At 74.4% G+C, this 55,927-nt stretch carries 51 protein-coding genes (2 of these 51 running past the window's edge); 29 read left to right on the top strand and 22 right to left on the bottom strand.

The window, feature by feature from the left end; genetic code table 11:
* Positions 1-561, bottom strand: partial view of a DNA repair helicase XPB gene (locus ACIRQF_RS22130; protein WP_376632914.1) — the 5' end (the start) only. The gene continues 1,080 nt to the left of window position 1, outside the view; only the first 561 of its 1,641 coding nucleotides appear in the window; its start codon is at positions 559-561; its stop codon lies beyond the left edge, outside the window.
* A 124-nt stretch (positions 562-685) separates the two neighbouring features.
* Here ACIRQF_RS22130 and ACIRQF_RS22125 point away from each other — a divergent pair, with 124 nt between their 5' ends.
* The gene (locus ACIRQF_RS22125) at positions 686-1,267 is read left to right on the top strand and encodes a Uma2 family endonuclease (RefSeq protein WP_404094286.1); all 582 of its coding nucleotides are present in this window, start codon (positions 686-688) and stop codon (positions 1,265-1,267) included.
* Between the two features lie 40 nt (positions 1,268-1,307).
* Here the strand turns inward: ACIRQF_RS22125 and ACIRQF_RS22120 are convergent, their stop codons facing one another.
* A complete protein-coding gene (locus ACIRQF_RS22120; protein WP_376632918.1) occupies positions 1,308-2,048 on the bottom strand; it encodes a GntR family transcriptional regulator in 741 nt (246 codons plus the stop codon).
* A 198-nt stretch (positions 2,049-2,246) separates the two neighbouring features.
* Here ACIRQF_RS22120 and ACIRQF_RS22115 point away from each other — a divergent pair, with 198 nt between their 5' ends.
* From ACIRQF_RS22115 to ACIRQF_RS22095, 5 genes are all read left to right on the top strand, one after another.
* A complete protein-coding gene (locus ACIRQF_RS22115; protein ID WP_382479260.1) occupies positions 2,247-3,410 on the top strand; it encodes an ABC transporter substrate-binding protein in 1,164 nt (387 codons plus the stop codon).
* The gene (locus ACIRQF_RS22110) at positions 3,407-4,378 is read left to right on the top strand and encodes an ABC transporter permease (RefSeq protein ID WP_404094282.1); all 972 of its coding nucleotides are present in this window, start codon (positions 3,407-3,409) and stop codon (positions 4,376-4,378) included. Before ACIRQF_RS22115 ends, ACIRQF_RS22110 begins: the two co-directional genes overlap by 4 nt.
* Complete coding sequence (locus ACIRQF_RS22105; protein ID WP_376632923.1) at positions 4,366-5,211, top strand: ABC transporter permease; 846 nt, start codon at positions 4,366-4,368, stop codon at positions 5,209-5,211. The genes ACIRQF_RS22110 and ACIRQF_RS22105 overlap by 13 nt, the downstream gene beginning before the upstream one ends.
* A complete protein-coding gene (locus tag ACIRQF_RS22100) occupies positions 5,208-6,299 on the top strand; it encodes an ABC transporter ATP-binding protein (protein ID WP_404094278.1) in 1,092 nt (363 codons plus the stop codon). Before ACIRQF_RS22105 ends, ACIRQF_RS22100 begins: the two co-directional genes overlap by 4 nt.
* Before the next feature lie 125 nt (positions 6,300-6,424).
* Positions 6,425-8,092, top strand: coding sequence for an HAD-IA family hydrolase (locus ACIRQF_RS22095; protein WP_404094275.1), 1,668 nt, complete (start codon positions 6,425-6,427; stop codon positions 8,090-8,092).
* Positions 8,093-8,107: 15 nt separating this feature from the next.
* On the opposite strand, the gene ACIRQF_RS22090 is transcribed toward ACIRQF_RS22095, so the two are convergent.
* Positions 8,108-10,780, bottom strand: a complete 2,673-nt coding sequence (locus ACIRQF_RS22090) for a helicase-associated domain-containing protein (protein WP_404094272.1) — start codon at positions 10,778-10,780, stop codon at positions 8,108-8,110.
* A gap of 41 nt (positions 10,781-10,821) precedes the next feature.
* Here ACIRQF_RS22090 and ACIRQF_RS22085 point away from each other — a divergent pair, with 41 nt between their 5' ends.
* On the top strand, positions 10,822-11,691 hold the full coding sequence (locus ACIRQF_RS22085) for a hypothetical protein (protein WP_404094270.1): 870 nt from the start codon (positions 10,822-10,824) through the stop codon (positions 11,689-11,691).
* A gap of 60 nt (positions 11,692-11,751) precedes the next feature.
* The gene (locus tag ACIRQF_RS22080) at positions 11,752-12,240 is read left to right on the top strand and encodes a hypothetical protein (RefSeq protein ID WP_404094267.1); all 489 of its coding nucleotides are present in this window, start codon (positions 11,752-11,754) and stop codon (positions 12,238-12,240) included.
* Here the strand turns inward: ACIRQF_RS22080 and ACIRQF_RS22075 are convergent.
* Genes ACIRQF_RS22075 through ACIRQF_RS22065 form a run of 3 tightly spaced genes read right to left on the bottom strand, consistent with a single transcriptional unit; the run spans position 12,218 to position 15,104 of the window.
* The gene (locus ACIRQF_RS22075) at positions 12,218-13,048 is read right to left on the bottom strand and encodes an ABC transporter ATP-binding protein (protein ID WP_389751205.1); all 831 of its coding nucleotides are present in this window, start codon (positions 13,046-13,048) and stop codon (positions 12,218-12,220) included. The two genes, ACIRQF_RS22080 and ACIRQF_RS22075, sit on opposite strands and share 23 nt — an antisense overlap.
* On the bottom strand, positions 13,045-14,094 hold the full coding sequence (locus tag ACIRQF_RS22070; protein WP_404094264.1) for a FecCD family ABC transporter permease: 1,050 nt from the start codon (positions 14,092-14,094) through the stop codon (positions 13,045-13,047). Before ACIRQF_RS22070 ends, ACIRQF_RS22075 begins: the two co-directional genes overlap by 4 nt.
* Positions 14,091-15,104 carry a FecCD family ABC transporter permease gene (locus tag ACIRQF_RS22065; RefSeq protein WP_404094261.1) on the bottom strand — a complete coding sequence of 338 codons (1,014 nt, stop codon included), beginning with the start codon at positions 15,102-15,104 and terminating at the stop codon, positions 14,091-14,093. The genes ACIRQF_RS22070 and ACIRQF_RS22065 overlap by 4 nt, the downstream gene beginning before the upstream one ends.
* Before the next feature lie 103 nt (positions 15,105-15,207).
* Here ACIRQF_RS22065 and ACIRQF_RS22060 point away from each other — a divergent pair, with 103 nt between their 5' ends.
* The gene (locus ACIRQF_RS22060) at positions 15,208-15,837 is read left to right on the top strand and encodes an HAD family hydrolase (protein WP_382479245.1); all 630 of its coding nucleotides are present in this window, start codon (positions 15,208-15,210) and stop codon (positions 15,835-15,837) included.
* Here ACIRQF_RS22060 and ACIRQF_RS22055 read toward each other — a convergent pair.
* Entirely contained in the window at positions 15,825-16,103 is a 279-nt protein-coding gene (locus ACIRQF_RS22055; RefSeq protein WP_376632940.1) for a hypothetical protein, read from the bottom strand. The two genes, ACIRQF_RS22060 and ACIRQF_RS22055, sit on opposite strands and share 13 nt — an antisense overlap.
* Before the next feature lie 210 nt (positions 16,104-16,313).
* Here ACIRQF_RS22055 and ACIRQF_RS22050 point away from each other — a divergent pair, with 210 nt between their 5' ends.
* The gene (locus ACIRQF_RS22050; RefSeq protein ID WP_046507938.1) at positions 16,314-16,697 is read left to right on the top strand and encodes a cold-shock protein; all 384 of its coding nucleotides are present in this window, start codon (positions 16,314-16,316) and stop codon (positions 16,695-16,697) included.
* Positions 16,698-16,724: 27 nt separating this feature from the next.
* Here ACIRQF_RS22050 and ACIRQF_RS22045 read toward each other — a convergent pair whose 3' ends face one another.
* The 4 genes from ACIRQF_RS22045 to ACIRQF_RS22030 form a co-directional block, all read right to left on the bottom strand.
* Positions 16,725-17,573, bottom strand: a complete 849-nt coding sequence (locus ACIRQF_RS22045) for a 1,4-dihydroxy-6-naphthoate synthase (RefSeq protein ID WP_376632942.1) — start codon at positions 17,571-17,573, stop codon at positions 16,725-16,727.
* Positions 17,570-18,331, bottom strand: coding sequence for a futalosine hydrolase (locus ACIRQF_RS22040; RefSeq protein ID WP_376632944.1), 762 nt, complete (start codon positions 18,329-18,331; stop codon positions 17,570-17,572). Before ACIRQF_RS22040 ends, ACIRQF_RS22045 begins: the two co-directional genes overlap by 4 nt.
* A gap of 23 nt (positions 18,332-18,354) precedes the next feature.
* Positions 18,355-18,834 carry a DUF2771 domain-containing protein gene (locus ACIRQF_RS22035; RefSeq protein WP_376632946.1) on the bottom strand — a complete coding sequence of 160 codons (480 nt, stop codon included), beginning with the start codon at positions 18,832-18,834 and terminating at the stop codon, positions 18,355-18,357.
* A 122-nt stretch (positions 18,835-18,956) separates the two neighbouring features.
* Positions 18,957-20,336, bottom strand: a complete 1,380-nt coding sequence (locus tag ACIRQF_RS22030; protein ID WP_376632948.1) for an MFS transporter — start codon at positions 20,334-20,336, stop codon at positions 18,957-18,959.
* Positions 20,337-20,691: 355 nt separating this feature from the next.
* Between ACIRQF_RS22030 and ACIRQF_RS22025 the strand changes: the two genes are divergently transcribed.
* On the top strand, positions 20,692-21,612 hold the full coding sequence (locus tag ACIRQF_RS22025) for a DUF3027 domain-containing protein (protein WP_376632949.1): 921 nt from the start codon (positions 20,692-20,694) through the stop codon (positions 21,610-21,612).
* A gap of 201 nt (positions 21,613-21,813) precedes the next feature.
* Positions 21,814-25,029, top strand: coding sequence for a sacsin N-terminal ATP-binding-like domain-containing protein (locus ACIRQF_RS22020; protein ID WP_404094254.1), 3,216 nt, complete (start codon positions 21,814-21,816; stop codon positions 25,027-25,029).
* 58 nt (positions 25,030-25,087) lie between these two features.
* Here the strand turns inward: ACIRQF_RS22020 and ACIRQF_RS22015 are convergent, their stop codons facing one another.
* Positions 25,088-27,511 carry a cation-translocating P-type ATPase gene (locus ACIRQF_RS22015; protein WP_404094252.1) on the bottom strand — a complete coding sequence of 808 codons (2,424 nt, stop codon included), beginning with the start codon at positions 27,509-27,511 and terminating at the stop codon, positions 25,088-25,090.
* A 126-nt stretch (positions 27,512-27,637) separates the two neighbouring features.
* Positions 27,638-27,919, bottom strand: coding sequence for a DUF2530 domain-containing protein (locus ACIRQF_RS22010; protein ID WP_404094249.1), 282 nt, complete (start codon positions 27,917-27,919; stop codon positions 27,638-27,640).
* A gap of 152 nt (positions 27,920-28,071) precedes the next feature.
* On the opposite strand from ACIRQF_RS22010, the gene ACIRQF_RS22005 reads away from it, so the two are divergent.
* Complete coding sequence (locus tag ACIRQF_RS22005; RefSeq protein ID WP_376632957.1) at positions 28,072-29,523, top strand: NCS2 family permease; 1,452 nt, start codon at positions 28,072-28,074, stop codon at positions 29,521-29,523.
* Here the strand turns inward: ACIRQF_RS22005 and ACIRQF_RS22000 are convergent.
* Positions 29,493-29,717 carry a ribbon-helix-helix protein, CopG family gene (locus ACIRQF_RS22000; RefSeq protein WP_382479229.1) on the bottom strand — a complete coding sequence of 75 codons (225 nt, stop codon included), beginning with the start codon at positions 29,715-29,717 and terminating at the stop codon, positions 29,493-29,495. The genes ACIRQF_RS22005 and ACIRQF_RS22000 overlap by 31 nt on opposite strands.
* Positions 29,718-29,884: 167 nt before the next feature.
* Here ACIRQF_RS22000 and ACIRQF_RS21995 point away from each other — a divergent pair, with 167 nt between their 5' ends.
* From ACIRQF_RS21995 to ACIRQF_RS21985, 3 genes are all read left to right on the top strand, one after another.
* On the top strand, positions 29,885-30,328 hold the full coding sequence (locus ACIRQF_RS21995; protein WP_365337128.1) for a MarR family transcriptional regulator: 444 nt from the start codon (positions 29,885-29,887) through the stop codon (positions 30,326-30,328).
* A 26-nt stretch (positions 30,329-30,354) separates the two neighbouring features.
* Positions 30,355-31,719 carry an MFS transporter gene (locus tag ACIRQF_RS21990; protein WP_376632961.1) on the top strand — a complete coding sequence of 455 codons (1,365 nt, stop codon included), beginning with the start codon at positions 30,355-30,357 and terminating at the stop codon, positions 31,717-31,719.
* 143 nt (positions 31,720-31,862) lie between these two features.
* Positions 31,863-32,357, top strand: a complete 495-nt coding sequence (locus ACIRQF_RS21985) for a lamin tail domain-containing protein (RefSeq protein WP_404094243.1) — start codon at positions 31,863-31,865, stop codon at positions 32,355-32,357.
* Positions 32,358-32,393: 36 nt separating this feature from the next.
* Here the strand turns inward: ACIRQF_RS21985 and ACIRQF_RS21980 are convergent, their stop codons facing one another.
* Complete coding sequence (locus ACIRQF_RS21980) at positions 32,394-32,906, bottom strand: GNAT family N-acetyltransferase (RefSeq protein WP_389751220.1); 513 nt, start codon at positions 32,904-32,906, stop codon at positions 32,394-32,396.
* 32 nt (positions 32,907-32,938) lie between these two features.
* Here ACIRQF_RS21980 and thpR point away from each other — a divergent pair, with 32 nt between their 5' ends.
* The gene (thpR, locus tag ACIRQF_RS21975; RefSeq protein WP_404094240.1) at positions 32,939-33,511 is read left to right on the top strand and encodes an RNA 2',3'-cyclic phosphodiesterase; all 573 of its coding nucleotides are present in this window, start codon (positions 32,939-32,941) and stop codon (positions 33,509-33,511) included.
* Positions 33,512-33,695: 184 nt separating this feature from the next.
* On the top strand, positions 33,696-34,685 hold the full coding sequence (locus ACIRQF_RS21970; protein WP_404094238.1) for an aldo/keto reductase: 990 nt from the start codon (positions 33,696-33,698) through the stop codon (positions 34,683-34,685).
* A gap of 288 nt (positions 34,686-34,973) precedes the next feature.
* Here the strand turns inward: ACIRQF_RS21970 and ACIRQF_RS21965 are convergent, their stop codons facing one another.
* Positions 34,974-35,603 (bottom strand): MarR family winged helix-turn-helix transcriptional regulator, encoded by a 630-nt coding sequence (locus ACIRQF_RS21965; protein ID WP_404094235.1) that lies wholly within the window; start codon positions 35,601-35,603, stop codon positions 34,974-34,976.
* A 27-nt stretch (positions 35,604-35,630) separates the two neighbouring features.
* Between ACIRQF_RS21965 and ACIRQF_RS21960 the strand changes: the two genes are divergently transcribed.
* A complete protein-coding gene (locus ACIRQF_RS21960; protein WP_376632970.1) occupies positions 35,631-36,050 on the top strand; it encodes a carboxymuconolactone decarboxylase family protein in 420 nt (139 codons plus the stop codon).
* Between the two features lie 32 nt (positions 36,051-36,082).
* Positions 36,083-36,490 (top strand): RidA family protein, encoded by a 408-nt coding sequence (locus tag ACIRQF_RS21955; RefSeq protein ID WP_376632972.1) that lies wholly within the window; start codon positions 36,083-36,085, stop codon positions 36,488-36,490.
* Positions 36,491-36,495: 5 nt separating this feature from the next.
* Here ACIRQF_RS21955 and ACIRQF_RS21950 read toward each other — a convergent pair whose 3' ends face one another.
* Positions 36,496-37,182, bottom strand: coding sequence for a GDSL-type esterase/lipase family protein (locus ACIRQF_RS21950; RefSeq protein WP_389751229.1), 687 nt, complete (start codon positions 37,180-37,182; stop codon positions 36,496-36,498).
* Positions 37,183-37,270: 88 nt separating this feature from the next.
* Between ACIRQF_RS21950 and ACIRQF_RS21945 the strand changes: the two genes are divergently transcribed.
* Positions 37,271-38,254 carry a WD40 repeat domain-containing protein gene (locus ACIRQF_RS21945; protein ID WP_404094231.1) on the top strand — a complete coding sequence of 328 codons (984 nt, stop codon included), beginning with the start codon at positions 37,271-37,273 and terminating at the stop codon, positions 38,252-38,254.
* Between the two features lie 215 nt (positions 38,255-38,469).
* Here ACIRQF_RS21945 and serC read toward each other — a convergent pair whose 3' ends face one another.
* On the bottom strand, positions 38,470-39,588 hold the full coding sequence (gene serC / locus ACIRQF_RS21940) for a phosphoserine transaminase (RefSeq protein ID WP_376632978.1): 1,119 nt from the start codon (positions 39,586-39,588) through the stop codon (positions 38,470-38,472).
* Between the two features lie 51 nt (positions 39,589-39,639).
* Between serC and ACIRQF_RS21935 the strand changes: the two genes are divergently transcribed.
* A complete protein-coding gene (locus ACIRQF_RS21935; protein WP_404094228.1) occupies positions 39,640-42,417 on the top strand; it encodes an FAD-binding and (Fe-S)-binding domain-containing protein in 2,778 nt (925 codons plus the stop codon).
* A gap of 201 nt (positions 42,418-42,618) precedes the next feature.
* Here ACIRQF_RS21935 and ACIRQF_RS21930 read toward each other — a convergent pair whose 3' ends face one another.
* A complete protein-coding gene (locus tag ACIRQF_RS21930; protein WP_404094225.1) occupies positions 42,619-43,620 on the bottom strand; it encodes a LysR family transcriptional regulator in 1,002 nt (333 codons plus the stop codon).
* Between the two features lie 222 nt (positions 43,621-43,842).
* On the opposite strand from ACIRQF_RS21930, the gene ACIRQF_RS21925 reads away from it, so the two are divergent.
* Positions 43,843-44,787, top strand: coding sequence for an EamA family transporter (locus ACIRQF_RS21925; RefSeq protein WP_404094223.1), 945 nt, complete (start codon positions 43,843-43,845; stop codon positions 44,785-44,787).
* An 86-nt stretch (positions 44,788-44,873) separates the two neighbouring features.
* Positions 44,874-45,053 (top strand): DUF1272 domain-containing protein, encoded by a 180-nt coding sequence (locus ACIRQF_RS21920; RefSeq protein ID WP_376632985.1) that lies wholly within the window; start codon positions 44,874-44,876, stop codon positions 45,051-45,053.
* Positions 45,054-45,199: 146 nt separating this feature from the next.
* Here ACIRQF_RS21920 and ACIRQF_RS21915 read toward each other — a convergent pair whose 3' ends face one another.
* Positions 45,200-46,192, bottom strand: coding sequence for a CARDB domain-containing protein (locus ACIRQF_RS21915; protein ID WP_404094220.1), 993 nt, complete (start codon positions 46,190-46,192; stop codon positions 45,200-45,202).
* A 514-nt stretch (positions 46,193-46,706) separates the two neighbouring features.
* Between ACIRQF_RS21915 and ACIRQF_RS21910 the strand changes: the two genes are divergently transcribed.
* Genes ACIRQF_RS21910 through ACIRQF_RS21890 form a run of 5 tightly spaced genes read left to right on the top strand, consistent with a single transcriptional unit; the run spans position 46,707 to position 53,887 of the window.
* Positions 46,707-47,513: a TIGR03084 family metal-binding protein gene (locus ACIRQF_RS21910; protein WP_404094217.1), complete on the top strand. Its 807-nt coding sequence runs from the start codon at positions 46,707-46,709 to the stop codon at positions 47,511-47,513.
* Positions 47,510-49,225: an acyclic terpene utilization AtuA family protein gene (locus ACIRQF_RS21905; RefSeq protein ID WP_404094214.1), complete on the top strand. Its 1,716-nt coding sequence runs from the start codon at positions 47,510-47,512 to the stop codon at positions 49,223-49,225. Before ACIRQF_RS21910 ends, ACIRQF_RS21905 begins: the two co-directional genes overlap by 4 nt.
* A complete protein-coding gene (locus tag ACIRQF_RS21900) occupies positions 49,222-50,826 on the top strand; it encodes an acyl-CoA carboxylase subunit beta (RefSeq protein WP_404094212.1) in 1,605 nt (534 codons plus the stop codon). Before ACIRQF_RS21905 ends, ACIRQF_RS21900 begins: the two co-directional genes overlap by 4 nt.
* A gap of 11 nt (positions 50,827-50,837) precedes the next feature.
* Positions 50,838-52,757 carry a biotin carboxylase N-terminal domain-containing protein gene (locus ACIRQF_RS21895; protein ID WP_404094210.1) on the top strand — a complete coding sequence of 640 codons (1,920 nt, stop codon included), beginning with the start codon at positions 50,838-50,840 and terminating at the stop codon, positions 52,755-52,757.
* Positions 52,754-53,887 carry an acyl-CoA dehydrogenase family protein gene (locus tag ACIRQF_RS21890; protein ID WP_404094207.1) on the top strand — a complete coding sequence of 378 codons (1,134 nt, stop codon included), beginning with the start codon at positions 52,754-52,756 and terminating at the stop codon, positions 53,885-53,887. The genes ACIRQF_RS21895 and ACIRQF_RS21890 overlap by 4 nt, the downstream gene beginning before the upstream one ends.
* Before the next feature lie 12 nt (positions 53,888-53,899).
* On the opposite strand, the gene ACIRQF_RS21885 is transcribed toward ACIRQF_RS21890, so the two are convergent.
* A complete protein-coding gene (locus ACIRQF_RS21885; protein WP_382479189.1) occupies positions 53,900-55,126 on the bottom strand; it encodes a DUF2201 family putative metallopeptidase in 1,227 nt (408 codons plus the stop codon).
* Positions 55,123-55,927, bottom strand: partial view of an AAA family ATPase gene (locus ACIRQF_RS21880; RefSeq protein WP_404094205.1) — the 3' portion only. 485 nt of this gene lie beyond the right edge of the window; the window shows 805 of its 1,290 coding nt (coding positions 486-1,290); its start codon lies off the right edge, out of view; the stop codon is at positions 55,123-55,125. Before ACIRQF_RS21880 ends, ACIRQF_RS21885 begins: the two co-directional genes overlap by 4 nt.

The following is a 55,927-nucleotide window of genomic DNA, read 5'->3' as shown; positions in this document are numbered from 1 at the left end:
CTGCTGCTGGTACGGCCGCAGGGACCAGCCGTCCTCGGCGAGGTCGATCCGGTGCGCCTCGCCGTCCACGTAACCGGCGAGGTCCTCGGCGGGCCAGCCCAGCTTGAGCAGGGTCTGCTTGATCTGGCCGCGCTCCGAGGGGTGCACGGCGACGGTGTCCGCGTCGATCCGATCGCCGACCAGCGGCTGCACCTTCTTCGAGCGCAGCACCTCCTCGAGCACCGGCCGGTCGGTCGTGGTGAGCACGAGCCCGTGCGTGGGGTGCTTGGACAGGGTCAGGCGCCCGTAGCGCGCCATGGTCTCGGCGACGTCCACGAGCAGCGCGTGCGGGACGGGGTAGCGCGAGAACTCCACCAGCGCGTCCACGACCTGCTCGGCGTCGTGCCCGGCCGCCCGCGCGTTCCACAGCCCGAGCGGGGTCACCCGGTAGGTGTGGATGTGCTCGGGCGCCCGCTCCAGCTCGGCGAAGGGCGCGATGGCCCGCCGGCAGGCCTCGGCCTGCTCGTGGTCGACCTCCAGCAGGAGCGTCTTGTCGCTTTGGACGATGAGTGGACCATTCACGTGTTGCGCATCCCCTTCCACGCGGGCCGTATGTGGCCAAACATCCAGTCTGCCTGATGCCCGGCCGATGTCGGTGGGGGCTGCCACACTGAACGGGACGGACTGCCGAGAGGGAGGTGGCGAGATGAGCGTCGCGCACGATCCACACTACGGGCCCTGGACGATAGAGGAGGTCCTGGCGCTGGGGGAGGACCGTGGGGTACGTCGTGAATTGATGGGGGAAGCACTCTTGATGTCTCCGGCTCCGGGAACGAAGCACCAGCGTGCGTCGCTCCGTCTCGCGTCCCTGCTGGACGCGGCCATTCAGGCGGCGGGTGCCCCGGTCGAGGTGCTCGAAGCGGTGAACGTCGTCCTGCCCGACGGTCTGTTCATCCCGGACATCGTCGTGGTGGAGGCGTCCGCGGCCGAGGAGGATCCGATCACCTATGACGCCGAGGCCGTGCTCCTGGTCGTCGAGATCGTCTCCCCGTCGTCCTCGGGCCGGCGTACCGACCGCCTGCTGAAGCCGCCGTATTACGCGGAGGCGGGAATCGAGCACCTGTGGCGGCTGGAGCTGGAGCCCGCCCCCGCCCTGATCGTGTCCGAGCTGGTGAGCGGCCGCTACGTCGAGCGGACCGGGGTCGAGGGAGGCCGGCGCACGCTGATCGAGAAGCCGTTCCCGGTCGAGGTCGACCCCGGGGCGCTGGTGAGCCCGAAGCGTCGGTGACAAGGGGCGTCGCTGGTCCGCCCGGCCCGGCCGGCGCCCGTCACCCCGCCGTCGTCCGCATCAGGGGGTTGTGGCCGATCGCGTTGTGGACCGTGAAGCTCACCGCGTCCGGGCGGTAGCGGTCGTCGGACCACTCGACGGGGCGGCCGTCGTGGGTGGTGGTGACGCGGCGGACGCGCAGCAGCGGGCTGGTGCGCCGGACGGCGAGGAGGCCGGCGTCCTGCGCGCCGGCGGCGACCGCGTCGATGACGTGCTCGCCGTGGGCGAAGACCAGGCCCGTCGCGTCGTAGAGGCGCTGGGTGACCGAGGCGCAGTCGGGGTCGATGGCCTCGACGGCGGGGGAGATCCAGTCGGCGTAGACGGTCCGCTCGACCAGGACCGGCTCGCCGTCGAGGCCGCGGACGCGCAGCACGTGGAGCAGCGGGACGCCCTCGGCGAGGTGCAGCCGGGCGGCGTCCTCCGGGCCGGCCGGGCGGTATTCCTGCGTGACGACGTGGCCGGTGGCGGCGCGTCCCATCGCCTGCGCCCACTGGGCGAAGCTGCGCAGCTCGGCGAAGCTCTGGCTGCGGCGGCCGGCCAGGACCACGCGCCGGGCGCCCTGCCGGGAGCCGATGAGCCCCTCGGCGGTCAGGGCGGCGACGGCCTGGCGGACGGTGCCGCGGGAGACGCCGTACTGGGCGGCGAGCTCGGTCTCGGCGGGCAGCCGGGCGCCGACCGGGTACTCCTCGCGCCGGATCGCCCGTCGCAGCTCGGCGGCGATCTGCTCGTGGCGCGCGGTCATCGCTGGTCCCTCCTCGTGTGCCGTGTGCACAGGTGCACCAGCGTAGTTGAGCGTGTCAGTGGCCGAAAAGCGCCGCCAATGTGCAGGGAATGGCGGGGATCCGTTCCGTCCTCGTTCATCTCCATGTCATCGGGGCCGGGCGTACTGGGGCCAACTTGTTCAGACAAGTTGAGCCCCCAAACCCTCCCTGGAGAAGCCGTGCCCGTCCCCGCGCACCTCCCGAGAAACGCCGTCCTCGGCGGTTCCCTCGCCCTCGTCGCCGCCCTCGCCCTCACCGCCTGCGGCGCCGCCCCCGAGAACGCCGGCACCACCGCCGACGGCAAGAACGCCGCCACCGCCGCCTCCGCCGCCGACCTCGGCGGTATGGACGCCCTGGTCGCCGCGGCCAGGAAGGAGGGCACGCTCCACGCCATCGCGCTGCCCCGTGACTGGGCCAACTACGGCGCCCTGATCGACGGCTTCCGGAAGAAGTACGGCATCAAGGTCGAGGTCGAGAACCCGGACGCCTCCAGCCAGGACGAGATCAACGCCGTCACCTCCCGCAAGGGTCAGGACCGCGCCCCCGACGTGCTCGACCTGGGCAGCTCCTTCGCCCTCAGCGCCGCCCAGCAGGGCCTCCTCGCCCCGTACAAGGTGACCGCCTGGAACGACATCCCGGCGGAGCAGAAGGATCCGAAGGCCCGCTGGTACAACGACTACGGCGGCTACGTCTCCATCGGCTGCGACGCCAAGCGCGTCAAGAACTGCCCGACCACCTTCAAGGACCTCCTCAAGCCGGAGTACAAGGGCCAGGTCGCCCTCAACGGCAACCCGACCAAGTCCGGCTCCGCGTTCGCCGGCGTCTTCGCGGCGGCCCTCGCCCAGGGCGGCTCCTTCGACGACATCCAGCCCGGCCTCGACTTCTTCGCCCAGCTGAAGAAGAACGGCAACTTCACGCCGGTCGAGTCCACCCCCGCCACGGTCGAGAAGGGCGAGACGCCCATCAGCATCGACTGGGACTACCTGAACGCCGGCTACGCCGAGGAGTTCAAGGCCAAGGGCCTCGACTGGAAGGTCGCCGTCCCCACCGACGGCCGCTACGCCCAGTACTACTCGCAGGCGGTCAACAAGGACGCCCCGCACCCGGCGGCCGCCCGCCTGTGGCAGGAGTACGTCTACAGCGCGGAAGGCCAGAACCTGTGGCTCAAGGGCTTCGCCCGCCCGGTCCTGATGCCCGCCATGGACAAGGCCGGCACCCTCGACCAGGACGCCGCCCTCAAGCTGCCCGCGGTCTCCGGCGTCCCGTCCTTCCCGGCCGAGGCCCAGCAGGCCAAGGCCAAGACTGTCCTCGCCCAGGGCTGGGGCAAGGCCGTCTCCGGATGACGAGCCCCGACACCGCGACCGTCGCCGGGCGGCGGGTCCGCGCGGGCGGGCCGGACGCCCCGGCCGGCGGGGAGCAGACCCCCGCCGCCGGGCGCCCGGCCGCCGGCGGGGCCCCCGCCCGGCGACGGCGCCGCGCCCCCGCCTGGCTCGCCGCCGTCCCGCTGCTCGCGTTCACCGCGATCGCCTTCGGCGTCCCGGCGGTCGCCATGCTCGGTGGTGCCCTCACCGTCGACGACCCGGCCACCGGCGTCGGTACGTACGGCACCGGGAACCTGACCGCCTCCCTCCAGGGCGCCTACCTCACCGCCCTCCTCGGCAGCGTCAAGCTCTCCGCGACCGCCGCCGTGCTGGCCGCCCTGCTCGGGCTGCCGCTCGCCCAGGCCGTCGTCACCTCCCGCTCGCGCGCCCTGCGCGAGGCCGTGCTGACCGCCTCCGGCGTGCTCGCCAACTTCGGCGGCGTCCCCCTCGCCTTCGCGTTCGTCGCCACCCTCGGCAACTCCGGGGTGCTCACCCGGCACCTCGGCCTCGCCGACAGGGGCTGGAACCTCTACAGCTTCTGGGGCCTGGTCGTCGTCTACCTGTACTTCCTGATCCCGCTGATGGTGCTCACCATCACCCCCGCGCTGGACGGGCTGCGCACCCAGTGGCGCGAGGCCGCCCGCAACAACGGGGCCACCGCCCTCCAGTACTGGCGGCACGTCGCCCTGCCGGTGCTGACGCCGAGCCTGCTCGGCGGGCTGGTGCTCCTCTTCGGCAGCGCCTTCGCCGCGTACGCGACCGCCGCCGCGATGGTCGGCAGCGCCGTCCCGCTCGTCACGCTGCAGATCTCCGACGCCATCTCCGGCAACGTCCTCGTCGGCCAGGAGAACGTGGCGCTCGCCCTCAGCCTCGACATGGTCGTCGTCGCCGGGCTCGTCATGGCCGTCTATCTGCCCCTGCAACGCCGGAGCTCGCGATGGCTCGCCTGAACCGCTCTTCCTCCACCTGGCGCCGGGTGGTCCTCGGGCTCGCCGGCGTGTACTTCCTGGTGCCGCTCGCCGCCTCGGTGATCTTCACCGTCGACGTGCCCGGACAGGGCCTCACCCTCGACGCGTACACGAAGATCATCGGTACCGAGGGCTTCGTCACCAGCCTGCTGCTCTCGCTCGGCCTCGCCGCCGTCACGATCGCCGTCGTGCTGCTGCTCGTGGTGCCCGCGACGGTCGCCCTGCGGCTCGGCGCGCCCCGGCTGCGGCCGGTCGTCGAGACGGTGTGCTCGCTGCCGCTGGTCGTGCCGCCCATCGCGTTCGTCGCCGGCCTCGGCACCGTCCTGAAGTGGGGACCCGAGCACCTCGCCCGCACCCCCCTCTTCCAGACCTTCGTCGCCCTGCAGAACCCGGACTTCCCCGTCGTCCTGGTGCTCGCGTACGTCGTGATGGCGCTGCCCTTCACCTACCGCGCCCTCGACGCCGGCCTGCGGGCCGTCGACGTCCGCACCCTCGTGGAGGCCGCCCGCAGCTGCGGCGCCGGTCCGGTCCGGGCCCTGGTCACGGCGGTGCTGCCGAACCTGCGCGGCGCGCTGATGAACGCGGCCTTCCTCGCCCTGGCCCTGGTCCTCGGCGAGTACACGGTCGCCCAGCTGCTCGGCTTCCGGCCCTTCGCCGTGTGGATCGTGAACATCTCCGGCTCCCAGGCCCAGATGTCCGTGGCCGTCTCCGTGCTCAGCCTCCTCGTCACCTGGGTGCTGCTCCTGGCCCTCGCCGGGGCCGGCGGCCGCGCCCCCGGCGCCCGCCGCACCCGTACCGCCAAGGGAACACCATGACCGTCACCACCACCGCCGCCACGCCCGCGCCCGCCACCGAGGCCGCGACCGTCGAATTCCGTAGCCTGCGCCGCCGGTTCGGGGCGACCACGGCCCTCGACGGGCTCGACCTGACCGTCGCTCCCGGGGAGCTGCTCGCCCTGCTGGGCCCCTCCGGCTGCGGCAAGACGACCGCCCTGCGCATGCTCGCGGGGTTCGAGACCCCCGATTCCGGCGCGGTGCTCGTCGACGGCCGGGACATCACCCACGTGCCCGCGCACCGGCGCGACGCGGGCATGGTCTTCCAGTCGTACAGCCTCTTCCCCCACCTCGACTGCGTCGACAACGTGGCCTTCGGGCCGCGCATGCGGAAGGCCGGCAAGGCTGAGCGCCGCAAGCAGGCCGCCGAGCTGCTGGAGCTCGTGGGCCTCGGCGACAAGGGCGGCCGCTACCCCCACGAGCTGTCCGGCGGCCAGCAGCAGCGCGTCGCGCTCGCCCGCGCGCTCGCCCTGCGCCCGCGTGTCCTGCTCCTCGACGAGCCGCTGTCGGCGCTCGACGCCAAGGTGCGGCTGACCCTGCGCGACGAGATCCGCCGGATCCAGCGCGAACTCGGCATCACCACCCTGTTCGTGACGCACGATCAGGAGGAGGCGCTGTCCATGGCCGACCGGGTCGCCGTGATGCGGGACGGCCGCCTCGAACAGTGCGCCCCGCCCGCCGAGCTGTACGGACGGCCGGCGACCGCCTTCGTCGCGGAGTTCGTCGGCACCATGAGCCGGATCCCCGGGTACCTCGACGGCGGCACCGGCGGTTTCGTCGACGTGCTGGGCTGCCGCCTCCCCCTCGACGGCGACGCCCCGGCGGCCCGCGAGGTCGACGTGCTCGTACGGCCCGAGGACCTGCGGGTCACGACGGACGGCGCGTGCTCGGCCCGGATCGTCGCCACGGCCTTCCTCGGCGCGACCACCCGGCTCACCGTGCGGCTCGCCGACGCCACCGAGGTCAAGGCCGACCTGCCCACCCACGAGGCCGCCGCACTCGCGGCGGGCGACGCCGTCACGGTGACCCCGCGCCAACGCCCGGTCCTCGTCGCGGCCCGCGCCGCCTGAGACCGCGGCTCGCACGACAACTGGACCGGTGGTGCGAGCCGCCCTTCAGGCGGTCCGCACCGCCGCACCCGACGCGGCGGTGCGGGCCGCCCGAGCCGTACGACACGACAGAGAAAGCGAACCGCGTGACCAGCGAACTCCCCCTGCACGCCGTCCTGTTCGACATGGACGGCACGCTCGTCGACACCGAGGGCCTGTGGTGGGAGGCGGTGGAGCAGGTCGCGGGCCGCCCGCTGACCGACGCCGACCGCCCGGACGTCCTCGGCCGCCCGGTCGAGCACACGGCGGCCTGGCTGGCGGCGGGCGGCACCGGCACCGGCACCGGGGGCACGCCCGCAGGCGCTGGGTCGGTGTCCGATGCCTCCGCGTACGGCGCCTCCGGGGGCCACGCCTTCGCGTACGGCGCCTCCGCGTCCACCGAGGGCGCGTCCGCGACCGAGGCCCCCGCGTCCGGCACCTCCGCGTCCGCGACTGGCGCCCCCGCGACCGGCACCTCCGCGTCCGCCGCCCCCGCCGGCGCGCTCGCGGCCGCGCTGCACCGGGAGTTCGCCGACCGGGTCCGGGCCGGTGTGGTGCCGCGCCCCGGCGCGCTCGCCCTGCTCTCCGCGCTCGCCCGGGACGGGGTGCCGACCGCCCTCGTCACGGCCTCGCCCCGGTCCGTCGCCGACATCGTGCTCGACGCCCTCGGAGCGCTGGGCGCACCGGCGTTCGCCGTCTCGGTCACCGCGGACGACACCGCGCGCACCAAGCCCGAGCCCGACCCGTACCTCGCCGCCTGCCGCGCCCTCGGCGTCGAGCCCGCGCGCTGCGTGGCCGTCGAGGACACCCCCACCGGCGTCGCCTCCGCCGAGGCGGCGGGCTGCGCGGTGCTCGCGGTCCCGTCGGTCACCCCGATCGGCCCGGCGCCCGGCCGGACGGTCCTGCCCGGACTGACCGAGGTCACCCCGGAACGGCTGCGGGCCATGGCCGGCCGGCACCTCACCGTCATGAGCTGGAACCTGTGGCTCGGCGGCGCCCTGGTCGAGGACCACCGGGCCCGGCAGCTCGCCGCGATCCGCGCCGCGGGCGCGGACGTCGTCGGCCTCCAGGAGACCGGCGGCACCGCGACCCGGGAGCTGGCGGAGGCGCTCGGCTGGCACCACCACCAGGCCGGCGAGAACCTCGGGATCCTCAGCCGGCACCCGGTCCTCGCCCGTCTCGGCGACCCCCACGTCGGCTTCTACGGCGCGGCGGGCGTCCGTGTCCTCGTCGACGGGGAGCGCGAGGTGGACGTGTGGACGGCGCACCTCCACCCCACGCCCTACGGGCCGTACGAGGCCGCCTTCGACGGGTTGCCTGCCGAGGAGCTGATCGCCCACGAGGGCGTGCGCCTGGCGCAGATGCGCGACACGCTCCGGCGGATGGCCGAGGACGCGGGGGAGGAGCGGCCGGTGGTCCTGGTCGGCGACTTCAACGCCCCCTCGCACCTCGACCGGCCCGACGTCGCCTGGCCGGTGACGAAGGCCGCCGAGGAGGCCGGCCTCCGCGACTCCTACCGGGAGGCCCACCCCGACCCCGCACGGGAGCCGGGCCACACCTGGTCGCCGATCCACCCGGTCCACCCGGAGGAGGGCGGGTGGGCCGGGCGTCCCGAGCCGCAGGACCGCATCGACTACGTCCTGCACAACGCCCGCGGCCTGCGCGTCCTCGCCTCCCGCACGCTGGTCACCGGCACGCCCGCGCCGTGGCCGGACGTCGCGGCGAACGCCTGGCCCTCGGACCACGCGGCGGTGGTGACGACCTTCGCCCTGTAGGGCGTGGCCCCCGGCTCAGGCGGACTCCTCGTCCGCGAGTTCCGCGACGCCCGTGATCCGGTGCAGCGGATAGGTGCGGACCTCGTCGGCCGTGTGGTCGTAGCCCGTGACGAAGCCGCCCTCGACCCGGACCGGGGCGATGACGCGCTGGCTGGCGGCGCCCTCCGCGTTCACGTAGCCGATCCAGACGGCCGAGCCGGTGAGCGCGGCGGCCTGCACGGTGGCGAGGGTCTCGGCGGCGGAGGTACGGGGCAGGGAACCGGCCGCGACGGGGGAGGCGGCCGGCTCCTTGCGCACCACCGTCGCCGCCCGGTCGCCGGCCCGGATCGCCTTGACCGCCGCCCCGAGCAGCGTCGCGTCGGGTGCGGGCGGGCCGTCGGGGACGGGCGCGGGGGCGGTGCGGGGCGGGGTGCGGTACGCGTCGGCGCGGGTGATCAGGACGTCGCCCTCGGCGGACTCCGCGGCCGGCGCGTACCCCATCGCCCGCAGCCCGTCGAGCAGCGACGCCGGGTCCGTCTGCGCGGCCAGGACGGTCGGCGCGAGGCGGCGCAGCCCCAGAGCGGCCGAGCGCCGGTCGGCGACGATCTCGCCGAGCAGGGCCTCGTCGTCGCAGCGCACGTACGAGGACGCGGCGCCGACCCGCAGGTGTCCGTGCTTCCGTGCCACGTCGTCGATGAGGTACGCGAGCGGCTGCGGCACCGGCGTGCGCGCGTGCGCGGCCAGGAACTCGTGCAGGTCGGAGGCGGTGCGCCCGGCGTCCAGGGCGCGGCGTACGGACGCGGGTGTGAAGCGGTAGACGGTCGCGCCGCCCTTCGACTCCACGTCCGCGAGCACGGACAGCATGTCGGCGAGCGGGCGGCGCAGCGGCCCCGGGGCGACGGCCGTCAGGTCGGCCTGCAGCAGCACGTGGTCGACGGCCTCGGGCAGCGACGGCGCGAGCAGCGTCGCCGCGCGGGAGCCGGCGACGGCCGGCTCGCAGTCGTGTCCCTGGAGGGCGTCGTCGGGGGCGGCCTCGGCGAGCGGCAGGTTCAGCAGCGCCCGCGCGGGCGAGGCGAGCGCGCCGCGGCCGGTGATGCCGAGGAGCTCGGCCTCGTCGAGGGTCCAGCGGGCGATCTGCTCGCGGAGGTCGGCGGGTGCGCCGCCGGGCGCGGGTGGACGGCCGCCGCCCCCGGGTGCGCCGCCCTCGTCGGACGCGCCCGGGCCACCGGCGGGCGCCGGTCCGGGGCCCGTGCCGGTGCCCCGCCCTCCTCCGGCGGGCGCGGCGGCGGGACCGGGCGGCGTGGCGCCGCCCGCGCCCCGCAGGGGACGGTCCCACCGCAGCCGGGCGATGATCGACTCCCGGTCGGCGGCGGAGCCCGGCGGCAGCGTGGCCTGCAGGGCGAGGACGCGGCTGCGGACCTCCGGGGCGACGGCGCGGTCGAGGCCGGGTCCGAGCACGGACAGCGCGCGGCCCTTCGCGTCCTGGCCGCCGACCAGGCCCGGGGTGCGGGTCGCGGACAGCCAGACGGCGGCCAGCCGGACCCAGCGTTCGGCGGGCGGGAGGTCGAGCCAGTCGTCGTAGGCGGGCGTCGGCGCGTATCGCTCGTCCGCCTCGCCGTCGGAGGCCAGCAGCCCGGCCCCGTAGGCCAGCTCCAGCCAGAACGCGGCCGTCTGCTCGGGCACGTCGAGGGCGGCCGCGGTGCGCCGGAGGTCCCGTACGGACAGACCGCCCGCGCGCAGCACCGGCGGGCCGCCCTGGTCCCAGGACTTGAGCAGCTCCTCGACGGTCGCGAGCGCGGTGTACGCCTGGCCGGCCGCGGCGTTGTCCACCACCTGTGGACGGTAGTCGCGGGCCGGCGTGACCTCCGGAGCCGTCGGCTCCGGAGCCCGGTGCGCCCGGCCGCCGCGCAGGTGGAGGGCGGCCTCGCGGGGCAGCACCAGGGTGCGCGGGGAAGTGGGCAGCAGCAGACCGCGGTCGCGCAGCCAGCGCACCGGCGGCGCGGGATCGGCCGTCACCTCGCCGTACGGCGGTCCCCACACGAGCCGGTCGAGCACCTTGAGCGCCTCGGGCGGCGCCGTGTCGAGCAGCGCCGCCATCCTCGTACGGTCGGTGAACAGCTCCGCCAGGGACGCCACCGCCGACACCGGGTCGTGCGTCGCGGGCAGCCCGGCGGCCGCGATGATCTCCTGGAGCCGACCGGGCGACATGCCCGCCGTGGCCTCCGCGACGGTCGGGCCGAGACCGGTGGGGGAGGGGTGCTGGGGGGAGGGGGCGAGCAGCTCACGGGCGGTCCGGACGAGCCGCAGCCGCTCGTCGTCGCCCCAGACGAGGGCCTGCTCGCGCAGCACGGCGACCGCGCGCGGCAGCGCCGCCTCGATCTCGGCGTCCCCGTTGGCGCCGGTGAGCAGGTCGAGGAGGACGGGGTACGGGGCGGGGTCCGGGGCCACGGCGAGCGCTTCGGCCGTCTGGAGGACGAAGCGGTCGAGCCGTTCCAGGGCCCGCACCACGGACGCGCGGGTGCCGGCCCGGGTGGCCAGCTGCGTCAGGTCGTTCGGGACCGGCGACAGCAGGTCGGGGCGGGCGCGCAGCAGCGCGCCGAGCGCCTCGTCGCCGCCGGAGCGCAGCGCCTCCGCGAGCGTGCGCGGCGCCGCGCCGTTGCCTGTTGCCTCGGGCACGTGCGCCTCCCGGTCGAGCTCACCGATCCCCATCCGGACCACGTTAGCCCCTGGGCAGGCGCTAACGTCGTGCCGTGGGGAACGAGGGGAACGACAACGACCGGTTGGTCTTCGACTATCTGAGCCGGATCGGCGACCTGGCCCAGCAGCGGCAGGTGCCCGCCGCCGAGCGCCGCGAGCTCGTCACCGGACTGCGCGACGAGATCGAACGCCGCCGCGCGGTGAAGGGCGAGCGGGTGCCGGGCATCCTCGGTGCCCTGGGCACGCCGGACGAGGTCGTCGGCCGGGTCGCCCCGCGGACCTCGTCGGAGCCGTACCCGCACGAGGCCCCGGCCGGCCCGAGGACCCCTTCCGCCGGCTCCGAGGTCCCCGGGGCGCGGACGGCGGGCTGGTGGCAGGACGGCGCCACGGACACCGGGGCGGTCCCCGGCTTCGTCGGCGGCGTCGAGATCCCCGAACTCCTGCGGCCGCCGCGGCCGGAGGACGACGCGGACGACGCGGACGACGCGGACTCGGACAACGGGCGCGAGGGCCGGGGCGAGGGCGCGGGCGGGTCCGAGGATCCCGCGGACGCGACCGGGCAGCCGCCGGCCTGCCGGGCGCGCCTCCGCGGCCTGCGCCCGGGCAGCCCGCTCCTGCTGATCTCGGCCGGGCTCCTCCTGGTCGGCGCCGCCCTCGGCTCCCTCGTCCCACTCGCCGCGGGCTGGGTCCTCGCCTACGCCTCCCGCGAGCGCCGCGCCGCCGCCCTCCTGATCCCCGGCCTCACGGCCACGGCCGGCGCCGTCTGGCTCTGGGGCCGCGTCCAGGGCCGCTGGGGCGACCCGGTCGCCCCCGGCGGCGAGGCGATGGGTGCGGCAGTCTCCGCCACCTGGCCCTGGACCCTCCGTACGGCGGCCGTCGCCTCGGCCCTGTTCCTGCTGTGGCGCTCGCGGCGCCGGGTCTGACGGGCTGTCGCCGCGGCTCCGCGCGGCCCACGAGGTGACGAGCGGCGAGGGCGCCCGGGCGTGTCCCTCTTGGGCCGGTCCGTCCCGAACCTCGCCCGGACCGCGCCCGACACCCCGCGCGCCCTCGCCGAACAGGCCTTCGCGAAGGTCGCCGACGGCACGGTCACCCTGCCGGTCACCGCCGAGCTCCCGCTGGAGCGGGCCGCCGGGGCCCACCGCCTCATGGGCTCCCGCACCAGAACCGGCAAGCCGGGCTTGCGCACCGGCACCGGCAAGCTGGGCTTGCGCACCGGCACCGGCAAGCGGGGCTCCGCACCGGCACCGGCAGCGGGGCTCCGCACCGGCACCGGCAAGCTGGGCTTCCGCACCAGAACCAGCACCGGCAAGCCGGGCTCCCGCACCAGAACCAGCACCGGCAAGCCGGGCTCCCGCACCAGAACCGGCACCGGCAAGCCGGGCTCCCGCACCAGAACCAGCACCGGCAAGCTGCTGCTCAAGGTCGCCCGAGCGGGCCCGCGGCGGGCGTTCAGGGCAGCAGCGGGTCCGTGACGTCGGCGCTGCGGGCCGCCTCCGCCGCCCACGGCGCCCCCGGCACCACCAGCGGTGAGCCCGTCACCGGGTCCGGCACGACCACCGACTCCAGGCCGAAGACCTCCCGGACCAGCTCCGCCGTGACGACCTCGCCCGGTGCGCCCTCCGCGACCACCCGGCCGGCCTTCATGGCGATCAGGTGGTCGGCGTAGCGGGCCGCCTGGTTGAGGTCGTGGAGGACGACGACGACCGTGCGGCCGCGAACGCGGTTGAGGCGGCGGACCAGGTCCAGGACCTCGACCTGGTGGGCGATGTCCAGGTAGGTCGTGGGCTCGTCGAGGAGCAGCAGGTCGGTCTCCTGGGCGAGGGCCATCGCGATCCAGACGCGCTGGCGCTGGCCGCCGGAGAGCTCGTCCACCGGGCGGTGGGACAGCGCGCTCACGTCGGTGCGCTCCATGGCGTCGACGACCGCGCGCTCGTCCTCCTCCGACCACTGCTTCCACCAGGCCTGGTGCGGCTGCCGCCCACGCGCCACCAGGTCGGCGACCGTGATGGCCTCCGGGGCCACCGGGGTCTGCGGCAGCAGGCCGATGGACTGCGCGATCCGCTTGGTGGGGATCCTGGCGAGCTCCTCGCCGTCGAGGAGGACGGCCCCGCCCTTGGGCTTGAGCAGCCGGCCGAGCGCGCGCAGCGTCGTCGACTTGCCGCACGCGTTGGGGCCGACGATCACCGTCACCTTCCCGTCGGGTATCGCCAGGTCCAGCTCGTGGACGACGGTCCGCTCCTCGTACGCGAGCGTCAGCTCCCGCGCCGTCAGCCTGCTCACGACCTACCTCCCACTCCACGGCTGCGCACGATCAGCCAGATCAGGTACGGGGCGCCGACCGCCGCCGTCAGTACGCCCACCGGCAGTTCGGTGGGGGCGAGGAGTCGCCGGCCCAGGAGATCGGCGACGACCACGACGAGGGCGCCCAGGAGCGCCGAGCAGAGCAGCGGGATCTGCGCCGTACGGGTGGTCCGGCGGGCGATCTGCGGGGCGAGGAGGGCGACGAAGTCGACCGGCCCGGCGACGCCCGTGGCCACCGAGGCCAGGATCACACCGACCGCCACCAGCCCCAGGCGCACCCGGCCGAGCCGTACGCCCAGCGCCGTCGCCGTGTCGTCGTCCAGCGACACCGTCCGCTGGGCCCGGGCCGCCCACAGCACCGCGGGCAGCATGGCGAGGAGCGTCCACCGCAGCGGCGCCGACTCGTCCCAGCCGCGTCCGTTCAGGGAGCCGGTCATCCAGATCTGGGCCTGCTGCGCGACCAGGTAGTCGCCCTTGGTCATGAACAGGTGGGTCAGCGAGCGCAGCGCGATCGCGAAGCCGATGCCGATGAGCACGAAGCGCGTGGCGTGCAGTCCGCCGCGCCAGGCGAAGACGTACACGAGCGCGGCGGCGAGGACGCCGCCGGCGATCGACACGTAGGGGACGACGTCGTACGGGACGAGCCCGAAGGTCATCGCCGCGACGGTCACCGCGCCGGCGCCCTGGCTGATGCCGATGACGTCGGGGCTGGCCAGCGGGTTGCGGGCGACGGTCTGGACGAGGGCGCCCGCGATCCCGAACGCGGCGCCGACCATGAGCCCGGTCCCCAGCCGCGGCAGCCGCAGGTCCTCGACGACGAAGGACCTGCCCGGGCCGAGCAGGACGTCCAGGACCTCGGACGGCGGGACGAAGCGCTCGCCGACGCACAGGTACGCGACCGAGACGGCGGCCAGCAGCAGCACGAGGAGCGCGACGGCGAGCGCGGAGCGGCGGTGCACCAGGAAGGAGGCGCGGCCGGCCCGGACGAGGCCGTATCCGTGGGGGCGGAGCCGGGTGGCGGTCATGCCGGCACCGCCTTCCGGCGTACCAGGGTCACCAGGAACGGCACGCCGATGAGCGCCGTCATCACGCCTGCGGGGACCTCGCCCGGCGGGAAGAGGATCCGGCCGAGGACGTCCGACACCAGGAGCATCACCGGCCCGATGAGCGCCGCCATCGGCAGCACCCAGCGGTGGTCGCCGCCGACGACCGCGCGGGCGATGTGCGGGACGGCGAGGCCGACGAAGGCGATCGGGCCGGCGGCGGCGACCCCGGCGCCGGTCAGCACGGTCGCGCCGACGCCGCCGACGATCCGTACGGTCGCGACCCGCTGTCCGAGTCCCCTGGCGACGTCCTCGCCGAGGGCGAGGGCGTCCAGGCCGCGGGCCACCGCGAGGACCAGGACGGCGCCGAGCAGCAGGAAGGGCCAGATCTGGGCGACGATGTGGACGTCGCGGCCGTCGAGCGAGCCGATCTGCCAGAACCGGAACTCGTCGAGCGCCGAGGCCCTGGTGGTCAGGACGCCGGTCGTCACGGACAGCAGCAGCGCGTTGATCGCGGCGCCGCCGAGCGCGAGCTTCACGGGCGTGGCCCCGCCCCGGCCGCGGGCGGCGATGGCGTACACCGCCACCGAGGCGAGCGCGGCGCCCGCGAAGGCGAACCAGACGTAGCCGGTGAGCGTGTGCACCCCGGCGAAGGCGATGGCGAGCACGACGCCGACCGAGGCGCCCTGGCTGATGCCGAGGATGCCGGGGTCGGCGATCGGGTTGCGGGTGATGCCCTGCAGGGCGGTCCCGGCGAGGGCCAGCGAGGCGCCGACCATGAGCCCGATCAGCGTGCGCGGCACCCGCAGCTGCCGGACCACCTCGGCGTCGGGGCTCGTGGCGCCGTGCACCAGGGCGTCGAACACGGTGGCGGGCGGGACGGCCCGGGCGCCCACCGCGAGGCTGAGCAGGATCGCGAGGAGCAGGGCGACGACGGCCGCCGTGGTCGCGACGACGCGCCGCGGGGCGCGCCGGGAACGTATGGCGGACATGGACACCCATCGGAGGTCGCGTCGGGGCGAGGTTCGGTAAGGCTTCGCTAAGTGGAGGCCCCGCTCAGTGTAGACAGCAACGGTTTTCGAACAGACGGGCACAATGGCCCGCATGGAATCCACCAGCGGCGCGCCCACGGTCGGCTTCGACCTCGACCTGACCCTCCTTGACACCCGGCCCGGGATCAAGGCCGCCTTCGAGGCCTTCTCGGCCGACGTCGGCGTCCCGATCGACGCCGACCTGGTCGTCTCGCGGCTCGGCCCGCCGCTGCGCCACGAGCTCGCCCACTGGTTCCCCGCGGAGCGGGTGCCGGAGATGGTGACGCGCTACCGCGAGTTCTACGGGCGGCACGCCATCGAGCCGACGGTCCCCATGCCCGGCGCACGGGATGCGATTCAAGCCGTTCGCGAGGCCGGCGGACGCACCGTCGTCGTCACCGCCAAGAACGAGCCGCACGCCAAGCTGCACCTCGTCCACCTCGGCATCGAGGCGGACGCCGTCGTCGGCGACCTGTGGGCGGAGGGCAAGGCGGAGGCGCTGCGCGCGCACGGCGCGCGGGTGTACGTCGGCGACCACGTCGGTGACGTACGCGGTGCCCGTACCGCCGGCGCGCTGTCGGTCGCCGTGGCGACCGGTCCCTGCCCCGCCGAGGAGCTGCGCGAGGCCGGCGCCGACGTGGTCCTCGCCGACCTGACGGACTTCCGTGCCTGGTGGGAGGGCTACCGGGGCTGAGCGGTCGCGGCCTGCACGGCGCGGGCCCGGCGCCGCTGGACGGCGATCGAGCGGAGCACGCCCGCGCCGGCGACGAGGAAGCCGACGCCCATCAGCATCGACACGAGGTAGGCGACCGTCGGGAAGGGATCGGTCCCGAGGAACAGCGGAGCCACCGTGACCAGCGTCGCGACCGCGCCGACGATGAAGACGATCGCACCGGCGCGGACGAGGCCGTCACCCGGAGCGCTGTCGTCCGAGGGGGCCGAGGGGGTTTCACTACGCATTCGGCCAGGGTAGTTCCCAGGCCGGGGGAACGGACCGGCGGCGTCTTGTCACCGGGCCTGATCCCATTAGCCTTGGTGCCCTGGGGTACCACCCTGCTCGAGCGCAGCGCGAGCGCGGGGGAGGGTCAGGTCAGCGACCCGCCGTATCTCTTTCACAGACGCAGAGCCGGGATCCCGGCACACCCATCGAGTACGAGGACGAGGACGGACGTGCCTACCGGCAAGGTCAAATGGTTCAACAGCGAGAAGGGCTTCGGCTTTCTCTCCCGCGACGACGGCGGCGACGTCTTCGTGCACTCGTCGGTACTCCCCGCCGGAGTCGACGCCCTGAAGCCGGGCCAGCGCGTGGAGTTCGGCGTGGTCGCAGGTCAGCGCGGCGACCAGGCGCTCTCCGTGACGGTCCTCGACCCGACCCCGTCCGTCGCCGCGGCGCAGCGCCGTAAGCCCGACGAACTGGCGTCCATCGTCCAGGACCTCACCACGCTCCTCGAGAACATCACGCCGATGCTGGAGCGCGGCCGCTACCCCGACAAGGTCCACGGCGCGAAGATCGCGGGCCTGTTGCGTGCGGTCGCGGACCAGCTCGACGTCTGAGCCCGTCCACCGGGTGGACCCTCCCCGTCAGGGGAACCGCAGCGCGTCCGGGCCGAGGGGCGGTACGAGTCCCTCGGCCGCGGCGCGCGTGAGCAGTCCCCGCACCGCCGCGTAGCCGGTCTCGCCCAGGTCGGCGGTGAACTCGTTGACGTACAGACCGATGTGCTGGTCGGCCACCTTCGGGTCCATCTCCTGCGCGTGCTCGAGTACGTACGGACGCGAGACGGTCGGGTCGTCCCAGGCCATCCTGACCGAGCCGCGCGCCGCGTCGGCGAGCAGACGCAGCATGTCCTCGCCGAGCGAGCGCTTCGCCACGATCGCGCCGAGCGGGATCGGCAGCCCGGTGGTGTGCTCCCAGTGCTCGCCCATGTCGGCGAGCGCGTGCAGGCCGTAGTTCCGGTACGTGAAGCGGGCTTCGTGGATGACGAGCCCGGCGTCGACCTTGCCGTCGCGCACCGCGGGCATGATCTCGTGGAACGGCATGACGACGACGTCGCCCACCCCGTCGGGGACGGTGTCGGCCGCCCACAGCCGGAACAGCAGATAGGCGGTCGAACGCTCGCTCGGCACGGCGACCGTCTTCCCGGTCAGATCCGTACCGGGCTCGCGGGTCAGCACCAGGGGACCGCAGCCGCGGCCCAGGGCGCCGCCGCAGGGCAGCAGGGCGTACTCGTCGAGGATCCACGGCAGCACGGCGTACGAGACCTTCAGGACGTCGTACGGGGCGTCGCCGCCCTCCGCCCACCCGTTGGTGAGGTCGATGTCGGCGAAGGTCACGTCGAGGCGCGGGGCGCCCGGGACGCGGCCGTGGGCCCAGGCGTCGAAGACGAAGGTGTCGTTCGGGCAGGGCGAGTAGGCGATCTTCAGCTTGGTCACGACGAAGACTCCTCCGGGTCCACGGGGACGGTCGGGAAGACGGTGCTGCCGAGCAGCCGGAAGGCGTTCCGCAGGGCGTCCAGGGCCGGGCCGATCCGCCAGGCGGCACGGTCGCGAGGGCCGACGGCGTTGGACACCGCGCGGATCTCGACGACGGGCACGCCGTACGCGGCGGCGGCCTCGGCGACGCCGAATCCTTCCATGGCCTCGGCGGCGGCCCCCGGATGACGCTCCGCCAGCTCGGCGGCGCGGTCCGCGCTGCCGGTCACGGTGGACACGGTGAGGACCGGTCCGACGACGTGCGGCTGCCCGCCGTGGGCGAGCGCGCCTGCGACCCGTTCGGTCAGCGTCCTGGCGACGGGGTGCACGGACCGGCCGAAGCCGAGTTCCTCGACGGCGAGGTAGCCGTCTCCCGTCTCGGCCCCCAGATCGGCCCCGACGAGGGCGTCGGAGACGACGACGTGCCCGAGGGGCGCGTGCGGCGCGAAGCCGCCGGCGATGCCGGCGGAGACGACGAGGTCGTACGGCCGTACGGGCGTGCCCGGGGGCGCGGAGGCCCCCAGGGTCGCGGCGGCCAGGGCCGTCGCGGTGGCCGTGGCGGCGGCCGCCGGACCCACGCCGGCGGCGAGGACGTCGACGACGGCGGACCGGCCCGCGAGCCGGCGCAGCGTGAAACCGCCGGGCAGCGGGACCTCGGGGTCACCGCCCGGGCCGAGGCCGGCGGCGACGGAGTCCGCCTCCGCCGCCACGGCCGTCACGACCAGGATGCGAGGGACCGGGGTCAGGACTTCTTCTTGAGCTCGAAGTGCCAGATGCCGGTCACCGTCTTGCCGGTGTTCTCGACGATCGTCACCTGCGTCTGGTTCGTCGTCTCGCCGGTCTGGCTGGAGAAGAAGGCGCTGGCCGGGATGGAGCGGTACGTCTTCTTGTACGGCTCCGGCTCGGCCGCCTGGCCGCCCAGGAAGATCGTCCAGCCGTTGTCGGCGACCTCCGGGTCGACGCCGAAGCGGACCTTGTCGTCGGTGTCGACGGTGATGCTCTTCTCGGCCTTCTTGTTGAGGCAGGCCGGGATCTGCGACTCCTTGATGGGGTCGCCGTCGTTGTAGCAGGCCGCCTCGGCGCTCACCGACTTGGACCCGACCGTCACGGTCGCGATCGGGGTCGGCTTGTCGCAGGCGGAGAGGACGAGGAGCCCCGCGGAGACGGCCCCGAGGGCCACGGCGGCCCGGCGGCGCTTACGGGTGAGGAACGCAACGGTCATGAGCCGAAGGCTATCGGGCCGTCGCGTCCGCGACACGCGGGGGTACGGCGTGCCGCCCGAGAGACCCCACCCGGGGCGCGCGGCTACGCCACCCGCGTCCCGCCGGGCCGCGCGGGGCGCGCTCACGCCACCCGGGTCTTGCCGGCGCTGCTGCGGCCCCCCGGCCTGCGGGCCGCCGTGATCAGGCCACGGACGGCGAGGAGCCAGCCGGCGCCCAGGATCGCGGCCGCGACCGCCATCCCGACGGTCCCGTTCAGCGGCAGCGAGATGCCGATCGCACCGCCCACCACCCAGGACATCTGCAGCGCCGTCTCCGAACGGGCGAACGCCGAGGTCCGCACCACCTCCGGCACGTCGCGCTGGATCAGCGCGTCCAGGGACAGCTTGGACAGGGCCTGGGTCAGGCCCGCCACCGCGCCGAGCACGGCCACCATCAGGCCGCCGAAGAAGACCGCCGCGAGCACCGCCGTGGCGAGCACGGCCGACAGCATCGTCGCGATGATCACCTCCGGCCCGTGCCCCCGGTCCTTCAGCAGCGAGCCCACCGCCGTCCCGCAGGCGTTCCCGACGCCCGCCGCCACCGCCACCATGCCGAGCGACACCGCCGCGCTCTGCCCGGGCAGCGGGTGCACCCGCAGCAGGAACGCCAGGAAGAAGATCAGGAAACCGGACAGCATGCGCTGGGAGGCGTTCGCCTCCAGACCGTGCAGGACCGACGGGCCGACCGTCCGCAGGCTCGGTTTCTTCTCCCCGTGCGTCAGCAGGTGGGCGCGCCGCTCACCCTTCGCCGAGTCCACCTTGTGGGGCAGCCGCAGCGCCCAGTACGTGCCGAGCAGGAACAGCGCGCAGGCCCCGTACAGCGGCCAGCCCGGCCCGACCTGCTGCAGCCCCGCCCCGATCGGCGCGGCGATGCCGGTGGCGAGGAGGCCCGCGAGCGTGACCCGCGAGTTCGCCTTCACCAGCGAGAAGTCCGGTGGCAGCAGGCGCGGCACGACGGCGCTGCGCACCACCCCGTACGCCTTCGACGCCACGAGCACGCCGAGCGCCGCCGGATACAGCTGGATGCCCCCCGTGGCGACCGCGGCGGACATCGCGACGGCGAGCACCGCGCGGGTCAGCATGGCGCCGGCCATGGCCGCCCGGCGGCCGTGCGGGATGCGGTCGAGCAGCGGGCCGATCACGGGGGCGAGGAGGGTGAACGGCAGCATCGTGATGGCCAGGTAGAGGGCCACCCGGCCGCGCGCCTCGTCGGTCGGCACGGAGAAGAAGACGGTGGAGGCGAGGGCGACGGTGATCATGACGTCGCCCGCGCCGTTCACGGCGTGCAGCTCGATCAGCTTCCCGAGCCCCGACTCGCCCGCGCCGTGCGCGTGCGTGGCCTTCCGGATGCCCCGCGCCGTACCGGTGAACGGCAGGTGGAGGGCACGTCCGACCTTCCGGCCCGCTCGGCTGAGCGGCCCGGCATGATCGTGGGATCGTGCCGAAGACCGTGCGGCTGCCACTCCGTCATAGTGCCCCACGGGCAGGCCGTACGAACCGTTGGCAGGGCCCGGCGGACCACATCCGGGGTCCGGGATGCGGGCCACTTGGGGCGGGCAGGTGGGCTGAGAGCTGCGAACGGGGTAGCGTGCGTAGCGCGCCACCGGCGGATGTTCTCGGCCGCGCGCCTCTTCGGCATCCCGCAGAATGGATGACGATAGGTGTGCCCGAGACACGCGAGAAGACGAGAGACATGTCGGGCGTGGACGTCGATGCGGCCCTCTGGTCCGCTCCGCCCACTGCCCCGGACTTCGCTTTCGCTGCTCCCGCTCCTCGGCCGGCGCACCCGTGAGACGGCGTAGGAGAGAAGCGAGACCTGTGAGTGCTGCGACGACGCGAAGCCGTACCCCGCGTACCCCGCGTACCCCGGACCGTCAGTGCGCCGAGGCGGTAGACCTCGCGAGGGAGGCCGCCGAGGAGGCCGCCGCGCCCGGCGTGGTCGGCGCCCACGTGGAGATCGTCGCCGAGGGCGACCGGGTCGTCACGCACTTCTTCGAGTCCAAGGAACCCGGCTACCGCGGCTGGCGCTGGGCGGTGACCGTCACCCGCGCCTCCCGCGCCAAGAACGTCACGCTTGACGAAACCGTCCTGCTGCCCGGCCCGGACTCCCTCCTCGCCCCCGAGTGGGTGCCGTGGAGCGAGCGGCTGCGGCCCGGCGACATGGGCCCGGGCGACCTGCTGCCCACCGAGCAGGACGACCTGCGCCTGGAACCGGGCTACTCCGGCGAGGACGCGCCGCCGCCGAACTCCGCCGTCTCGGAGGAGATGGCGGACCACCTCGACGAGGAGGACGCCGAGCTCACCTCGCGCGCCCCGTCGCGCGGCGCCATCGCCGCGGTCGCCGAGGAGCTCGGCATGCGCCGGGCCCGGGTCCTGTCCCGCTACGGCCTGCACGTCGCGGCCGACCGCTGGGACGAGGCCTTCGGCGCGAAGACGCCGATGGCACAGGCGGCGCCCGCGACCTGCCAGACCTGCGCCTTCCTGGTGCCGATCGCCGGCTCCCTGAAGCAGGCCTTCGGCGTGTGCGCCAACGAGTTCTCCCCCGCCGACGGCCGCGTCGTCTCCCTCGCGTACGGCTGCGGCGGCCACTCCGAGGCCGCGATCATGCCCAAGCCCCCGCGCCCGGCCCCGCCGGTCCTGGACTCCATGGCCCCGGACGAGTTCCCGCTCCGCCCGGCCAAGGACTCCGGCTCGACCACGGAGCCGGACGGCGCCTTCGAGGACCTGGGCCACTCCTAGGCCGTGTCCGGAAAGCGACGCCGGGCGGCACTCCGCGGCCGCGCCCGGCCCGCGGGGTAACCCGGAAGGCGGTTGCGGGGACGCGTGCGACGCGGCGCGGGGGTGACCCCGCGCGCCCCACGTGCGGCACGCGCCCCGGCGTCGGTCCTGGTGCGGGGCACGGTACCTTCGGGCACCGGCCGCAGTTCCCCGTCCCGCAGAGTGGAGTCAGACGTGAGCGTCAGCGTCAGGACGTCGACCGACGGAGCCGACCCCTTCGGCACCGCACGGCTCCGCAGGGGCGTGCTCGACGCGTGGGCGGCGGGCCCCGCCCGCTTCCGCGAGGACGCCAACGCCGAGGAGGACCTCGTCCTCGGCGGCTACCGGGACCGCCTCGTGGTCGAACTGGCCCAGAACGCCGCCGACGCCGCCCGCCGGGCCGGCGTCGCCGGCCGGCTGCGCCTCACCCTGCACCCCGCCGACGCCGACGGCCCCGCCGTCCTGGCCGCCGCCAACACCGGCGCCGCCCTGGACGCGGCCGGCGTCGAGTCCCTGTCGACCCTCCGCGCCTCCGCCAAGCGCACCGAGCGCGACACCGGCGCCGTCGGGCGCTTCGGCGTCGGTTTCGCCGCCGTGCTGGCCGTGACCGACGAGCCCGCCGTCCTCGGCCGCCACGGCGGGGTCCGCTGGTCCCTCGCGGAGGCCCGCGAGCTGGCCGCCGACGTCGCCCGGCACAGCCCCGGCCTCGGCGACGAGCTGCGCCGCCGCGACGGCCACGTCCCGCTCCTGCGGCTCCCCCTGCCCGCCGAGGGCACCGCGCCCGAGGGCTACGACACCGTCGTCGTGCTCCCGCTGCGCGACTCCGCCGCCGTCGACCTGGCCGAGCGCCTGCTCGCCTCCGTGGACGACGCCCTGCTGCTCACCCTGCCCGGGCTCACCGAGATCGTCGTCGAGACGGAGCAGGGCCTGCGCACCCTCACCCGTACCGAGGAGGGCGGGTACGTCCACATCGCCGACCGCGCCGACTCCGGCTCCGAAACGCGGCGCTGGCGGACCGTCAGCCACGGCGGCCCCCTCGACCCGGCCCTGCTCAAGGACCGGCCGGTCGAGGAGCGCCTGCGCCCGCACTGGTCCGTCACCTGGGCCGTGCCCGTGGACGCCGACGGCGCGCCCCGGTACCCCGGCACCACCCCGGTCGTGCACGCCCCCACCCCCACCGACGAGCCCCTCGGCATCCCCGCCCTGCTCATCGCGTCCTTCCCGCTGGACACCGCCCGCCGCCACCCGGCGCCCGGCCCGCTCACCGACTTCCTGGTCGACCGGGCCGGCGAGGCCTACGCGGAGCTGCTCGCCGACTGGCTGCCGGTGAGCACCGGCACCCTCGACCTCGTGCCCGGCCCGCTCGGCAAGGGCGTCCTCGACGGGGCGCTGCGCGCCGCCGTCCTGGAGCGGCTGCCGCGGATCGCGTTCCTGGCCCCGGCCGCCTCCTCCGAGGAGCTGCCCGCGCTGCGCCCGATCGAGGCCGAGGTCGTGGAGGGCGCCGGCGCCGAGACGGTCGCGGTCCTCGCGGAGGTCTTCCCGACCCTGCTCCCGGCGGGGCTGGAGCGCCGGTCCGAGCTGCGCACGCTCGGCGTCGGCCGGCTGCCGCTGACCGAGGCGATCGACCGGCTCGCGGGCGTGGACCGGGCCCCGGACTGGTGGTGGCGGCTGTACGACTCCCTCGCCGGCGTCGACCCGGACCGCCTGACCGGCCTGCCGGTGCCGCTGATGGGCGCGGACACCCGCGCCGCCGAGCCCCTCGGGGCCGCCGCGGACGAGGCGGGTGCCGACGAGGCGCCGCCGGCCGCCCGGGTCCGGACCACCATCGGCCCCCGTCAGGTCCTGCTGCCGCAGGAGCACACCCCCGTCGACCTGGCCCGCCTCGGCCTGAAGGTCGCCCACCCGGACGCCGCCCACCCGATCCTGGAGAAGCTGGGCGCCGTACCGGCCACCCCGCGCGCGGTGCTCACCACGCCCCAGGTGCGCGCGGCCGTCGCGGCCTCCCTCGACGCGGGCGAGATCTGGGACGAGGACGCCGACACCTTGGACGCCGACGAGCTCGCCGAGGCCGTCCTCGCGCTCGTCCGGGACGCGGACCTGGCCCCCGGCGACGAACCGTGGCTGGGCGCGCTCGCCCTGCCCGACGAGGACGGCGAGCTGGCCCCGGCCGGCGAACTGGTCGTGCCGGGCTCGGCCTTCGCGTCCGTCATGCGGGAGGGCGAACTCGCGCTCGTCGACGCCGAACTCGCCGAGCGCTGGGGCGAGCAGCCGCTCGCCGCCTGCGGCGTGCTGGCCGGCTTCCAGCTGGTCCGCGCCGCCGACCTGGTCCTCGACCCGGACGAACTGGAGCCGCGCGACGGCGACTTCGCCGAGCCGGACGACGCGGGGCTGCTCGACGCCGTCGACGTGTGGTGCGAGGACGTGCTCGACCGGCTGCCGGAGGCCCCGGTGCCGCCGGTGGCGACCGAGATCGTGGCCGTACGGGACCTGGACCTCGTCGACGACGACGCCTGGCCGCAGGCGCTCGCGCTGCTCGCGCAGCCGCCGCTGCGGGACGCCCTGACGCAGCCCGTGCGGGTGCTGCTGCCGGACGGCACGACCGAGACCGTCCGCTCGTACACCGCCTGGTGGCTGCGCGACCACCCCGTCCTCGACGGGCGCCGCCCCGCCGGACTGCGCGCCGCCGGCACCGACCCGCTCCTGATCGGCCTGTACGACTCCGCCGACGCGACCGGCTTCGAGGACGAGCAGGTGCTGCGCGCCCTGGGCGTCCGCACCTCGGTGCCCGCCCTCCTGGACGAGCCGGGCGGCGCCGCCGAGCTGCTCGGCCGGCTCGCCGACCCGTCCCGCGAGGTGTCCGGCGCCCAGCTGCACGCCCTGTACACGGCCCTGGCCGACCTGGACCCGGAGCAGGTCACCCTCCCCGACGAGCTGCGCGCGGTGGTGGACGGGGCCCTGGTGGTCGTGGACGCGACCGAGGCCCTGGTCGCGGACGCCCCCGACCTGCTGCCGCTCGCGGGCGACCTGCCGCTCCTGCCGGTCGCCCCGGCCCGGGCGGCGGACCTGGCGGAGCTGTTCCAGGTCCGGCGGCTGAGCGAGGCGGTCGAGGCCGAGGTGACGACGGTCGGAGAGGAGCACGAGGTGCCCTCCTCCGTGCACGCCCTCCTGGGCCCGGCCACCCCCGCGACCTACATCGAGCACGAGGAGCTCCGCGCCGCCGGCGTCGAACTCGACTGGCGGCGCACCCCCGACGGCGTGATCCACGCCGCGACCCTGGAGGGCGTCGCCGCCGGCCTGGCCTGGGCCGCCGGCCAGTGGCCCCGCCGCTTCGAGCTGGCGGCCCTCCTGGAGGACCCGTCCCGGACGGCGGAACTGGCCCGGGACCGCTGGTTCGACTGAGCATGCGGGACGCCCGGCCGCCGGTCGGGCGTCCCTCCGCCGGGAAGCGGCGGCCGGCTCAGGCCGGGAACCGCCGCCCCACCCATCGCCACGCGAACTCCAGCACCGCCGAGCCCACCGCCGCGATGGCGACCGCCGTCCACGGCATCGTCACGCCGACCAGCTTCAGGGCGAAGAAGTGCTGGAGCCACGGGACGACGAGGACCAGGAGGAAGGCACCGCCCATGGCGGCCACCAGGGTGATGCGCCACCAGGTGTAGGGGCGGGCGATGATCGCCAGGACCCACATCGAGACCAGGAACAGGGTCAGGGTCGCCGCGCTGGTCTCGGCGTCGAGGGCGCCCGGGCCCGTGTAGTGGTGGCGGGCCAGCAGGTAGGTGGCGAAGGTCGAGGCGCCGGCGATGACGCCGGCCGGGATCGCGTACCGCATCACGCGCCGGACGAAGTGCGGCCTGGCGCGCTCCTTGTTGGGGGCGAGGGCCAGGAAGAAGGCCGGGATGCCGATGGTCAGGGTCGACAGGAGCGTCAGGTGGCGGGGCAGGAAGGGGTACTCGACCTGGCTGACCACCACGAGGACCGCCAGGAGGACCGAGTAGACCGTCTTCGTCAGGAAGAGGGTGGCGACACGGGTGATGTTGCCGATGACCCGGCGCCCCTCGCCGACCACGGAGGGGAGGGTGGCGAAGGAGTTGTTCAGGAGGACGATCTGGGCGACCGCCCGGGTGGCCTCCGAGCCCGAGCCCATCGAGACGCCGATGTCGGCGTCCTTCAGGGCGAGGACGTCGTTGACGCCGTCGCCGGTCATGGCGACCGTGTGCCCCCGGGACTGGAGTGCGGCGACCATGTCGCGCTTCTGCTGCGGGGTGACCCGGCCGAAGACCGCGTTCTCGTCGAGGACCTTCGCCATCTGCTCCCGGTCCGTGGGCAGCTTGCGCGCGTCGACCGTGTTCTCGGCGCCCGGCAGGCCGAGCTTGCCGGCGACCGCGCCGACGGACACCGCGTTGTCGCCGGAGATGACCTTGGCGGCGACGTTCTGGTCGGCGAAGTAGGACAGGGTGTCGGCGGCGTCGGGGCGCAGCCGCTGCTCGAGCACGACGAGGGCCGTGGCCTTCGCGCCCGCCGACACCTCGGGGGCGTCGAGGTCGCGCGCCGCGCGGGCGAGGAGCAGGACCCGCAGGCCCTGCTCGTTGAGCCGGTCGATCTCGGCGAGGGACGGGTCGGTCGCGGGGAGCAGGACGTCGGGCGCCCCGAGCAGCCACGTGGAGGTCTCGCCGTTGCCCTCGCTGAAGGCCGCTCCGCTGTACTTGCGCGCGGAGGAGAAGGGCAGCGACTCGGTGCAGCGCCAGTCGTCCGCGTCGGGGTAGGCGTCGATGATGGCCTGCAGGGAGGCGTTGGGGCGCGGGTCGGACTCGCCGAGGGCGCCGAGCACCTTGCGTACGTAGCGCTCGTCGGCGCCGTCGAGGAGCCGCAGGTCCGTGACGTCCATGCCGCCCTCGGTGAGCGTGCCCGTCTTGTCGAGGCAGACGACGTCGACGCGCGCGAGGCCCTCGATCGCGGGCAGCTCCTGCACGAGGCACTGTTTGCGGCCGAGCCGGATCACCCCGATCGCGAAGGCGACGGAGGTGAGGAGGACCAGGCCCTCGGGGATCATCGGGACGATGCCGCCGACGGTGCGGGCGATCGACTCCTTGAAGTCGTTGTCCTTGACGACGAGCTGGCTGATGACGAGGCCGAGCGCGGTCGGGATCATCATCCACGTCACGTACTTGAGGATCGTGGAGATGCCGGTGCGCAGCTCGGAGTGGACGAGCGTGAAGCGGGAGGCCTCCTCGGCGAGCTGCGCGGCGTAGGCCTCGCGCCCGACCTTGGTGGCGGTGAACGCGCCGCCGCCGGCGACCACGAAGGACCCGGACATCATGCGGTCGCCGCGCTGCTTCACGACGGGGTCGGCCTCGCCGGTGAGCAGCGACTCGTCGACCTCCAGGCTGTCCGCCTCGGCGACCTCGCCGTCGACGACGACCTTGTCGCCGGGGCCGAGCTCGACGAGGTCGCCCAGGACGATCTCGGAGGTGGAGATCTCGGCGGCGACGCCGTCGCGCCGGACGGTCGGTCTGGCCTCGCCGATGACGGCGAGTCCGTCGAGGGTCTTCTTGGCGCGCAGTTCCTGGACGATGCCGATGCCGGTGTTGGCGATGATCACGAAGCCGAAGAGGCTGTCCTGGATCGGCGCGACGGCGAGCATGATCACCCACAGCACGCCGATGATCGCGTTGAAGCGGGTGAAGACGTTGGCGCGGACGATGTCGGTGGTGGAGCGGGAGCTCCGTACCGGGACGTCGTTGACCTCGCCGCGCGCGACCCGCTCGGCGACCTCGGCCGCGGTGAGACCGCCTGTCCGGTGCACGACGGGGGCGGTGTCCACCGGCCCCGCCCGGTCCCCGGTCCCGCCGCCGCCCGTGTCGATCTTCGCCCGCTGCGTCATGGTTTCGACGGTACGGCCGGATTCGGCCGGTCACCTGCCGAGGGGCCCGAGGATCAGACCACGGGGGGACGGAAATCCTCCCCTGGTCCTACGCGGTCGGGGCTGCGCCGAAATCCTCCCCCGGCCCTACGCGCTCGGGGGCTGCGCCGTCCGGTCCGCCTGCGCCGCCGCGTGGCGCTTGATCGCCGCGTCGCGCTTGCGGACGTACCAGATGCCGATGAGTCCGAGGCCGGCTCCGGCCAGGCAGGTCCACACCCACCAGGTGAGGTCCCGGTCCTGGAACCAGCCGTAGAAGGGGACCTGGGCGAGGAACAGGACGAACCAGAGGATCGTGCCGCCGGTGATGGTGGCGACGACGGGCCCCTCAAGGGGCTCGGGTGCCTCGTGCTGTGGTGTCCACTTCGCCATGCGGCTCAGTCTAGGCGGCCCGATTTCGTGTCTACGCGCGGAGATGGACTGCCGCTCGCTCATGTGTTCATACTGAAACGGTTTGCCTCTGGCGGGTTTCCTTCGTATGAACCGCCAAAAAGGACTTCTCTGAACCTCCGAAGAGGAACCCCATGAGCACCACGGCCACCGCCAAGGCCACTGCCCCCGAACCGGAGACTCCCGAAGGTCCCGTCTCCGGCCTCGACCGCTACTTCAAGATCTCCGAGCGCGGCTCCACCGTCGCCCGCGAGATCCGTGGCGGCTTCGCCACCTTCTTCGCGATGGCCTACATCATCGTGCTGAACCCGATCATCCTCGGCAGCGCCAAGGACATGTACGGGCACCAGCTCGACAGCGGCCAGCTCGTCACCGCCACCGTCCTGACCGCCGCCTTCACGACGCTCCTCATGGGCGTCATCGGCAACGTCCCGATCGCGCTCGCCGCGGGCCTCGGCGTCAACACGGTCGTCGCGCTCCAGCTCGCGCCGAAGATGTCGTGGCCGGACGCCATGGGCATGGTCGTGCTCGCCGGTCTGGTGGTCATGCTGCTCGTCGCCACCGGTCTGCGTGAGCGCGTGATGAACGCCGTGCCCGTCGGCCTGCGCAAGGGCATCGCGATCGGCATCGGCCTCTTCATCATGCTGATCGGCCTCGTCGACTCGGGCTTCGTCTCCCGCATCCCCGACGCCGCCCACACCACCGTCCCGCTGCAGCTCGGCGGCGACGGGCACCTCACCGGCTGGCCGGTGCTCGTCTTCATCCTGGGCACCCTGCTCACCCTCGCGCTGATCATCCGCAAGGTGCCGGGCGCCATCCTCATCTCGATCGTCGTCATGACGATCGTCGCGATGGTGATCAACGCGGTCGCCACGGTTCCGTCCTGGGGCCTCACCACTCCCGAGTGGCCCGGCAACCCGGTCGCCTCGCCCGACTTCGGCCTGGTCGGCAAGGTCAGCCTGTTCGGCGGCTTCGACAAGGTCGGCGTCCTGACCGGCGTCCTCTTCGTCTTCACCGTGCTGCTGTCCTGCTTCTTCGACGCCATGGGCACGATCCTCGGCGTCGGCGACGAGGCCAAGCTCATGGACAAGGACGGCAACTTCCCCGGGATCAACAAGGTCCTGCTGGTCGACGGCCTCGCCGTCGCCTCCGGCGGTGCCACGTCCTCCTCCGCCACCACCTGCTTCGTGGAGTCCACGGCCGGTGTCGGCGAGGGCGCCCGCACGGGTCTCGCCTCGGTGGTCACCGGTGCGCTGTTCTCGGTCGCGCTGTTCCTCACGCCGCTCGCCACGATGGTGCCCTCGCAGGCGGCGACCCCCGCCCTGCTGGCGGTGGGCTTCCTGATCCTCGCCGGGTCGGTCAAGGAGATCGACTGGAGCGACTACACGATCGCCGTGCCGGCCTTCCTGGCGATGGTGATGATGCCGTTCACGTACTCGATCACCAACGGCATCGGCATCGGCTTCATCGCCTTCAGCGTGCTGCGGCTCGCGGCCGGCCGGGGCCGCGAGGTCCCGGTGGCCATGTACGTCGTGTCGGCGGTCTTCGTCTTCTACTACGCGATGCCGGCGCTGGGCCTCACCTGATCGCGGGGCGCGTCCTGCGCCCCGTAGAACTTCTCCGTCTCCTCGACGGCGGTCTTGAACCGCTCGTCGAAATCCTCGCGAATGAGCGTCCGGGCGACATAGTCCTGGACGCTCATTCCGCGTCTGGCGGCGTGTCCGCGGAGCCGTTCGAGCAGCTCTCCGTCGATGCGCAGGCTGAGCACGGTCGATTCCATGCCCGTCAGGTTCGCGCCACGGAAGTCCTCTCCGCGTCACTTTCCGGATCGGTCTCACTCATTTGGGTGACAGATTGAGACCCGGCGTTTTCGTGCCGTGACCGCACCGTGACCGGCCCCGCGTGGCGATTGGTCTTTAGCGAGAGTAATGAGTTACGCTAATGAACATGCCTGACCTGTCCCACGGCACCGCCGACGACGCCGCGGCCGTGAACGCGCTCCGCAGTGCGGTGATGCGGCTGAGCCGACGCCTGAAGCACCAGCGCGTCGACGAGTCGCTGAGCCCGACCGAGATGTCGGTGCTCGGCACCCTGTCGCTGTGCGGCTCGGCCACCCCCGGTGAGCTGGCCCGCAAGGAGCACGTCCAGCCGCCGTCGATGACCCGCATCGTCGCGCTGCTCGAAGCCAAGGGGCTGGTCCGGCTGGAGCCACATCCCGATGACCGTCGGCAGAAGGTGGTCAGGCAGACCGAGCAGGCCGAGTCCATGCTCGAAGAGTCCCGCCGCAAGCGGAACGCCTGGCTCGCCACCCTCGCCGAAGGCCTGGACGAGGACGAATGGGCCAAGCTGCGCGCGGCGGCCCCGGTCCTGGAGAAGCTCGCACACCTCTAGAACCGAGGCCGAGGAGGCGACGCACTTTGAGTACGGGACCCGGAGCAGACTCCGCACCCGTCCATCAATCCGATACCTACTCCCGCGCGGGCACGCGCGACCGCCAGGGCAAGGGGACCTTCTCCTCGCTCGGGATCCGGAACTACCGGCTGTTCTTCACCGGAGCGATCGTCTCCAACACCGGTACGTGGATGGCCAGGATCACCCAGGACTGGCTGGTCCTGAGCCTTACCGGCTCCGCCGCCGCCGTCGGCATCACGACGGCGCTCCAGTTCCTGCCGATGCTGCTGTTCGGCCTCTACGGCGGCGTCCTCGCCGACCGCTACCCGAAGCGCCGCATCCTCCTCGTCAGCCAGGCCGCGCTCGGACTGTGCGGGCTGGCCCTGGCCGTCCTGACCCTCACCGGGCAGGTGCAGGTCTGGCACGTCTACCTGATCGCCTTCCTCCTCGGCATGGTCACCGTCGTCGACAACCCGGCCCGGCAGTCCTTCGTCCCCGAGATGGTCGGCCCCGGCCAGCTGCGCAACGCGGTCTCGCTGAACTCGGCGAACTTCCAGTCCGCCCGCCTCGTCGGCCCCGCCGTCGCGGGTCTCATGATCGCGTCGATCGGCAGCGGCTGGGCCTTCCTCCTCAACGGCCTGTCCTTCCTCGCCCCGATCGCCGGCCTGCTGCTGATGCGGACGAGCGAGCTCCACAAGGTGGAGCGCGCACCGCGCGGCAAGGGTCAGCTGCGGGAAGGCCTGAGATACGTGGCCGGGCGGCCGGACCTGATCTGGCCCATCGTCCTCGTCGGCTTCGTCGGCACCTTCGGGTTCAACTTCCCGATCTGGCTGACCGCCTTCTCGGAGGAGGTCTTCCACGTCGGCGCCGGCACGTACGGCTTCCTCAACACGCTGATGGCGGCCGGCTCCCTGGCGGGCGCGCTGCTCGCGGCACGGCGCGGCTCCACCCGGCTGCGGATGCTGGTGGTCGCGGCGGGCGTCTTCGGCGCCCTGGAGATCGCCGCGGCCCTCTCGCCGGCGTTCTGGCTGTTCGCGCTGCTGCTCGTCCCGATCGGCATGATCGGACTGACCGTCAACATCAGCGCCAACTCGGCCGTCCAGATGGCGACGGACCCGGTCATGCGGGGCCGGGTGATGAGCCTCTACATGATGGTCTTCGCGGGCGGCACCCCGATCGGCGCGCCGCTGCTCGGCTGGGTGACCGACACCTACGGAGCCCGCGTCGGCTTCGCCACCGGCGGCCTCGTCTCCCTCGCGGCGGCGGCCGTCATCGGCCTGGTCCTGGCCCGGGTCGGCGGCCTCAAGGTCGCGGTGGGCTGGCGGCACGGCCACCCGAGCGTCCGCTTCGTGCCGCAGGAGCGGCGCGAGAGCCTGGCGACGGCGGCGTAACGCTCACGCACGCCGGGGGCGGACCGGGCCTCGACGGCCCGGTCCGCCCGTGCGTACGGATCTGTGCATTCGCCGGATGAACCGTGAAGATCCTGTGTATGTTGAGCCGCGCTCGACCGCTCAGAAGCACAGGAGGCTTCGTCTTGCGCAAGCGTTCCGTCATAGCCGCGGCCCTCGCCGCCGGCACCCTCGCCGCCCTCGCCGCCGCCCCGGCGCAGGCGACCGAGTACTCCTCGTCCCTGAAGATCAAGGGTGTGCAGTACGACGCTCCCGGCCCGGACTCCAACCGGTGCTCCGGCGGCAACGCCGCCGCCGAGTTCGTCACGATCAAGAACTACTCCCGGACCGCCACGGTGAACCTCAGGGGCTACACCGTGAAGGACGCGACCGGGAACGCCTACACCTTCCAGGTCAACCACTACCTGGAGCCCGGCGACTACGTGCAGCTGCGCGGGAACCGCGGCCCCGAGTCCGACGCCCGGAACGTGGCCTACCGCAACAACTGCAACTTCATCTGGAACAACGACCGCGACACCATCAAGCTGATCAAGCCCGGCGGCGCCTACGCCGACACCCACGCGTACACGAAGAGCGGCAACGACCGCGACGGCAACGGCTACATCAGCTTCCACGGCTGATCCGGCCGGGCGCGGCCGGGTGCGGGGCGGGGCGGGTCAGAGGCGCCGTTCCAGGACCTGCCCCGGCCAGTCGCCGACCGCGAAGGTCTCCGTACGCGTGAAGCCCTGGCGTTCGTAGTAGGCCACCAGGCGCCCCTCGCTCCCCGCGAAGCAGTCCACGCGCAGCAGCGAGACGCCCAGCCGGCGGGTCTCCTCGGCCGCGTGCGCGAGGAGGGCCGCACCCACACCGCGGCCGTGCCGGCGCCCGTCGGTCGCCAGGAAGCGCACGTACTGCTCCGGCTCCTCCGCGCGGGCCACGTACGCGCCCGGGTGCGGGGTGAGGGTGAGCGTCCCGACCGGCACCCCGTCGATCTCCGCGATCCACGGGGCACCCTCGGCCACCACCTGCTCGACCGCCTCCACGGTCTTCGGCCGGGCGCTGAACGGCTCGGTGCCCCACTGGGCGGTGATGCCCTGTCCGTTGAGCCAGGTGACCGCGCTGTCGAATATCGCCAGCATCGCCGGAACATCCTCCGGCCCGCCCTGCCTGATCGTGATCCTGTCGTCCATCCGGCGAGGTTAGTCCCTGCCACACTCAGGTCATGAGGCTTTTCGCTGCCGTCCTGCCGCCCCCCGCGCAGCTCGACGAGCTGGGCCGCGCGATCGACCGCCTCGCGCACCTGCCCGAGGCGGACCGGCTGCGCTGGACCGCGCCGCCCGGCCGGCACTTCACCCTCGCGTTCATGGGCGAGGTCGACGAGGCGCTGCTGCCCGACCTCCGGGCCCGGCTCGGCCGGGCCGCGCACCGCACCCGTCCCTTCCCGCTGCGGCTGCACGGCGGCGGGCACTTCGGGCGCGCCGTGCTGTGGACGGGCGCGGCGGGGGACCTGGACGAGCTGCGGCTGCTCGCCGAACGCGCCGACGCCGCCGCCCGCCGGGCCGGGGTCGCGATGGAGCAGCACCGCCGCTACCAGGCCCACCTCACGGTCGCCCGCTCCCGCGCGAACGACGTGGACCTGCGCCCCTTCGTCGCGGCCCTGGACTCCTTCGAGGGCACCCGCTGGCAGGTCGCGGAGCTCGCCCTCGTCCGCAGCAACCTGCCGGGCGGTGGGACGCCGGGTGCCGGGCCGCGCTACGAGACGGTCGCCGCCTGGCTACTCGGCGGACCGGGTTAACCTCGAAGGGTGGACCCCAAAACCCGTAACCGGATCATGGCCGGTGTGCTCGTCCTGATGTTCGCGATCATCGCGGTGGCCTCCGTGGTGAGCTGACCCGCCGGCCCGCGCGGCACCGGCGGGCGCGCCCGCCGCCGGTCGGACCCTTGCCTCGAGCGCGCTCGAAGGCGTTGGGTGGGACCCCATGGAGTACACGCAGCTCGGACGCACGGGACTCAAGGTCGGCCGGCTCGTCCTCGGCACGATGAACTTCGGACCGCAGACGGACGAGGCCACCAGCCACGCGATCATGGACGCCGCGCTCGACGCGGGCGTCAACCTCTTCGACACCGCGAACGTCTACGGCCAGACCGCGGGCAAGGGGCGCACGGAGGAGATCATCGGGTCCTGGTTCGCCAAGGACCCGTCCCACCGCGACAAGGTGGTCCTCGCCACCAAGATGTACGGGAGCATGGCCGAGGACGCGCCGGCCTGGCCCAACCACGACCGGCTGTCCGCCGTGAGCATCCGCCGCGCCGTCGAGGGCAGCCTCCGGCGGCTCGGCACCGACCACATCGACGTCTACCAGTTCCACCACATCGACCGCCTGACCCCCTTCGAGGAGATCTGGCAGGCCGTCGACGTCCTCATCCGGCAGGGCAAGATCCTCTACGCCGGCTCCTCGAACTTCCCCGGCTACAAGATCGCCCAGGCCAACGAGGCCGCCGCCCGGCGCGGGATGGTCGGCCTGGTCAGCGAGCAGTGCCACTACAACCTCCACGAGCGGCGCGCCGAGATGGAGGTCCTCCCCGCCGCCGAGGAGTACGGGCTCGGGGTCATCCCCTGGTCCCCGCTGGCAGGCGGCCTGCTCGGCGGCGTCCTCCGCAGGACGGCCGCGGAAGGGCGCCGTGCCACGGGCCGCACCGCGCACCGGCTCGCCGACCCCGCGGTGCGGGCCCGCGTCCAGGCGTACGAGGACCTGCTCGACAAGCACGACCTGGACCCCGGCGAGACGGCCCTCGCCTGGCTGCTCGGCCGCCCGGGCGTCACCGGGCCGATCATCGGCCCGCGCACCCCGCAGCAGCTGACGAGCGCGGTGCGCGCCCTGGAGCTGCGGCTGGGCGAGGAGCTGCTCACCGCCCTCGACGAGATCTTCCCGGGCCCGGGACCCGCGCCGGAGGCCTTCGCCTGGTGACGGCGGGCCGAGCCGGTCCGGTCCCTCGGCCGCCGGGAACCGGACCGGCTCGACCCGCACGTGCCTCACCGCCGGCCTTTACGCGCCTTGGCTCCGGCTGTGCGCGTCTTACCGCCGGCCCGCACGTGTCTCCCCGCCGGCCCCCGCGTCTCACCGCCGGCCCCCGCGTCTCACCGCCGGCCCGCAGGTGTCTCCCCGCCGACCCGTGCGCGTCTCACCTTCGGCCCGTGCGGCCTCTGGCCCGTGCGCGCCGTGCCTCCGGCCCGCGCGCGGCTCACCGCTGCCGTCTCACGCCCCGCCCAGCCAGCTCGTGGCGTCCAGGCGGAAGGTGGTCTCGGCGGGGACGACGGCGCGCAGGGCCGTCTCCAGGTCGCGGACGCGGTCGCGGCCGAGGCGGGCGGCCCACTCGGCGCGCAGGGCGTCGAAGACGACGGCTGAGCGGACGAGGGCGTCGACGCCGTGCGGGGTGAGCCGGACGAGCTTGCGGCGGGCGTCGGCGGGGTCGTCGGTGCGTGCGGCGTAGCCGAGGGCGAGGAGGCGGTCGACGGTCTTGCCGGCGGCCTGCTTGGAGACGCCGAGCCGGCGTCCGATGTCGCTGGCCGTGGAGCCCTCGGGGCCGATCGCCTGGAGGGCGAAGCCGTGGGCGGGGCGCAGGTCGGGGTGGCCCTGGCGGGCGAGTTCGGTGTGGACGCCGTCGATGAGGGTGCGGAAGCCGGCGAACAGCAGCAGGGGGAGCTCGAAGCCGGGAGGATCGCCGGGGTCGCCGGGGTCGCCGGAGCCCTCGACGTGCCCGGGGCGTCCGAGACCGCCGGGGCTCCCGGGGGTGCCTGGGGGGATCTCCTCCGGAGTCCCGTCCGGAAGCCCCTTGCGGCGATCGACAACCTGGTTTACGTTTTCCTCACCGACATGGTCAACCATGTTGTCGATTCTACCGGGGGAGTCACCTTGCCGCACCCGACCGACCTTTCCGCCCGCACCGCCGGCGCCGTCGCCCTGCTGAAGGAGTCGCCGCACACCCTCGACGGCTTCCTCAAGCTGAGCGAGATCTTCGAGTCCACGACGCTCGACCCGCACTCCCGCGAGACCGTCATCCTGACCGTCTCCGAGCGCAACCAGTGCCACCTGTGCATCGACATGCACGAGGCGAAACTCGACGCCCTCGGACCGGCCCCGGCCCCCGAACGCCTCGCCGCCGTCCGCCGCTTCACCCTCCAGGCCCTCGCCTCGTCGGGCGCGGTGGCCGACGCCGAACTCGACGCCTTCCTCGCCCACGGCTACACCCGCGGAAACGCCCTCGAAGTCGTCCTCGGCATCGGCACGTACACGATCTCGACCTTCGCCAACCGCCTCACCAGGGCGGCCTGACGGAGCGCCGGGTGACACGCGATCATGGCCGGATGACTTCTCCCACCGCCGGGAACGCCCGGACCAACGTCTCCTCCGGCTCGCCCCTCGAACCGCGGATCGGCTTCTCCCGCGCCGTGCGCAAGGGACCGTACGTCGCCGTCGCCGGGACGGCGCCCCTCGCGGAGGGCGGGGGGACGGCGGCCCCCGGGGACGTGTACGCGCAGACCCTGCGCTGTCTCGAGATCGCCGCGGCGGCGCTGGCGGAAGCCGGGGCCTCGCCGGCGGACGTGGTGCGGACGCGCGTCATGCTCACCGACGTGACGCGCTGGGAGGAGGCGGCGCGGGCGCACGGCGAGTGGTTCGCGGGCGTGCGGCCGGTGACCACGTTCGTGGAGGTCTCCCGGTTCATCGACCCCGAGTGGCTCGTCGAGATCGAGGCCGACGCCGTGCTCGGGTGACGCCGTCAGGACGGGTAGGCGTACGGGCCGCCGATGCCCCATGCCTGGTGGAGCGCGTTCGCGAAGGCCGCCGCCAGCTTGTGCTCGCCGGTCGGGCCCGGATGGGTCCCGTCGTAGGTGTCGGCTTGGAGGTCGTACGACTCCGGGACCGTGGCAAGCAGCAGCGGCGAGGCGGCCGTGTCCAGCTCCGCGACCGCCTTGGCGAGCAGCTCGTTGAACCGGTGGCACTCGGCGGCGAAGGGCGCGTCGTAGGTGGCCCGCACGTTCGGTATGACGGGCAGCAGGACCGTCCGGACGCGCGGGTTGGCCGCGCGGACGGAGGCCAGGAAGGCGTGGACGTTCTCCGCGGTCTGGTCGCTGTTGGTGTAGAAGCCCAGGTCGATCAGGCCCAGCGAGACGAGCAGCACGTCAGCGCCGGTCTCCCGCACCGCCTCGCCGGCCAACGGGGCCATGTGCAGCCAGCCCTCGCCCCAGCCGGCCAGATGGCGGCGGGCGTCGGCGGGGAAGCCGGGATCGGCGTACGCGTGGGACGTGGCGGCGTCGTCGGCCGCCTCGTACAGCTCCGTGCGCGGACCGACGATCCCGTACCCGCCGGGCAGCACCCGCTCCAGGTGCCGCCACATCCGGTACCGCCAGGTGAAGTCGCCGGCGCGTCCGATGGTCATGCTGTCGCCGACGAACAGAAAACGCATGGTCGACATCATCACCGACGGCGCCGCGCGGCGGCGACGTGATCCCGGACACCAGGGCCGTCCCGCCGCCCCGTGGCAGGCTTGTGGCATGCGATCAGCTCTGTGGTGCGCCCTGGGAACGGCAGCCCTCGTCCTCGTCACGGCCGCCCCCGCGGGCGCGGCCGACGCCGACCGGGACTTCACCATCGAGGACCCGCGGATCACCGAGTCCAGCGGACTCGCCGCCAGCCGGGCCCACCCCGGGATCTACTGGACGCACAACGACCAGGACGCGCCCCTGATCTACGGCATCGACTCCCGGACGGGCGAGACCGTCGCGACCCTCACCATGAAGGGGGTCGGCACGCCCCGCGACATGGAGGCCATCGCCGTCGGTCCGGACGGCGACATCTACGTCGGTGACATCGGCGACAACCTGAACGGCTCCTGGGACCACGTCTGGATCTACCGCTTCCCGGAGCCCCGGCAGCTCAGGGACCAGACGGTCGAGGCCACCCAGTACGACGTGAAGTACGCCGACGGGCCGCGCAACGCCGAGGCGCTGATGGTGCATCCGGGGACCGGGCGGGTCTACATCGCCAGCAAGAACGAGGACGGCGGCGGACTGTACGCGGGGCCCGAGCGCCTCGACGCCTCCCGCACGAACGTCTTCCGGCGCGTCGGCGAGGTGCCGTGGGTGACCGACGGAGCCTTCTCCCCGGACGGCGACCGGCTCGTGCTCCGCGGCTACCTCATGGCCAAGGAGTACGCGTGGAAGGACGGGCGCCTCGGTGACGACGGCAGTTCCGTGGGCGCGCCCTTCCAGGGACAGGCGGAGTCCGTGACGTACACGCCCGACGGCTCGGCCTTCATGTTCGGCTCGGAGGGGCGCAACAGCCGGGTCGTCCGGGTCGAACGCGAGGGCGGCACCCCGCCGCCCGGGCGGAGCACCGGCCCGGCGAAGCCGAGGACGCCCGGCGTCAACCCCGCCGCCGGCGGAGGCGACCAGGGCAACTTCGCCCTCGGCGTCGTGGTCCTCGGCCTGGCCACGGTCGTCGTGGTCGGCTTCAAGCGCATGTTCAAGCGCCGGTAGTGCCGGTAGCGACTGGTAGTGCCGGCAGCGACCGGCAGCGACCGGTAGCGACCGGTAGTGCCTGTAGTGCCGGCAGCGACCAGTAGTGCCGGTAGCGACCGGTAGCGCCGTCGGCGCGGGTCGCGCCCGGTGGCGCGTCGGCCCTCCGGCCCGGGAAGACCGAGGGGCCCGGCCCCGGACGGCGTCCGGAGCCGGGCCCCTGCGGAGACCTGAGGTCAGAGCTTCTCGATCACGTAGTCGATGCAGGCCGTCAGCGCCCGCACGTCCGCCGGGTCGATCGCCGGGAACATCGCGATGCGCAGCTGGTTGCGGCCCAGCTTGCGGTACGGCTCGGTGTCGACGATGCCGTTGGCGCGCAGCGTCTTGGCCACGGCCGCGGCGTCGATGTCGTCCGCGAAGTCGATCGTGCCGATGACCTGCGAGCGCTTCGCCGGGTCGGTGACGAACGGCGTCGCGTACTTCGACTCCTCCGCCCAGCCGTACAGCGCCTGCGAGGACTCCTTCGTCCGGGCCACGGCCCAGTCGAGACCGCCCTGGCCGTTGATCCACTTCAGCTGCTCGTTGAGCAGGAAGAGGGTCGCGAGCGCCGGGGTGTTGTACGTCTGGTTCTTCAGCGAGTTGTCGATCGCCGTCGGCAGCGAGAAGAACTCGGGAATGTGCCGGCCGGACTCGTGGATCTTCTTCGCGCGCTCGAGCGCGGCCGGCGAGAACGCCGCCAGCCACAGGCCGCCGTCGGCGGCGAAGGACTTCTGCGGGGCGAAGTAGTAGACGTCCGTCTCGGTGATGTCGACCGGAAGACCGCCGGCGCCCGAGGTCGCGTCGACCAGGACGAGCGCGCCCTCGTCGGCGCCCGCGACCCGCTTCAGCGGGGCGGCGACACCGGTGGAGGTCTCGTTGTGGGTGTAGGCGTAGACGTCGACGCCCGCCTCGGCCACCGGCTCCGGGTGGGTGCCCGGGTCGGAGGAGATCACGGTCGGCTCGGCCAGCCAGGGGGCCAGCTTCGCGGCCTTCGCGAACTTGGAGGAGAACTCGCCGAAGGTGAGGTGCTGCGACTTGTTCTCGATCAGACCGTGGGTCGCGATGTCCCAGAAGGCGGTCGATCCGCCGTTGCCCAGGATCACCTCGTAGCCCTCGGGCAGCGAGAAGAGGTCACTGATGCCGGCACGCACCTCGCCGACCAGGTTCTTCACCTTGGCCTGGCGGTGGGAGGTACCGAGGAGCGAGGTGCCGGTGGCGGCCAGGGCGTCCAGCGCCTCCGTACGCACCTTGGAGGGGCCCGCGCCGAAACGGCCATCGGCGGGCTTGATGTCAGCGGGAATCTGGATATCGGCCACGAGGCGGAGCGTATCGGGTCGGGGAAGACGGCGAAGGGGGATGTCCGCCCGATGAGACGAGGACTGAGACATCCTGTAGTCGTGGGATCACACGAGAACGCGACCGGCGAACTGGCGCACGCCCTGCGCGCCGCCGTGGCCGGAGACGTCGACTTCTCCACCACCGCCCGCGCCCTGACCTCGATGGACGCCTCCAATTACCGGCGGGTGCCGCTCGGCGTCGTCGCCCCGCGCGACGCCGACGACGTGGCGGCCGCGCTGGCGGTCTGCCGGGCGCACGAGGTGCCCGTCGTCGCGCGCGGCGGCGGCACGTCCATCGCGGGCCAGGCCACGGGCACGGGCGTCGTGCTCGACTTCACACGCCACCTGAGCGGGCTGGTGTCCCTCGACCCGGAGGCGCGGACGGCGGTCGTCCGGCCGGGCCTCGTCCTGGACCGGCTGCGCGACGCGGCCCGCCCGCACGGACTGACCTTCGGCCCCGACCCGTCCACGCACAGCCGCTGCACCCTCGGCGGCATGATCGGCAACAACGCGTGCGGCGCCCACTCGGTGGCCTGGGGGACGACCGCCGACAACGTCCGGGGCCTGGACGTGCTCACGTACGGCGGAGAACGGCTGCGCCTCGGGCGGCGGTGGGCGGGCGCGCCGGCCGGGCTGCGGGAGCTGGTCGAGCGGCACCTGGCCCCGATCCGTACGGGCTACCCGGAGGGGCTGCCCCGCCGCATCTCCGGATACGCGCTCGACGCGCTGCTGCCGGAGCGCGGCGCGGACGTGGCCCGCTTCCTGTGCGGCAGCGAGGGGACCCTGGGGGTCGTGACGGAGGCGGTCGTGGACCTGGTGCCGCTGCCCGCCGAACCCGTCCTGGTGGTCCTCGGGTACGCCGACGAGAGCGCCGCCGCCGACGCCGCCGCCGGGCTGCTGCCGTACGGGCCGCTGACCGTCGAGGGCATGGCCGCCGACCTCGTCCGGGGCGCGCGGGGGCTGCCCCGGGGCGGGGCCTGGCTGTTCGTGGAGGTGGACGGCGCCGCCCCGGGCGCGGAGCTGGCGCGGGCGGCGGACGCGCTCGACTCCCTCCTGGTCACCGACCCGGCCGGGCAGCGGGCGCTGTGGCGGATCCGGGAGGACGCGGCGGGGACGGCGACGCGGATGCCCGCGGGCGCCTCCAAGGCGGTGTCCGGGGGAGCGGGCGAGGCCTGGCCGGGCTGGGAGGACTGCGCGGTGCCGCCCGCGCGGCTCGGGGCGTATCTGCGCGACTTCCGGGCCCTGCTGGCGGAGTACGGGCTGCGGGGGACCCCGTACGGGCACTTCGGCGACGGCTGCATCCACGTCCGCATCGACTTCGACCTGTGGACGCCGGCCGGCGTGGGGCGCTTCCGGGAGTTCTCGGAGGCGGTCGCCGGCCTCGTCGTCTCCCACGGCGGCTCGCTGTCGGGAGAGCACGGGGACGGGCAGGCCCGGGCCGAACTGCTGCCGAGGATGTACGGGGACGAGCTCGTCACCCTGTTCGGCGAGGTCAAGGACCTGTGGGACCCGGCCGGCGGCCTGAACCCGGGCATGCTGGTCCGGCCGAAGCCGCTGGACGCGGGGCTGCGCTTCGAGGGCCTGCCGGTGGTGGGGCTCGGCCGCGAGGTCGCCCGGTGCGTCGGGGTGGCCAAGTGCCGTGTGGACGGACCGAGTCCAGGGGCGGACGTGATGTGCCCCTCGTACCGGGCGACGGGGGAGGAGCGGCACTCCACGCGGGGCCGGGCCCGCCTGCTGCACGAGATGGCGCTCGGCGAGGTGATCACGGACGGGCTGCGCTCCGAGGAGGTCCGGGAGGCGCTCGACCTGTGCCTGTCCTGCAAGGGCTGCCGCAGCGACTGTCCGGTGGGCGTCGACATGGCCGCGTACAAGGCGGAGTTCCTGGCGGGCCACTACGCCCGGCGACCCTTCGCGCGGCCCCGTTCGCACTGGACGATGGGCGGACTGCCGCACTGGCTGGACCTCTTCGGGCGGGGCCTGAACACGGCCCTGGGCCTGCCCTTCGCGGCCCGGCTGGCGGGCGTGACCCCGGAACGACCCCTGCCGAGGGTGGCGGAGCTGTCCTTCACGTCCTGGTTCGGCGAACGCGCCTCGGACCGGCCGCCCGCCCTCACTCTCTGGCCCGACACCTTCACCGACCACCTCGCCCCCGAGGCCGGCCGGGCGGCCGTCCGCGTCCTGGAGGCCGCCGGGCTGGGCGTCACGCTGCCGCCCGGCCGGGTCTGCTGCGGACTCACCTACGTCTCGACCGGCCGGCTCGGAACGGCCCGGAAGGTGATGCGCCGGGCCCTCGACGTCATGGCCGGGACCACCGGGCCCGTCGTGGTCCTGGAGCCCTCCTGCGCGGCCGCTCTCCGCACCGACCTGCCCGGACTCCTTCCCGACGACCCCCGCGCGGCCCGCCTCGCCTCCTCCGTGCGGACCTTCGCCGAGGCCCTGGAGGAGCTGGCCCCCGACTGGACCCCGCCCCGGCTCGCCCGCCCGGTCGCCGGGCAGACCCATTGCCACCAGCACGCGGTCCTGGGCGACGCGGCGGACCGGCGGCTGCGCCGGAGCGTGGGCCTGGAGGGTGACCTGGCGGGCGGCTGCTGCGGCCTCGCGGGCAACTTCGGCTTCGAGCCCGGCCACTACGAGGTGTCCGTGGCCTGCGCCGAGGACCGGCTCCTGCCGGCCCTGCGGGCCGCGCCCCCGGAGTCCGTCGTCCTCGCCGACGGCTTCTCCTGCCGCACCCAGATCGGCCACCTGGCACCGGAGCGGCACGCACGGCACATGGCGGAGGTGCTGGCGCTGGCACTGGACGAGCAGTAGGGCGGCCCCGCTCGCCCGGGCCGTCCGCCGGGATCGGGCCGGTCCCCCGATCGGGCCGTCCGCCGGGATCGGGCCGTCCGCTCCGATCGGCCGGACCGACCGGGGGCGGCCGCGCGCCGGGGCGGCCCGATCCGTACAGGTCACGTACGGGATCCTCCGTGCCGGGCGGCGGGGGATCCTCCGCGGGGCGGGGGAGAGCCTTCAGGCCGGCCCGGCTGCGTCCTCCGGCCCCGCTCCCATCCCCGTCCCCATCCCCATCCCCGTCCCCATCCCCGTCCCCGGTCCGTCCGTCCCCGGCCCGCCCTGCGCGATCTCCCTCGCCAGCGCCACCAGCGCCGCCGTCGCCGGATGTCGGTCGCCGTCCCGCCAGGCCAGGAGCACGGGGATCGGCGGAGCCTCGGGCAGGGGGCGGTAGCTGACGCCCGGGTGGGGGTGGAGGGCGGCGGTCGAGGCGGCCGAGACGCCGATGCCGCGGCCCGCGGCGATCGCGGTGAGCCAGTCGTCGGTGTTCGCGACGGTCAGGGTCGAGCGGGGGCGGCCGCCCGGGGGCCACAGGTCGAGGGTCGTGGTGCCGGAGACCGGGTTCAGGATCGCCGTCTCGGCGGTCAGGTCGGCGAGGGCGAGCGAGGGGCGGGCGGCCAGCGGGCTGTCGGACGGGACGGCCACCACCCGCGGCTCGGTGAGGAGCTCCTCCGTCGCCAGGCCCGGGACGTCCAGGCTCTCCACCGGGCCCCGCAGCAGCGCCGCGTCGACCTCGCCGCGGAGGAGACCGGCCGTGCGGTCGTCGATCCGCAGCAGTTCGAGCGGCGTCCGCGGCTGCTCCCGCTGCCAGCGGCGGAGCAGCGGGGTGGTGTACGGGCCGAAGGCCGCCCAGGCGTGCCCGAGGCGGAGCGGGCGGTGGCGGAGGCGCCCGGGGTCGACGGCCGCGTCGAAGGCGGCGACCGCCGCAGCGGCCCGGTCGTGGAAGGCGAGGCCCTCGGGCGTCAGGGCCAGGTGGTGGGTGGAGCGGTCGACGAGCCGGGCGCCGACGTGCTTCTCGAGCGCGGCGAGGGTGCGGGAGACGGCCGGCTGGGTGAGGTGGAGCCGGGCGGCGGCCCGGGTCAGGTTGCCCTCGTCGGCGATGGCGAGGAAGCAGCGGAGGTGGCGCAGCTCGATACTCGTGCGGCTCATGCGTTCGGAGCATAACCGCAGCCCAATCGGCATTTCACGTGGCGCGCAGGGCTGCCTACCGTGAAGGGTGGAGCCACAGGAGAGAGTGCATTACTCTGGACTGGAGAGTTCAGAGTAGTAGACCTTGATCGTTCGTCGGCTCGCGGGCCGGCGAGTTCGTCGTCGGTTCGTCCGCGCGGCGGTCGGCCGGCGCCTCCCCCCGGAGGCCGGCCGGCACGCCGGCACGACGTCCGTCAGTTCGTGAGGAGCACACCGGTGGACAGCCAGGTCCAGGACGTACCCGCCGTGGCCCCAGCCACCGTTCCCCCGACCCCGCGGACGGCCCGGGCCCCGCAGACCTCCGGCGCCCACCGCCTCGGGCCCGTCGCGCTCGTCGTCGCCGGCGGTCTCTCCGTGCAGTTCGGATCCGCCGTCGCCGTGCTCCTCATGCCCCGGGCCGGCGCCCTCGGCGTCGTGACGCTGCGGCTCGTGCTCGCCGCCGCCGTGCTGCTGATCGTCTGCCGGCCCAAGGTCCGCGGCTACGCCCGCGCCGACTGGGGCACCGTGCTCGCCTTCGGCGCCGCGATGTCCGCCATGAACATCCTCTTCTACCTGTCGGTCGACCGGATCCCGCTCGGCGCCGCCGTCACCCTGGAGGTGCTCGGTCCGCTCGCGCTCTCCGTCATCGCCTCCCGCCGCCTGATGAACCTCCTCTGGGCGGGCCTCGCCCTCGGCGGCGTCGTCCTCCTCAGCGGCGGCGGCTTCGACCGGCTCGACCCGGCCGGCGCGGGCTTCGCGCTCGCCGCGGGCGCCATGTGGGCCACGTACATCGTCTTCAGCGCCCGCACCGGCCGACGCTTCCCGCAGGCCGACGGCCTCGCGCTCGCGATGGCCTTCGGCGCCGTGCTCAGCCTGCCGTTCGGCATCGTCGAGGCGGGCGACCGGCTGCTCGTCCCGTCGACGATCGGGCTCGGACTGGCGGTGGCGCTGATGTCCTCCGTCCTGCCCTACACGCTCGAACTCCTGGCCCTGCGGCGGCTTCCGGCGCCCACCTTCGCCATCCTGATGAGCCTCGAACCGGCCATCGCCGCCACCGCCGGCTTCCTCGTCCTGCACCAGGCCCTCGGCCTGACGGACGCCGTCGCCATCGCGCTCGTCATCGCTGCGAGCATGGGCGCGGTGCGCACGCAGATGCCGAAGAAGGTCCCTGACCTGGTGTGACGCGGCCGGTCCCGGCTGGCCCGATCCCGTCGGTCTTTGGCCCGCGGCCGGTTTTCCGGCCGCGGCCCTTCGCGCAGGATGGGGGCATGGCCCTGGAGATGCGCGAACGCTGCGAACGCTGTGAGACGACCGCCCTGCCGGTCGACGCCCCCGCCCGGATCTGCACGTACGAGTGCACCTACTGCGTGCCGTGCGCCGACGCGATGCGGGACGTCTGCCCCAACTGCGGCGGGGAACTGGTCGCCAGGCCCCGCCGCGCCGCCTGAGGCCGTACGTTCGGTCCGGTGCGGACCGTCCGTACGGTCCGGTGCGGACCGCCCGGCGCCGCGAGGCCGGATGCGGACCGCCCGAGAAGGCCGTGGCCCCGTGCGGACCGGCCGGCGCCGCGAGGCCGCGTGCGGACCGCCTCGGGTCAGTGCTCCCGGCGGGTCCGGGTGCGGCTCCGGGCGAGGAGGGCGCCCGCCGCCGTCAGCAGGGCCGCGCCGCCGGCCAGCGCCGGGAGCGGGCCCGAGCCGGTGTTCGCCAGGCTGCCGCCCGTCCCCGTGCCGCCCTGGGGGGAGTGCGAGGGCTGCGGGGCGGCGGCGGTGCTCGTGGACGACGAGGGCGTCGGGCGGGTGGTCGGCGTGGCCGTGGGCTTCGGCTTGCCGTCCTTGAGGATCTTGACGGCGAACCCGGCGCTGTCGTTCTCCCTCACCAGGTCGAGCGCCGCGTTGGAGTGCAGGCTCGCATCCACCTTGTAGGTCGTGCCCGCCGCGGCCTTGCCGAACTTCCAGGTGAAGCGGAAGCTGATGCTCCCGCCCGGCGCGAGGTCGGAGTACTGCTCGCAGATCGCCGTACCCGGGTCCCACCAACAGCGCTTGTCGTAGCCCGTCGGGGCATTCCCGAAGCTCACGTATGCGGCCGCGATGACCTCCTTCGCCGCCGCGGGGCCGTTGTTGGTCACCACGAGGTCGGCCGTGAACGTCTCGCCGGGGCGTACGGACGCCGCCGACGTCTTCCAGGCCACGGCGAGGTCCGCGCCGGCGGTCGTCCTGACCGTTGCGGTCGCGGTGTCGTTCTCCGGCTTGCTGTCGGTCGTGCCGACGGGCGCCCCCGTGGCGGTGAAGCTCAGTGCGCTGTCGATCGCCACGCTCTTGTCGACCTTCAGGGTCACCGGGACCTCGGAGTCGCGAGAGGACATCGACAGGTGGCAGGTGAACGACCGGCCGTCGGCGCCCGGGTCGCAGGGGATCGCGCTGTCCTTCTCCGCGTACGTCACGCCGGCGGGCAGCGCGACCGTCACCTCCATCTTGCTCACCGGTCCGGACACGACCCTGGCGCCGACCGACAGGTCGAAGAAACCGCCCGGGGCCACCGCGGTGCGGGGACCGCGGAGCGAGACCGCCGCGTCGAACGGGTCAGCCACGGAGGGAGCGGCCGGAGCCGCCGGTGCCCCGGGGGCCGTCGGAGGGGTCCGGACCGCCGGCGCCGCAGGAGGGACCGGTGCGCTCGGCGCCGCCTGTGCCGTCGCGACCGGAACCGCCAGCAGGAGGGCGGCCGTCGATGCGGCCGCCGCCGTTCTGAAGCCCATGAGGTGACTGCCTCGCCTGTTGGTATCGGGTGATGGGTCGAACGGTTGGACGACCCGGCATGGCGAAGGGTTGTACGGCGGGCAGCGCCCGGGTGTCCTTCCGGCGCCCGGGTGCGTGCCCGTCGCGAGGCCCGCGGCGCGTCCACGGCCGGCCGTCCCGGCCTCCCGGGGTCGCTCCTCGGCCGTCAGCCGGGTCGTCCCGGAGTCGCCGGAGCGGGGCGGCGCGTACTCCTCGGGGGTGACTCCCGCCCGCCCAAGAACTAAAGCAAGCACGCTTGATTGTTTCTGTCCCGGCTGCCATGCTCCTCACGCACGTCCGTGACCCGCCCGTCCCCGAGGGGAGCGCCCCGTGTCCGACCCCGCCGCCGTGCTCGACGACCTGCGTGCCGAGAGCGATGAAGTCGACGCCCTCGTCAGGGACTTGGCGGCCGAACAGTGGGCGGCGCCGACCCCGGCGCCACGCTGGACGGTCGCCCACCAGATCGCCCACCTCGCCTGGACCGACGCGGCCGCGCTGCTCGCCGCGACCGACCCCGAGGCCTTCGCCGCCGAGACGGAGAAGGCCCTCGCCGCGCCCGACCGCTTCGTCGACGACGGTGCCGAGGAGGGCGCGGCCCTGCCGCCCGCCGAGCTCCTCGCCCGCTGGCGCGAGGGCCGCGAGCGGCTCCACCGGGTGCTGCGCGAGGCCCCGGCCGGCACCCGCTTCCCCTGGTACGGGCCCGCCATGAGCGCCGTCTCCCTCGCGACCGCGCGGCTCATGGAAACCTGGGCGCACGGCCAGGACGTCGCCGACGCCCTGGGCGTCGTGCGCCCGCCGACGGCCCGGCTGCGACACGTGGCCTGGATCGGGCTGCGGGCCCGGGACTACGCGTACCTCGTGCGCGGCCTCACCCCGCCCGCCGAGCCCTTCCGGCTCGAACTCAGCGCCCCCGAGGTGGTGTCGGAGGCCGGTGCGGTGTGGACGTTCGGCCCGGACGACGCGCCGCAGGCGATCACGGGGCCCGCGCTCGACTTCTGTCTCCTCGTCACCCAGCGGGCGCACCGCGCCGACACCGCCCTCGTCGCGCACGGCGCCGACGCCGAGGAGTGGCTGGGCATCGCCCAGGCCTTCGCGGGTCCGGCGGGGCAGGGCCGCGAGCCGCGGGGGAACCGGTGACGACCCTCCGCATCGGCAACGCGTCCGGCTTCTACGGCGACCGCTTCGACGCCGTACGGGAGATGCTCACCGGCGGTGAACTCGACGTCCTCACCGGGGACTACCTCGCCGAGCTGACCATGCTCATCCTCGGCCGCGACCTCCTCAAGGACCCCGCCACCGGCTACGCGAAGACCTTCCTGCGCCAGATGGAGGAGGGCCTCGGCCTCGCCCACGAGCGCGGGGTGCGGATCGTCGCCAACGCGGGCGGCCTCAATCCGGCCGGACTCGCCGACGCCCTGCGCGCGCTCGCCGGACGGCTCGGCGTCCCGGCCCGGATCGCCCACGTCGAGGGCGACCGGATCCCGCCCCGGGGCGGTGCGCTGGCGGCCAACGCCTACCTCGGCGGCGCCGGGATCGCCGCCTGCCTGACGGCCGGCGCCGACGTCGTGGTGACCGGCCGGGTCACCGACGCCGCCCTCGTCACCGGGCCCGCGCAGTGGTTCTTCGGCTGGAGCCCGGAGGACGCCGACTGGCACGACAAGCTGGCCGGCGCCGTCGTCGCCGGGCACGTCCTGGAATGCGGCACCCAGGCCACCGGTGGCAACTACGCCTTCTTCACCGACCACCGACCGGACGCGCTCCGCCGCCCCGGCTTCCCGCTCGCCGAACTCCACGCGGACGGCAGCGCGGTGATCACCAAGCACCCCGGAACGGGCGGCACCGTCGACACCGGGACCATCACCGCCCAGCTCCTCTACGAGACCGCCGGCGCCCGCTACGCCGGTCCCGACGCGACCGCCCGCCTCGACACCGTACGGCTCACCCCGGAGGGCCCGGACCGGGTCCGGATCGACGGGGTGCGGGGCGAGGCGCCGCCCCCGACGCTCAAGGCCGGGCTCTGCCGGCTCGGCGGCTTCCGCAACGAGGTCGTGTTCGTGCTCACCGGCCTCGACATCGAGGCCAAGGCGGACCTCGTGCGCGCCCAGGTCACCGACGCCCTGGCCGCGTCGGCGCCCGCCGGGGTGCGGTGGGAGCTGTCCCGCACCGACCGCGCGGACGCCGACACCGAGGAGACCGCGAGCGCCCTGCTCCGGCTCGTGGTCCGTGACCCGGACCCCGAGAAGGTCGGCCGCACCCTGACCGGGGCCGCGATCGAACTGGCCCTCGCGAGCTACCCCGGCTTCCACGTCACCGCACCGCCAGGGAAGGGTGCCCCGTACGGGGTCTTCGAGACCGTGCACGTGCCCGCCGACGAGGTCGAGCACCTCGCCGTCCTGCCCGACGGGACCCGCCTGCCCGTGCCCGCGCCGAAGGAGACCCGGGCCCTGGAGCCCGTACCGGAGCCGGCTCTCCCCGAGCCCCTTCCCCCGGGGCCCACGCGCCGGGCCCCGCTGGGCCGCGTCGCCGGGGCCCGCAGCGGCGACAAGGGAGGCGACGCCAACGTCGGTGTCTGGGTGCGGACGGAGCCGGAGTGGCGCTGGCTCGTGCACACCCTCACCGTCGACCGCTTCCGCACGCTGCTCCCGGAGACCCGCGGCCTCCCCGTGGAGCGGCACGTGCTGCCGAACCTGCGGGCCGTCAACTTCACCGTCACCGGGATCCTCGGCGAAGGCGTCGCCTCCCAGGCCCGCTTCGACCCGCAGGCCAAGGCCCTCGGCGAATGGCTCCGCTCCCGACACGTGGACGTACCGGAGGAACTCCTGGTGGACCGACTGGAGGAACAGCTGTGACCGTCCTGGCCTCCGCCCTCGACACCGGCGGACCCGAGCACGCGGCGCACCGCGCCGCCATGCTGGAGAAGCTCGCCGCCCTCGACGCCGAGCACGCCAAGGCGCTGGCGGGCGGCGGCGAGAAGTACACCGAGCGGCACCGCAAGCGCGGCAAGCTCCTCGCCCGCGAGCGCATCGAGCTGCTCGTCGACCCCGACACCCCGTTCCTGGAGCTGTCGCCGCTCGCCGCCTGGGGGAGCGACTACCCGGTGGGCGCCTCGCTCGTCACCGGCATCGGGGTGGTCGAGGGCGTCGAGTGCCTGATCACCGCCAACGACCCCACCGTGCGCGGCGGCGCCTCCAACCCGTGGACGCTGAAGAAGGCGCTGCGGGCCAACGAGATCGCGTTCGCCAACCGGCTCCCCGTCATCTCGCTCGTCGAGTCCGGCGGCGCCGACCTGCCCTCCCAGAAGGAGATCTTCATCCCCGGCGGGGCGCTCTTCCGCGACCTCACGCGCCTGTCCGCCGCCGGCATCCCGACGATCGCCGTCGTCTTCGGCAACTCGACGGCCGGCGGCGCGTACGTCCCCGGCATGTCCGACCACACCGTGATGATCAAGGAGCGGTCGAAGGTCTTCCTGGGCGGGCCGCCGCTCGTGAAGATGGCGACCGGCGAGGAGAGCGACGACGAGTCCCTCGGCGGTGCCGAGATGCACGCGCGCACCAGCGGGCTCGCCGACCACTACGCCGTCGACGAGGCCGACGCCCTGCGCCAGGCCCGCCGGATCGTCGCCCGCCTGCACCACCGCAAGCACCACGCGGACCCGGATCCGGTCGCCGTCGAGCCGCCGAAGTACGCCGAGGAGGAGCTCCTCGGGATCGTGCCCGGCGACCTGAAGACGCCGTTCGACCCGCGCGAGGTGATCGCCCGGATCGTCGACGGCTCGGACTTCGACGAGTTCAAGCCGCTGTACGGGCCGAGCCTGGTGACCGGCTGGGCCGAGCTGCACGGCTACCCGGTCGGCATCCTCGCCAACGCCCAGGGCGTCCTCTTCTCCGCCGAGTCGCAGAAGGCCGCCCAGTTCATCCAGCTCGCCAACCAGCGCGACATCCCGCTGCTCTTCCTGCACAACACCACCGGCTACATGGTCGGCAGGGAGTACGAGCAGGGCGGCATCATCAAGCACGGCGCGATGATGATCAACGCGGTGTCCAACTCGAAGGTCCCGCACCTCTCCGTCCTCATGGGCGCCTCGTACGGTGCCGGGCACTACGGCATGTGCGGCCGGGCCTACGACCCGCGCTTCCTCTTCGCCTGGCCGAGCGCCAAGTCCGCCGTCATGGGCCCGCAGCAGCTCGCCGGCGTCCTCTCCATCGTGGCCCGCGCGTCGGCGGCCGCGAAGGGACAGCCGTACGACGACGAGGCCGACGCGGGTCTGCGCGCCCTGGTGGAGGCGCAGATCGAGTCGGAGTCGCTGCCGATGTTCCTCTCCGGGCGGCTCTACGACGACGGGGTCATCGACCCGCGCGACACGCGTACCGTCCTCGGGCTCTGCCTGTCCGCGATCCACACGGCACCGGTCGAGGGCGCGCGCGGCGGCTTCGGCGTCTTCCGAATGTGAGGCCCCCTCTCATGACCGAGCTCATCACGTCCGTCCTCGTGGCGAACCGGGGCGAGATCGCCTGCCGGATCTTCCGCACCTGCCGTGACCTCGGCATCGCGACGGTCGCCGTCCACTCCGACGCGGACGCCGACGCCCTGCACGTACGGGAGGCGGACGCCGCCGTGCGGCTGCCGGGGGCGACGCCCGCGGAGACGTATCTGCGCGGCGACCTGGTGGTGCGCGCGGCGCTCGCCGCGGGCGCGGACGCCGTGCACCCCGGCTACGGGTTCCTGTCCGAGAACGAGGAGTTCGCGCGGGCGGTCACCGAGGCCGGCCTGGTGTGGATCGGGCCTCCGCCGGCCGCGATCGCGGCGATGGCGTCGAAGACCCGCGCCAAGGAACTCCTCGGCGTGGCCCCGCTCGCCGCCGCCGACGTCACCGAGGACGACCTGCCCGTCCTCGTGAAGGCGGCGGCCGGCGGCGGTGGACGCGGCATGCGCGTCGTCCGGGAACTGTCGGCGCTGAAGGGCGAGTTGGCGGCCGCCTCGGCCGAGGCCCTGAGCGCCTTCGGTGACGGCGAGGTGTTCGTCGAGCCGTACGTCGAGAACGGCCGGCACGTCGAGGTGCAGATCCTCGCCGACACGCACGGCACCGTGTGGACGCTCGGCACCCGCGACTGCTCCCTGCAGCGCCGCCACCAGAAGGTGATCGAGGAGGCCCCCGCGCCGGGGCTGCCCACCGCGCTCGTCGACGAGCTCTACGAGCGCTCGGCGGCGGCCGCGAAGGCCGTCGGCTACGTCGGCGCGGGAACGGTCGAGTTCCTGGTCGCCGGCGGCCGGGCGCACTTCCTGGAGATGAACACCCGCCTCCAGGTCGAGCACCCGGTCACCGAGGAGGTCCACGGCATCGACCTCGTCGCCCTCCAGATCGCCGTCGCCGAGGGCGGCCCGCTGCCCGCCGAGCCGCCCGCGCCGCGCGGCCACGCCATCGAGGCGCGGCTGTACGCGGAGGACCCGGCGAGCGGCTGGACCCCGCAGACGGGGCTGCTGCACGCGCTCGAATTCCCGACCGGACCCGGGCTGCGCGTCGACACCGGCTACGTCTCCGGCGACACCGTCGGCGTCCACTACGACGCCATGCTCGCCAAGGTCGTCGTCCACGCGCCCAGCCGCGCCGCGGCCGCCCGCGCCCTCGCCCGCGCCCTGGAACGGGCCCGCCTGCACGGCCCCGCCACCAACCGCGACCTCCTCGTCGCCTCCCTCCGGCACCCCGACTTCACCGACCCCGGGCGGCTGGGCACCGGCTTCTACGAGCGGCACCTGGCGGAGCTGACCGGGCCGCCCGCCGACGAGGCACCGGCCGCCGTGGCGGCGGCCCTCGCCGACGCGGCCCGGGGGACGAGCCGTTTCGGCGGCGGCTGGCGCAACCTCCGCTCGCAGGACGAGACGAAGGTCTACGGCGCCCACGAGGTCCGCTACCGCCCGACCCGCGAGGGCTACGAGGTGACGAGCCCGCCCGGCGTCCGCGCGGTCGCGGTGTCCCCCGACCGCGTGCGCCTCGACATCGACGGCGTCGTACGGGACTTCGAGGTGGCCCGGCACGGCGACACCGCGTACGTGGGCCGCCACCGCCTCGCCGTGTCCCCCCGCTTCCCCGACCCGCGCGAACAGACCGCCCCCGGCTCCCTGCTCGCCCCCATGCCCGGCACGGTCGTCCGCGTCGCCGAGGGCCTCGCCGTCGGCGACCCGGTCGAGGCAGGGCAGCCACTGCTCTGGCTGGAGGCCATGAAGATGGAGCACCGGGTCGTCGCCCCCGCCTCCGGCACGCTCACCGCGCTCCACGCCGCCCCCGGCCGCCAGGTCGAGGTCGGCGCCCTACTCGCCGTCGTACAACCCGCTGTCGAACAGCCCGCCGTACCGACCGAAGCCCAGGAGGAAGACCCCGCATGAGCACTCTCATCGAGTCCCCGGAACACACCGCCCTCCGCGCCGCCGTCTCCGCCCTGGGCCACCGCCACGGGCCCGGCTTCGACCGGGCCGCCCTGTGGGCCGAGGCGGGCAAGCTGGGCTACCTCGGCGTGAACCTGCCCGAGGAGTACGGCGGCGGGGGCAGCGGCATGGCCGAGCTGTCCATCGTCCTGGAGGAGGCCGGCGCGGCCGGCGCACCGCTCCTGATGATGGTGGTCTCGCCCGCGATCTGCGGCACGGTCATCGCCCGCTTCGGCACCGAGGAGCAGAAGCGGGCCTGGCTCCCCGGCCTGGCCGACGGCAGCCGCACCATGGCCTTCGGCATCACCGAGCCCGACGCCGGCTCCAACTCCCACCGCATCACCACCACCGCCACCCGCACGGAGCAGGGCTGGGTCCTGAACGGGCGCAAGGTCTTCGTCTCCGGCGTCGACATCGCCGACGCGACCCTCGTCGTGGGCCGCACCTCCGACGCCCGCACCGGCAGCCTCAAGGCCTGCCTGTTCATCGTCCCGCGCGACACCCCGGGCTTCGGGCGCCACCAGATCGACATGGAACTCGCCGCCGACGAGAAGCAGTTCGAGCTCACCCTCGACGACGTCCACCTGCCCGCCGACGCCCTCGTCGGCGACGAGGACGCCGGCCTCCTCCAGCTCTTCGCCGGCCTCAACCCCGAGCGCATCATGACCGCCGCCTTCGCCATCGGCATGGGCCGCTACGCCCTCGCCCAGGCGGTGTCGTACGCCAAGGAGCGCCAGGTCTGGAAGACCCCCATCGGCGCCCACCAGGCCATCGCCCACCCCCTCGCCCAGGCCCACATCGAACTCGAGCTGGCCCGCCTGATGATGCAGAAGGCCGCCGCCCTCTACGACGCGGGCGACGACCTGGCCGCGGGCGAGGCCGCCAACATGGCCAAGTACGCGGCCGCCGAGGCCTGCGTACGCGCCGTCGACCAGGCCGTCCACACCCTCGGCGGCAACGGCCTCACCCGGGAGTTCGGCCTCGCCCGCCTGATCACGGCGGCCCGGGTGGCCCGCATCGCACCGGTCAGCCGCGAGATGATCCTGAACTACGTGTCGATCCACACGCTGGGGCTGCCGAAGTCGTACTGATCCAGGCCCCGTTCAGCCGATCCGGACCACCCGGGCCCAGTCCGGGGGGTGGTCCGGGACGTAGTCGGGGTCGTTCTCGTTCACGCGGGGGCCCGGGCGGCGGAACAGGCCGACGATCGTGCGGCAGGGCGGGCGGCGGGAGGGCCAGGGGGTCTGGCCGTCGGTGAGGGCGACCACGACGTCGGGCTGCGGGCGGGCGCGCAGGGCCGTGGCGAAGCCGGCGCGCAGGTCCGTGCCGCCGCCGCCGAGCAGCGGGATCCCCTCCGCCTGGCACAGCGGGTGGACCACCCGGGCCGACGCGTCGCAGGGCAGCACGCTGACCAGGTCGCGGCGGCCGCCCAGGGCGCGGGAGATGGCGGCGACCTCCAGCAGGGCGCTGCCGAGTTCGGCGTCGCTCACCGAGCCGGACGTGTCGATGACGACGGACACCCGCGGCGGGCGGCGGCGCAGGCTCGGCAGGACGATGCCGGGCAGGGCGACCGAGCGGCGCGAGGGCCGCCCGTACGAGTGGTCCTCGCCGGCGCCCGCGCCGGACACCGCCGAGCGCAGGGCCGCGCCCAGCAGCTGCCGCCAGGGCTGCGGCGGGTGGAACGCCTCCTCCGCCCAGCGTCGCCAGCCCTGCGGCGCGTCGCCGGGGGCGCCGATGATGCCCTGGGCGACCCGGAAGCGGACCGCGTCCTGCTCCTGGGCGCTCAGCCCTTCGGCGCCGTCCGGGCCGAGGTCCCAGCCGCGGTCGAGTCCGTCCGCGCCGCTGCCGCAGTCCAGCCAGGCGGCCTTGTCGTCCAGCCACGGCCCCAGCCGGAACTGGCGCAGGTAGTCCTCCATGAGTTCGCCCGCGGGCAGGCCGAGGGTCCCCGGCGTGACCGCGTCCTCGGGCTGCACGAGTCCGTCGCCGTACACGTCGTCGTTGATCTCGCAGTCCGCCGCGATGTTCATCCGCAGCCGGTCCCCGGCGCCGGTCAGCCCGCGCTCCCGGGCGACCCGGTCGCTCCTCCCGTGGTGGTCGCGGAGCAGGTGGGACGCCTCGTGCACCCACACCCCGGCGAGCTCCTCGACCGGCATCCGGGCCACGAACTCCGGCGACACGTAGCAGCGCCAGTAGCGGTCGACCGCCATCGTCGGCACCCGCCGCGACTCCACCACGTGCAGCGCGAACAGCGCGGTCGCCAGGTACGGCCGGACCCGTACGGCGTGCAGACGCGCCGCGAACAGCTTCTCCCGGTCCAGCGCGACGCTCATCGGCCCGCACCCGCGCCCGCGCCCGCGCCCGCACTCGCCGTCCGCGCCACCGAGCGGTCCGCGCGCCGGGACAGCGACACCACGCCCGCGAGCCGCTCGATCGCCTCCGGCACGTCCCAGTCCTCGCGCCGCAGCACGGCCAGCGTCGTGGCCGGCACGACCACCAGGTCCGGCGCGCCGGTCTCCATCGCCCGTACCAGCAGCGCCCAGGCCGCGTCCCAGCGCTCCCTCTCCGGACGTGCCTTGACGGCCTCCACCACTCCCTCGAGCGTGGCCTGGCGCCGGTCGCCGCGCTCCGGCAGCTCCGCGTTGGCCGGGTCGGCGAGCAGCTCCTCCGGGTCCGGGAGGTCCATCCGGTCCAGGCAGGCGAGGAGTTCGAGCCCCGGCCCGTCCCCGACCGTGCCGCGCACGAGCATCGAGAGCACGTCCCGCGAGGAGCCGGCGGCGGTCGCGAAGGCGATCAGGGACAGCGTCATGTCCCAGCTGCGGGGTGACGGCCACGCGCCGCCCTTGCGCGTCTCGGTGCCCGGCAGCCGGTGCACGAGCGCGGGCCGCGCGGTGAGCAGCCCGCACACCGCCCGGCGGGCGCGGTCCACGGCCGCCGGCAGCAGGGCGGGGTCGAGCCGGGGGAGGGTGGCGCGCGGCCAGGTGCCGCCGAGGCCGCGGACCACCACCTCGTGGTCGTGGGTCCACTGCAGGTGCACGAAGCGGTTGGCCAGCGGGGCGCTCAGTTCCCAGCCGTCGGCCGCCGAGGACCGCGGGTTGGCGGCGGCCACGATCCTGACGCCGGACGGCAGCCGG

Origin of the sequence: Streptomyces sp. NPDC101191, assembly GCF_044767915.1 — a bacterium.
Classification (GTDB): domain Bacteria; phylum Actinomycetota; class Actinomycetes; order Streptomycetales; family Streptomycetaceae; genus Streptomyces.
Note: the sequence above shows the minus strand (reverse complement) of the source record. Positions and strands in the feature narration are given on the sequence as shown.

What these genes read in the sequence shown, in the direction of transcription:
- ACIRQF_RS22070 (WP_404094264.1), bottom strand. Translation starts at nt 14,094, where the DNA reads ATGACCGCCACCCGGCTCCGCCCCCACGGATACGGCCTCGTCCGGGCC.
- ACIRQF_RS21995 (WP_365337128.1), top strand. Translation starts at nt 29,885, where the DNA reads ATGCCTGACCTGTCCCACGGCACCGCCGACGACGCCGCGGCCGTGAAC.
- ACIRQF_RS22035 (WP_376632946.1), bottom strand. Translation starts at nt 18,834, where the DNA reads ATGACCGTTGCGTTCCTCACCCGTAAGCGCCGCCGGGCCGCCGTGGCC.
- ACIRQF_RS21885 (WP_382479189.1), bottom strand. Translation starts at nt 55,126, where the DNA reads ATGAGCGTCGCGCTGGACCGGGAGAAGCTGTTCGCGGCGCGTCTGCAC.
- ACIRQF_RS22120 (WP_376632918.1), bottom strand. Translation starts at nt 2,048, where the DNA reads ATGACCGCGCGCCACGAGCAGATCGCCGCCGAGCTGCGACGGGCGATC.
- ACIRQF_RS22125 (WP_404094286.1), top strand. Translation starts at nt 686, where the DNA reads ATGAGCGTCGCGCACGATCCACACTACGGGCCCTGGACGATAGAGGAG.
- ACIRQF_RS21950 (WP_389751229.1), bottom strand. Translation starts at nt 37,182, where the DNA reads ATGCGTTTTCTGTTCGTCGGCGACAGCATGACCATCGGACGCGCCGGC.
- ACIRQF_RS21965 (WP_404094235.1), bottom strand. Translation starts at nt 35,603, where the DNA reads ATGGTTGACCATGTCGGTGAGGAAAACGTAAACCAGGTTGTCGATCGC.
- ACIRQF_RS22055 (WP_376632940.1), bottom strand. Translation starts at nt 16,103, where the DNA reads ATGCGTAGTGAAACCCCCTCGGCCCCCTCGGACGACAGCGCTCCGGGT.
- ACIRQF_RS21945 (WP_404094231.1), top strand. Translation starts at nt 37,271, where the DNA reads ATGCGATCAGCTCTGTGGTGCGCCCTGGGAACGGCAGCCCTCGTCCTC.
- ACIRQF_RS21980 (WP_389751220.1), bottom strand. Translation starts at nt 32,906, where the DNA reads ATGGACGACAGGATCACGATCAGGCAGGGCGGGCCGGAGGATGTTCCG.
- ACIRQF_RS22105 (WP_376632923.1), top strand. Translation starts at nt 4,366, where the DNA reads ATGGCTCGCCTGAACCGCTCTTCCTCCACCTGGCGCCGGGTGGTCCTC.
- ACIRQF_RS21955 (WP_376632972.1), top strand. Translation starts at nt 36,083, where the DNA reads ATGACTTCTCCCACCGCCGGGAACGCCCGGACCAACGTCTCCTCCGGC.
- ACIRQF_RS21970 (WP_404094238.1), top strand. Translation starts at nt 33,696, where the DNA reads ATGGAGTACACGCAGCTCGGACGCACGGGACTCAAGGTCGGCCGGCTC.
- ACIRQF_RS21895 (WP_404094210.1), top strand. Translation starts at nt 50,838, where the DNA reads ATGACCGAGCTCATCACGTCCGTCCTCGTGGCGAACCGGGGCGAGATC.
- ACIRQF_RS21890 (WP_404094207.1), top strand. Translation starts at nt 52,754, where the DNA reads ATGAGCACTCTCATCGAGTCCCCGGAACACACCGCCCTCCGCGCCGCC.
- ACIRQF_RS22005 (WP_376632957.1), top strand. Translation starts at nt 28,072, where the DNA reads ATGAGCACCACGGCCACCGCCAAGGCCACTGCCCCCGAACCGGAGACT.
- ACIRQF_RS21935 (WP_404094228.1), top strand. Translation starts at nt 39,640, where the DNA reads ATGAGACGAGGACTGAGACATCCTGTAGTCGTGGGATCACACGAGAAC.
- ACIRQF_RS22090 (WP_404094272.1), bottom strand. Translation starts at nt 10,780, where the DNA reads ATGGGGATCGGTGAGCTCGACCGGGAGGCGCACGTGCCCGAGGCAACA.
- ACIRQF_RS21920 (WP_376632985.1), top strand. Translation starts at nt 44,874, where the DNA reads ATGGCCCTGGAGATGCGCGAACGCTGCGAACGCTGTGAGACGACCGCC.
- ACIRQF_RS22110 (WP_404094282.1), top strand. Translation starts at nt 3,407, where the DNA reads ATGACGAGCCCCGACACCGCGACCGTCGCCGGGCGGCGGGTCCGCGCG.
- ACIRQF_RS22015 (WP_404094252.1), bottom strand. Translation starts at nt 27,511, where the DNA reads ATGACGCAGCGGGCGAAGATCGACACGGGCGGCGGCGGGACCGGGGAC.
- ACIRQF_RS22060 (WP_382479245.1), top strand. Translation starts at nt 15,208, where the DNA reads ATGGCCCGCATGGAATCCACCAGCGGCGCGCCCACGGTCGGCTTCGAC.
- ACIRQF_RS22065 (WP_404094261.1), bottom strand. Translation starts at nt 15,104, where the DNA reads ATGTCCGCCATACGTTCCCGGCGCGCCCCGCGGCGCGTCGTCGCGACC.
- ACIRQF_RS21930 (WP_404094225.1), bottom strand. Translation starts at nt 43,620, where the DNA reads ATGCCGATTGGGCTGCGGTTATGCTCCGAACGCATGAGCCGCACGAGT.
- ACIRQF_RS22100 (WP_404094278.1), top strand. Translation starts at nt 5,208, where the DNA reads ATGACCGTCACCACCACCGCCGCCACGCCCGCGCCCGCCACCGAGGCC.
- ACIRQF_RS22000 (WP_382479229.1), bottom strand. Translation starts at nt 29,717, where the DNA reads ATGGAATCGACCGTGCTCAGCCTGCGCATCGACGGAGAGCTGCTCGAA.
- ACIRQF_RS22010 (WP_404094249.1), bottom strand. Translation starts at nt 27,919, where the DNA reads ATGGCGAAGTGGACACCACAGCACGAGGCACCCGAGCCCCTTGAGGGG.
- thpR (WP_404094240.1), top strand. Translation starts at nt 32,939, where the DNA reads ATGAGGCTTTTCGCTGCCGTCCTGCCGCCCCCCGCGCAGCTCGACGAG.